The 57,671-nt window shown below is 46.2% G+C and carries 53 protein-coding genes, 4 pseudogenes and 1 riboswitch (2 of these 58 only partly in view); of the genes and pseudogenes, 20 read left to right on the top strand and 37 right to left on the bottom strand.

The window, feature by feature from the left end; genetic code table 11:
• The 4 genes in view from mukB to cmoM are tightly spaced (at most 11 nt apart) and all read right to left on the bottom strand, a layout consistent with a single transcriptional unit that may run on beyond the window.
• A protein-coding gene (gene mukB / locus AC6I8Y_RS05630) for a chromosome partition protein MukB (RefSeq protein WP_498021010.1) crosses the window boundary here: on the bottom strand, positions 1 to 434 show its 5' end (the start). 4,015 nt of this gene lie to the left of the window's left edge; only the first 434 of its 4,449 coding nucleotides appear in the window; its start codon is at positions 432 to 434; its stop codon lies off the left edge, out of view.
• The gene (mukE, locus tag AC6I8Y_RS05625) at positions 431 to 1,174 is read right to left on the bottom strand and encodes a chromosome partition protein MukE (RefSeq protein ID WP_234494095.1); all 744 of its coding nucleotides are present in this window, start codon (positions 1,172 to 1,174) and stop codon (positions 431 to 433) included. Before mukE ends, mukB begins: the two co-directional genes overlap by 4 nt.
• Complete coding sequence (mukF, locus tag AC6I8Y_RS05620) at positions 1,155 to 2,492, bottom strand: chromosome partition protein MukF (protein ID WP_498021009.1); 1,338 nt, start codon at positions 2,490 to 2,492, stop codon at positions 1,155 to 1,157. Before mukF ends, mukE begins: the two co-directional genes overlap by 20 nt.
• 11 nt (positions 2,493 to 2,503) lie before the next feature.
• On the bottom strand, positions 2,504 to 3,286 hold the full coding sequence (gene cmoM / locus AC6I8Y_RS05615; RefSeq protein ID WP_394152746.1) for a tRNA uridine 5-oxyacetic acid(34) methyltransferase CmoM: 783 nt from the start codon (positions 3,284 to 3,286) through the stop codon (positions 2,504 to 2,506).
• Positions 3,287 to 3,400: 114 nt separating this feature from the next.
• On the opposite strand from cmoM, the gene elyC reads away from it, so the two are divergent.
• Positions 3,401 to 4,330 (top strand): envelope biogenesis factor ElyC, encoded by a 930-nt coding sequence (gene elyC / locus AC6I8Y_RS05610; protein WP_252014051.1) that lies wholly within the window; start codon positions 3,401 to 3,403, stop codon positions 4,328 to 4,330.
• Between the two features lie 73 nt (positions 4,331 to 4,403).
• Here elyC and AC6I8Y_RS05605 read toward each other — a convergent pair whose 3' ends face one another.
• Positions 4,404 to 6,974: an Ig-like domain-containing protein gene (locus AC6I8Y_RS05605; protein WP_498021008.1), complete on the bottom strand. Its 2,571-nt coding sequence runs from the start codon at positions 6,972 to 6,974 to the stop codon at positions 4,404 to 4,406.
• Positions 6,975 to 7,248: 274 nt separating this feature from the next.
• Positions 7,249 to 7,959 carry a two-component system response regulator TorR gene (gene torR / locus AC6I8Y_RS05600; protein ID WP_042474375.1) on the bottom strand — a complete coding sequence of 237 codons (711 nt, stop codon included), beginning with the start codon at positions 7,957 to 7,959 and terminating at the stop codon, positions 7,249 to 7,251.
• A 281-nt stretch (positions 7,960 to 8,240) separates the two neighbouring features.
• Between torR and torD the strand changes: the two genes are divergently transcribed.
• The 5 genes from torD (at position 8,241) to AC6I8Y_RS05575 (ending at position 12,345) form a co-directional block, all read left to right on the top strand.
• Entirely contained in the window at positions 8,241 to 8,894 is a 654-nt protein-coding gene (gene torD, locus AC6I8Y_RS05595) for a molecular chaperone TorD (RefSeq protein ID WP_394152740.1), read from the top strand.
• 336 nt (positions 8,895 to 9,230) lie between these two features.
• Positions 9,231 to 10,235, top strand: a complete 1,005-nt coding sequence (gene purR / locus AC6I8Y_RS05590; protein ID WP_234494101.1) for an HTH-type transcriptional repressor PurR — start codon at positions 9,231 to 9,233, stop codon at positions 10,233 to 10,235.
• A 178-nt stretch (positions 10,236 to 10,413) separates the two neighbouring features.
• A riboswitch (cyclic di-GMP riboswitch) is annotated at positions 10,414 to 10,502 on the top strand.
• 117 nt (positions 10,503 to 10,619) lie between these two features.
• The gene (locus AC6I8Y_RS05585) at positions 10,620 to 11,210 is read left to right on the top strand and encodes a TfoX/Sxy family DNA transformation protein (RefSeq protein ID WP_128649870.1); all 591 of its coding nucleotides are present in this window, start codon (positions 10,620 to 10,622) and stop codon (positions 11,208 to 11,210) included.
• Between the two features lie 118 nt (positions 11,211 to 11,328).
• Entirely contained in the window at positions 11,329 to 12,012 is a 684-nt protein-coding gene (locus AC6I8Y_RS05580; protein ID WP_394152738.1) for a TVP38/TMEM64 family protein, read from the top strand.
• Positions 12,013 to 12,345 carry a putative signal transducing protein gene (locus AC6I8Y_RS05575; RefSeq protein WP_394152736.1) on the top strand — a complete coding sequence of 111 codons (333 nt, stop codon included), beginning with the start codon at positions 12,013 to 12,015 and terminating at the stop codon, positions 12,343 to 12,345.
• Here AC6I8Y_RS05575 and AC6I8Y_RS05570 read toward each other — a convergent pair.
• From AC6I8Y_RS05570 to bioB, 7 genes are all read right to left on the bottom strand, one after another.
• A complete protein-coding gene (locus AC6I8Y_RS05570; protein WP_042474365.1) occupies positions 12,326 to 13,123 on the bottom strand; it encodes an alpha/beta fold hydrolase in 798 nt (265 codons plus the stop codon). The genes AC6I8Y_RS05575 and AC6I8Y_RS05570 overlap by 20 nt on opposite strands.
• Before the next feature lie 149 nt (positions 13,124 to 13,272).
• The gene (gene glgA / locus AC6I8Y_RS05565) at positions 13,273 to 14,730 is read right to left on the bottom strand and encodes a glycogen synthase GlgA (protein ID WP_498021005.1); all 1,458 of its coding nucleotides are present in this window, start codon (positions 14,728 to 14,730) and stop codon (positions 13,273 to 13,275) included.
• Between the two features lies 1 nt (position 14,731).
• On the bottom strand, positions 14,732 to 15,949 hold the full coding sequence (gene glgC, locus AC6I8Y_RS05560; protein WP_394152732.1) for a glucose-1-phosphate adenylyltransferase: 1,218 nt from the start codon (positions 15,947 to 15,949) through the stop codon (positions 14,732 to 14,734).
• Positions 15,950 to 16,507: 558 nt separating this feature from the next.
• Positions 16,508 to 17,185 carry a dethiobiotin synthase gene (bioD, locus tag AC6I8Y_RS05555; RefSeq protein WP_394152730.1) on the bottom strand — a complete coding sequence of 226 codons (678 nt, stop codon included), beginning with the start codon at positions 17,183 to 17,185 and terminating at the stop codon, positions 16,508 to 16,510.
• Positions 17,182 to 17,985, bottom strand: coding sequence for a malonyl-ACP O-methyltransferase BioC (bioC, locus tag AC6I8Y_RS05550; RefSeq protein WP_394152728.1), 804 nt, complete (start codon positions 17,983 to 17,985; stop codon positions 17,182 to 17,184). The genes bioD and bioC overlap by 4 nt, the downstream gene beginning before the upstream one ends.
• Positions 17,986 to 19,140: an 8-amino-7-oxononanoate synthase gene (locus AC6I8Y_RS05545; RefSeq protein WP_498021004.1), complete on the bottom strand. Its 1,155-nt coding sequence runs from the start codon at positions 19,138 to 19,140 to the stop codon at positions 17,986 to 17,988.
• On the bottom strand, positions 19,124 to 20,176 hold the full coding sequence (gene bioB, locus AC6I8Y_RS05540; RefSeq protein WP_042474355.1) for a biotin synthase BioB: 1,053 nt from the start codon (positions 20,174 to 20,176) through the stop codon (positions 19,124 to 19,126). Before bioB ends, AC6I8Y_RS05545 begins: the two co-directional genes overlap by 17 nt.
• Positions 20,177 to 20,296: 120 nt before the next feature.
• Between bioB and bioA the strand changes: the two genes are divergently transcribed.
• Entirely contained in the window at positions 20,297 to 21,574 is a 1,278-nt protein-coding gene (bioA, locus tag AC6I8Y_RS05535) for an adenosylmethionine--8-amino-7-oxononanoate transaminase (RefSeq protein ID WP_394152724.1), read from the top strand.
• Positions 21,575 to 21,612: 38 nt separating this feature from the next.
• Here the strand turns inward: bioA and AC6I8Y_RS05530 are convergent.
• The 7 genes and pseudogenes from AC6I8Y_RS05530 to lrp all read right to left on the bottom strand — a co-directional run bounded on the left by AC6I8Y_RS05530 (position 21,613) and on the right by lrp (position 29,235).
• Positions 21,613 to 21,880, bottom strand: a pseudogene (locus tag AC6I8Y_RS05530) (DksA/TraR family C4-type zinc finger protein).
• A 194-nt stretch (positions 21,881 to 22,074) separates the two neighbouring features.
• Positions 22,075 to 23,382: a serine--tRNA ligase gene (gene serS, locus AC6I8Y_RS05525; protein ID WP_042474350.1), complete on the bottom strand. Its 1,308-nt coding sequence runs from the start codon at positions 23,380 to 23,382 to the stop codon at positions 22,075 to 22,077.
• A 103-nt stretch (positions 23,383 to 23,485) separates the two neighbouring features.
• Positions 23,486 to 24,835, bottom strand: a complete 1,350-nt coding sequence (locus AC6I8Y_RS05520) for a replication-associated recombination protein A (RefSeq protein WP_234494111.1) — start codon at positions 24,833 to 24,835, stop codon at positions 23,486 to 23,488.
• Positions 24,836 to 24,865: 30 nt separating this feature from the next.
• A complete protein-coding gene (gene lolA / locus AC6I8Y_RS05515) occupies positions 24,866 to 25,477 on the bottom strand; it encodes an outer membrane lipoprotein periplasmic chaperone LolA (RefSeq protein WP_498021003.1) in 612 nt (203 codons plus the stop codon).
• A 34-nt stretch (positions 25,478 to 25,511) separates the two neighbouring features.
• Positions 25,512 to 27,488 (bottom strand): annotated as a pseudogene (locus tag AC6I8Y_RS05510) (DNA translocase FtsK); the annotation flags it as partial.
• Between the two features lie 440 nt (positions 27,489 to 27,928).
• A pseudogene (locus AC6I8Y_RS05505) lies at positions 27,929 to 28,580 on the bottom strand (DNA translocase FtsK 4TM domain-containing protein); the annotation flags it as partial.
• A 160-nt stretch (positions 28,581 to 28,740) separates the two neighbouring features.
• Complete coding sequence (gene lrp, locus AC6I8Y_RS05500; protein ID WP_042474348.1) at positions 28,741 to 29,235, bottom strand: leucine-responsive transcriptional regulator Lrp; 495 nt, start codon at positions 29,233 to 29,235, stop codon at positions 28,741 to 28,743.
• A 156-nt stretch (positions 29,236 to 29,391) separates the two neighbouring features.
• Here lrp and ald point away from each other — a divergent pair, with 156 nt between their 5' ends.
• Positions 29,392 to 30,516, top strand: a complete 1,125-nt coding sequence (ald, locus tag AC6I8Y_RS05495) for an alanine dehydrogenase (RefSeq protein ID WP_042474344.1) — start codon at positions 29,392 to 29,394, stop codon at positions 30,514 to 30,516.
• Positions 30,517 to 30,584: 68 nt separating this feature from the next.
• Here ald and AC6I8Y_RS05490 read toward each other — a convergent pair whose 3' ends face one another.
• The gene (locus AC6I8Y_RS05490) at positions 30,585 to 31,793 is read right to left on the bottom strand and encodes a methyltransferase (RefSeq protein ID WP_498021001.1); all 1,209 of its coding nucleotides are present in this window, start codon (positions 31,791 to 31,793) and stop codon (positions 30,585 to 30,587) included.
• A gap of 80 nt (positions 31,794 to 31,873) precedes the next feature.
• Positions 31,874 to 32,848, bottom strand: coding sequence for an HTH-type transcriptional regulator CysB (cysB, locus tag AC6I8Y_RS05485; protein WP_042474341.1), 975 nt, complete (start codon positions 32,846 to 32,848; stop codon positions 31,874 to 31,876).
• Positions 32,849 to 33,132: 284 nt separating this feature from the next.
• Here cysB and AC6I8Y_RS05480 point away from each other — a divergent pair, with 284 nt between their 5' ends.
• Both AC6I8Y_RS05480 and miaE read left to right on the top strand, forming a co-directional pair.
• Positions 33,133 to 33,894 carry a DNA repair protein gene (locus tag AC6I8Y_RS05480; protein ID WP_498020999.1) on the top strand — a complete coding sequence of 254 codons (762 nt, stop codon included), beginning with the start codon at positions 33,133 to 33,135 and terminating at the stop codon, positions 33,892 to 33,894.
• A 57-nt stretch (positions 33,895 to 33,951) separates the two neighbouring features.
• Complete coding sequence (gene miaE, locus AC6I8Y_RS05475) at positions 33,952 to 34,722, top strand: tRNA isopentenyl-2-thiomethyl-A-37 hydroxylase MiaE (RefSeq protein ID WP_252014656.1); 771 nt, start codon at positions 33,952 to 33,954, stop codon at positions 34,720 to 34,722.
• Positions 34,723 to 34,771: 49 nt separating this feature from the next.
• On the opposite strand, the gene pyrF is transcribed toward miaE, so the two are convergent.
• The 6 genes from pyrF to cmk form a co-directional block, all read right to left on the bottom strand.
• Positions 34,772 to 35,464, bottom strand: a complete 693-nt coding sequence (gene pyrF, locus AC6I8Y_RS05470) for an orotidine-5'-phosphate decarboxylase (RefSeq protein ID WP_498020997.1) — start codon at positions 35,462 to 35,464, stop codon at positions 34,772 to 34,774.
• Positions 35,465 to 35,541: 77 nt separating this feature from the next.
• On the bottom strand, positions 35,542 to 36,711 hold the full coding sequence (gene lapB, locus AC6I8Y_RS05465) for a lipopolysaccharide assembly protein LapB (RefSeq protein ID WP_394152712.1): 1,170 nt from the start codon (positions 36,709 to 36,711) through the stop codon (positions 35,542 to 35,544).
• 31 nt (positions 36,712 to 36,742) lie between these two features.
• Positions 36,743 to 37,024 (bottom strand): LapA family protein, encoded by a 282-nt coding sequence (locus tag AC6I8Y_RS05460; protein WP_042474333.1) that lies wholly within the window; start codon positions 37,022 to 37,024, stop codon positions 36,743 to 36,745.
• A gap of 218 nt (positions 37,025 to 37,242) precedes the next feature.
• Positions 37,243 to 37,527, bottom strand: a complete 285-nt coding sequence (ihfB, locus tag AC6I8Y_RS05455) for an integration host factor subunit beta (RefSeq protein ID WP_042474330.1) — start codon at positions 37,525 to 37,527, stop codon at positions 37,243 to 37,245.
• 195 nt (positions 37,528 to 37,722) lie between these two features.
• Entirely contained in the window at positions 37,723 to 39,393 is a 1,671-nt protein-coding gene (rpsA, locus tag AC6I8Y_RS05450) for a 30S ribosomal protein S1 (RefSeq protein ID WP_234494116.1), read from the bottom strand.
• A gap of 119 nt (positions 39,394 to 39,512) precedes the next feature.
• Positions 39,513 to 40,193, bottom strand: coding sequence for a (d)CMP kinase (gene cmk, locus AC6I8Y_RS05445; protein ID WP_042474328.1), 681 nt, complete (start codon positions 40,191 to 40,193; stop codon positions 39,513 to 39,515).
• 301 nt (positions 40,194 to 40,494) lie between these two features.
• On the opposite strand from cmk, the gene AC6I8Y_RS05440 reads away from it, so the two are divergent.
• Positions 40,495 to 41,535, top strand: a complete 1,041-nt coding sequence (locus tag AC6I8Y_RS05440; protein WP_234494117.1) for a polysaccharide lyase family 7 protein — start codon at positions 40,495 to 40,497, stop codon at positions 41,533 to 41,535.
• Positions 41,536 to 41,623: 88 nt separating this feature from the next.
• On the opposite strand, the gene AC6I8Y_RS05435 is transcribed toward AC6I8Y_RS05440, so the two are convergent.
• Both AC6I8Y_RS05435 and msrB read right to left on the bottom strand, forming a co-directional pair.
• On the bottom strand, positions 41,624 to 42,193 hold the full coding sequence (locus tag AC6I8Y_RS05435; protein WP_234494118.1) for a hypothetical protein: 570 nt from the start codon (positions 42,191 to 42,193) through the stop codon (positions 41,624 to 41,626).
• Positions 42,194 to 42,397: 204 nt separating this feature from the next.
• Positions 42,398 to 42,820, bottom strand: coding sequence for a peptide-methionine (R)-S-oxide reductase MsrB (msrB, locus tag AC6I8Y_RS05430; RefSeq protein WP_394152708.1), 423 nt, complete (start codon positions 42,818 to 42,820; stop codon positions 42,398 to 42,400).
• 338 nt (positions 42,821 to 43,158) lie between these two features.
• Here msrB and gap point away from each other — a divergent pair, with 338 nt between their 5' ends.
• The 6 genes from gap (at position 43,159) to AC6I8Y_RS05400 (ending at position 49,664) form a co-directional block, all read left to right on the top strand.
• Positions 43,159 to 44,154 (top strand): type I glyceraldehyde-3-phosphate dehydrogenase, encoded by a 996-nt coding sequence (gap, locus tag AC6I8Y_RS05425; RefSeq protein ID WP_008080593.1) that lies wholly within the window; start codon positions 43,159 to 43,161, stop codon positions 44,152 to 44,154.
• Between the two features lie 138 nt (positions 44,155 to 44,292).
• Positions 44,293 to 45,177: a D-hexose-6-phosphate mutarotase gene (locus AC6I8Y_RS05420; protein ID WP_498020996.1), complete on the top strand. Its 885-nt coding sequence runs from the start codon at positions 44,293 to 44,295 to the stop codon at positions 45,175 to 45,177.
• A gap of 88 nt (positions 45,178 to 45,265) precedes the next feature.
• Complete coding sequence (gene rlmA, locus AC6I8Y_RS05415) at positions 45,266 to 46,075, top strand: 23S rRNA (guanine(745)-N(1))-methyltransferase (protein ID WP_498020995.1); 810 nt, start codon at positions 45,266 to 45,268, stop codon at positions 46,073 to 46,075.
• 105 nt (positions 46,076 to 46,180) lie between these two features.
• A complete protein-coding gene (locus tag AC6I8Y_RS05410) occupies positions 46,181 to 47,161 on the top strand; it encodes a ChaN family lipoprotein (protein WP_498020994.1) in 981 nt (326 codons plus the stop codon).
• Positions 47,162 to 47,320: 159 nt separating this feature from the next.
• The gene (locus AC6I8Y_RS05405) at positions 47,321 to 47,695 is read left to right on the top strand and encodes a hypothetical protein (protein ID WP_234494122.1); all 375 of its coding nucleotides are present in this window, start codon (positions 47,321 to 47,323) and stop codon (positions 47,693 to 47,695) included.
• A 94-nt stretch (positions 47,696 to 47,789) separates the two neighbouring features.
• Positions 47,790 to 49,664 carry a BCCT family transporter gene (locus tag AC6I8Y_RS05400; protein ID WP_498020993.1) on the top strand — a complete coding sequence of 625 codons (1,875 nt, stop codon included), beginning with the start codon at positions 47,790 to 47,792 and terminating at the stop codon, positions 49,662 to 49,664.
• A gap of 64 nt (positions 49,665 to 49,728) precedes the next feature.
• Here AC6I8Y_RS05400 and AC6I8Y_RS05395 read toward each other — a convergent pair whose 3' ends face one another.
• Positions 49,729 to 50,166 carry a YcgN family cysteine cluster protein gene (locus tag AC6I8Y_RS05395; protein WP_042474321.1) on the bottom strand — a complete coding sequence of 146 codons (438 nt, stop codon included), beginning with the start codon at positions 50,164 to 50,166 and terminating at the stop codon, positions 49,729 to 49,731.
• 137 nt (positions 50,167 to 50,303) lie between these two features.
• Between AC6I8Y_RS05395 and AC6I8Y_RS05390 the strand changes: the two genes are divergently transcribed.
• Both AC6I8Y_RS05390 and aqpZ read left to right on the top strand, forming a co-directional pair.
• A complete protein-coding gene (locus AC6I8Y_RS05390; protein WP_234496103.1) occupies positions 50,304 to 50,552 on the top strand; it encodes a YkgJ family cysteine cluster protein in 249 nt (82 codons plus the stop codon).
• Between the two features lie 125 nt (positions 50,553 to 50,677).
• Positions 50,678 to 51,373, top strand: coding sequence for an aquaporin Z (gene aqpZ / locus AC6I8Y_RS05385; protein WP_498020992.1), 696 nt, complete (start codon positions 50,678 to 50,680; stop codon positions 51,371 to 51,373).
• A 98-nt stretch (positions 51,374 to 51,471) separates the two neighbouring features.
• On the opposite strand, the gene recR is transcribed toward aqpZ, so the two are convergent.
• The 6 genes and pseudogenes from recR to AC6I8Y_RS05355 form a co-directional block, all read right to left on the bottom strand.
• Entirely contained in the window at positions 51,472 to 52,071 is a 600-nt protein-coding gene (gene recR, locus AC6I8Y_RS05380; protein ID WP_498020991.1) for a recombination mediator RecR, read from the bottom strand.
• 23 nt (positions 52,072 to 52,094) lie between these two features.
• On the bottom strand, positions 52,095 to 52,424 hold the full coding sequence (locus AC6I8Y_RS05375; RefSeq protein ID WP_042474318.1) for a YbaB/EbfC family nucleoid-associated protein: 330 nt from the start codon (positions 52,422 to 52,424) through the stop codon (positions 52,095 to 52,097).
• 109 nt (positions 52,425 to 52,533) lie between these two features.
• Positions 52,534 to 54,689, bottom strand: a pseudogene (dnaX, locus tag AC6I8Y_RS05370) (DNA polymerase III subunit gamma/tau).
• A gap of 12 nt (positions 54,690 to 54,701) precedes the next feature.
• A complete protein-coding gene (gene apt / locus AC6I8Y_RS05365) occupies positions 54,702 to 55,247 on the bottom strand; it encodes an adenine phosphoribosyltransferase (RefSeq protein WP_128648192.1) in 546 nt (181 codons plus the stop codon).
• A 157-nt stretch (positions 55,248 to 55,404) separates the two neighbouring features.
• Complete coding sequence (locus AC6I8Y_RS05360) at positions 55,405 to 55,740, bottom strand: YbaN family protein (protein WP_498021437.1); 336 nt, start codon at positions 55,738 to 55,740, stop codon at positions 55,405 to 55,407.
• Positions 55,741 to 56,086: 346 nt separating this feature from the next.
• Complete coding sequence (locus AC6I8Y_RS05355) at positions 56,087 to 57,178, bottom strand: response regulator (RefSeq protein WP_252013992.1); 1,092 nt, start codon at positions 57,176 to 57,178, stop codon at positions 56,087 to 56,089.
• A gap of 357 nt (positions 57,179 to 57,535) precedes the next feature.
• Here AC6I8Y_RS05355 and AC6I8Y_RS05350 point away from each other — a divergent pair, with 357 nt between their 5' ends.
• A protein-coding gene (locus AC6I8Y_RS05350; protein ID WP_394152693.1) for a LysR family transcriptional regulator crosses the window boundary here: on the top strand, positions 57,536 to 57,671 show its start. 740 nt of this gene lie beyond the right edge of the window; the window shows 136 of its 876 coding nt (coding positions 1-136); it begins with the start codon at positions 57,536 to 57,538; its stop codon lies beyond the right edge, outside the window.

The following is a 57,671-nucleotide window of genomic DNA, read 5'->3' as shown; positions in this document are numbered from 1 at the left end:
GCATGGTTATCCGATACGGCTTCGATCAAAATATCAGTGGGTTTTACGCTGCTTGGTAAGCCTTGAATGATAAATGGCTTGATGTCCACTTTCTTATCACGACCCGCTACTTGTTGTAGCTTGACCACAAACAGAACGCGTTGGTTACGTGAGTTCACCACATCCAGCGCAGAGTAACAGGTACCTGGCTGAAGCTTGCCGTACAAACCTTTGTCGCGAGATGCTTGAGAGCTACCCGCTTCAGTAGTGTTTCTAAAGTGCAGCAGGCTTTGATCTGGAATCAGCGCCGTAATGAACGATGCCATTGTGGTAGATTTACCCGCACCATTACCACCAGAAAGCGTGGTGACGAGAGTGTCGATATCAAAAGTACGTGCAAAGAAGCCGTTCCAGTTGACCATCGTCATCGATTGATACTTACCTCTTTCAATCATGCGTCAGCCTCCTGTTGATTGTGCTCGGTGTCGTTGTCATTTGACTCAACTGAGTCGCTGCTTTCATCGCTTGGGATCAAGCTGCCTTGCGATGGGGCTTGTGTGTGTACCACGGCTTCACCATCACGGATGAGACGAAGCTGTGCATCACGCATATCGTCACCCACGCGTACGTCAGCACCAAAGCGGAATACCGCTTCGCTGATGCGGAATTTGTCGGTATCGCCAATTGAGATTGTCATACCTAGGCGACGTAAACGGCGCAGTGAAGTACGTACTTTTTCAAACAGCTTCTCTTTATCGAGATCCGAGCCTGTTGCACGGTTAGTCACTAAGCGCATCAGCTTCTTTTCATCCGCGAGTGCTAGGATCTCTTCATAAAGCTCTTGGTTGGTAAAGATACCTTCATGCGCAAGACGCTCTGGGCTTAGGTATAAGAAACACAGCACCTTACCCACTAGCATGTCGAGCTCTGAAAGAACGCTTCGACCAATCAATGTCGTCGAGCGTGGACGTAGATAGAAAAATCCTTCCGGCGCTTTCACCAACTCGGTGTTGTAGCGCTGATAGAAACTGGCCAGTTCAACCTCAAAATCACAAAGTAGTGCGTGATTATCAAGGTCTTCAGATGAAATGTGTCGACCCGCGCGCAGTGCACTATCCAATGCAGGGAATAGCGGGTTGGTGATCGCTTTTGCCAGTTTCTCTGGCATATATTCGTCAATATTTGTCGATGACATTTGCTTGTACCTTTGCGCCAAAATCGTTGATAGCTTGCCAGTCTGGCTGAATAGCCGAGTAATCGGACTGGGAGTAACCCAATCGAACAGCTTGGTCTACAACGATTCTTGCGAGATCGAAATGATGAGTATGTGGGTGTGACGCGAGGTAATCGCGCAGCACCAAGCCAAGATCGATTGGAGCGCCTTGTTCTTTGTGTACTTTCAGCATGTCTCCAATGCGCTCAGCGAGCTCATCATTAACTTGTTCAAATTCTTCGTATTCCACTTCAAGTGGCACCGCTCCCGTTACCTCATCGTTACGAAGCACAAGGGCTTCATCACGAAGGTCGGTGAGCTTCTCGGCATCGGCATAAGTGAGATACCAAGGAGAGTCAAAATAGTCTGTGACCGATTGGCGCAGCCTTTGGCTAAAGGCGCGGTTTTGGTCCATATCAATTGCAGTACGGATAAACTTGTGGACGTGGCGGTCATAACCGATCCACAAATCAATCGCTTGTTGGCCCCAACTAATGATGCGATCAAGCTTCATCTGCAAACCAAACAGAGCTTCACCGACAAACTCAAGCTCATCGTCGCCATAGACGATTTCTTGGATGTCTAAGATCTGGGTTTGCAACTCATCGCCCGCTGCTTGTAAGGTATCTTGCAGCTCTCGCAGCGTTGCTGAGGTTTCAGAAAGCAGAGTCTCACAGTTGTTGATGGCATCGCGCCAATCTTTGTTAAGCAGCTCAGCGATCTGAAGTTTCACAGACTGTTGCTGCTCATCCATTACGCGCTGGTTGAGATCTATCTGGTCGAAAATCTCACCAACGGAGTATTTCAACACGCCAAATACGTTCTTGCGCCAATGGGCAACGGTCCCGCCTTCTTGTGCGGCTTCGATAGCTTTTGCCATCTCGCCTGCCACCATTGAAAGCTGGATAGAGAGTCGTAGTTTAGAGAATTCGCGATGTCTGACGTAGTAATCGGTGATACCGATGGCAAGAGGACTGAGCCTGTAAATACTCGCCCCATCGTTGACTTCACTGGTAAAACGGCTCAATAAGCGCTGCTTGACCAGTTCATTAATCGCATTGTTCGCTCGAAACGCTGTGGCTTCGCCCGTTTGCTCAAACTGCCCGGTGACGATCTTAAATGCATCATGCAACTCGCCCTCGCCCAGCTCTTCATCAAATCTTTCATTACTCAGCACCGCGATGGAGATGAGAAATGCCAACCGTTCAGTGGAAAGATTCAACGCAAAATCATGCTGTTTGACCCATCCGACTAGCTCGTCTATCGGTCGGTCATCAGCATTTAGAGTGTTATCACTCATGGTCTTTCCTGTTATTGTTTTTTCCTAGCCCATACATGTATGTATCGACCCATGGAGAGATAAGGCTCTTGGCGACACAGCTGTTGTTCAAGTTTCAGAACATCCTCCGCTGTGTAATCTCCCATGTATTGCATATTGCCAATGTAATCACTGAAAGAACGAATGCCAGATTTGCCACATATTTCAAACCCGGCTTCTTCAATCCACTGATACACGTCCTCTGGCTTCAACCCTTTCTGGGGCTGGAGCTTGAATCTTTTTCTATGTGGCATCCCATCTAACACGTGAGGAATGTTGCCACAAATGACGTTCTTAAATACCAATCCATGATGATTGTAAAACATGACAGAAGCGATACCGCCAGGTTTCACTTGCTGTAATACCGCCTCTAGCGCGGGTTTCGGATCAGCCAGCCACTCCATCACCGCATGAAACAAGGTCAAGTCAACCTCTTGTTCCATATGCTCTGCAATATCTTGCACTGGACTGTGGATCCAGCGATATTGCGAGAGTAACCCGTTTTTTTCAACCTCTGCTTTAGCTAATTTCAGCATTTCAGAAGACAGGTCACATAAGGTGATATGGTGTCCACGCTCAGCGATGCGCTGTGAAACCTGACCTAATCCACCACCTGCATCTAATACTTTGAGTGTTTTTTTAGTATCATCCAGTTCGGCGAGAGCCTGGGTTAAATCTTCCCAAACAATGGTTTGGCGGATTTCACCCTTCTCTGAGCCGTAAATATTTTTTGCAAATTTGTGGGCGATATCGTCGAAATTACGGTCTTGCATCACGGTTTATTGAGTTAAGATAACCAGTCGTACAGCTATTCTGTCATATAAGTGACAGGAATAAAGGGGCAACTCCCTTTTTTAGCGTTAAGTGGTGTTTTTTCGGACTATTATTCTATGTTTGAGCTGAAAAAGCTGGTGTCTGCATTACTAATGCCTTTGCCCGCTATGCTAATCCTAGGTTTCTTGGGTTTGCTCCTTATTATGTTTACCACTAGGCGTAAGTTTGGAAGCCTGATGGTTCTCGTATCATTGTGTGGGACATTTCTTATCGCATTCCAGCCGCTTTCAAGTCGTCTGTTGATGCCATTAGAGCGTCAATACAGTGCCTTCTTACCAATTAATGAATCCATTGACTACGTTATGGTCCTTGGCGGCGGTCACGTTGTGGATGACGATATTCCGCCCACTTCTGAACTATCCCGTACTTCTCTCATGCGCCTAAGCGAAGGTATTCGTGTGATGCGCATGTACCCTGGTAGTAAGCTCATTTTATCGGGATATGCGGGCGGGACAGACGTAAGCCATGCTCGCGTAATGGCAAAGGTGGCACTGGCATTGGGCGTATCTAAGCCAGACATCATCTTGCTAGAGTCTGCTAAAGATACGTGGGAAGAAGCCAGACAAGCGTCTGCCTTCGTGCAAAGTAAGAAAATGGTGTTGGTTACCTCCGCAAGCCATATGCAACGCGCGATGTATGAGTTTGAAGCAGCGGGTCTGAAGCCTTACCCTGCACCGACTAACTTCCTGGCCCAAGAAAATGTTGAACAAGCTTGGCAACGCTACGCACCGCAAGCTCGCTACTTAGAGCAAACAGAGCGCTACTGGCACGAGACCATGGGATTAGTTTGGCAGAGATTACGAGATTGGGTGGCAAACGAAAGTATTCGTGATTTGACATTTTCTGTATCTGAGTTCGATCCTGAAAGTGTAGAACCTACACAACTGGAACAAGATGAGTTAGAACAGCAGCTCGCACCTCAGGAAACGCAGGATGACACTTCCGCTGTCTCTGAAGCAGATTCGACGATCTCAGGTGCCAGCTAAACCATCAGGTGACAACCAAACCCGGTTAAAAAAGACCTCATCATTGGATGAGGTCTTTTGCTATTGAAAACAGCTACTTGGCATTTAGCTGATTCAGCTTTGCTTTCACTGGAACAGAAAAATTAAAGCCATCATGCTGATCCCAATTGATCGACCATGTCATCACTCCACCAAACTTTGGTGATGCTTGAGTAGGTACGATAGAGCCACAACGACTTAGGGAGATCATACAATCCAGTGCGTCTTCGATGTTAGCAATCGGTGCCTGTCCTGAGTTCGCTGAGCTTGGACCTGAAGGTAATCCAATGGCGACTTGATCATCACGCAGTGGCATAAATCGACTGCCGTCAGCTAACTCAAATCCCTCGGTAAGCATACGTGATGCCGCCACCATCATATCAACAGAACCCTCAGGCGCAGCGCCCGTCGTATAAGGATTGGCCAGCCCACCATTGTTGTATAACTGCACATGCAAAAGATCTAAGGTATCCCTTAATTGATCGATAAGGGGAATATAAGCGCCCCAAATGCCTGAGTAAGCGACCATTCCGCCTTGCACATAAGGATGTTCCGGAGCCATGGTAAGGTACATGTCGCCGCCCGTATTCGCTTCGATTGCTTTTAGTGCACGTGGCAAACGCGCTTGGATTTGACTGCCGTGGACGAGATTTGAGCCACTTTCGTAATCAACATCTAATCCATCAAATCCCCACTCATTGATGATCTCTGACAAACTCGAGACAAACGCAGTTTCATCCGCGTCTGTGTTCAGTGTGATGGTGCCTTCAGCGCCACCAAGCGACAGAACGATAATCTTACCTTCTGCTTGTAACTCTTTGATGTCTTGTTTGAACTGAACGGGATCTATCGGCGCACAGCTCGAGTAGATGTCACCATTGTAGAGATTAAAATGCACTGTACCATTACTGTTACGATCATTGTCAGCAAAAGCAATGTCGATAATGTCCCAGTCTTTCGACATTTGGTTAAGTGGAATTGGACAGCCCGCACCATTGACAAAGTTGTGCCAGTAGCCGATGAGCTTATGTTTCGGTTGGACTACAGATTTTGCCGACACGCCGACGCTAGCAGACGTCACCGTATTCCCTTGCAGATCCGTGCTGATGACACTCAGTTGATAGTTCCCTATGGTAGTTGGCGTCCAAGAGAACTGATACGGCGCCGTGGTGTCACCGTTGACCAAAAGACCATTAGCGTAGAGTTCAACCTTAGCCACCTCACTCTGCAAGGAGCTGACATTCGCATTCACAGTCACAACTTTGCCAATCGCGACGACATCACCAGAAGAAGGAGAGGTAATCGCTGCGACCATAGGTTGATCAGTCACTGATACCGTTGTGTTTAATTGATTGCTGTTACCTTCATTGTCAGTAGCAATGACCTTTAAATCTACAGAGCCCTGTCCCACTGCATTCCACGTCCATTGATAAGGTGATGCCGTCACTAAGCCTATTGACGTACCATTCACGAATGCCTCAGCATCGGCAACTGTTCCATCTAGATCCTCAATATTCGCAAGGATAGTGATATCACTTCCTAGCAGAACCGTTTCGCCCTCTACCGGTGAAATAAGTTCAATATTTGGTGCTGTCGCACAGGCACCCTGTCCACTCCAGGCATCTTGCCAGTACTGTCCAACGCCAGGCTCATAAGCCCATGCCGAGTCAGATGAACACCAGCCGCCAACAAGACATTGATAGAGCTCGCCATTGTTGACCACATTCTGCCCGGTTGCGTAGCTACTGCCAGCGATATAGGTTGTCGCACCTGAGCATTTGCCTCCTGCCGACGCTATGGCTTCAACCGTGATAACTTGCGACTGAGACATCGCGCCTTTATCGTCTGTCGCAACGGCTTGTATCGTATAGCTGCCTGCAGCAGGTGATATCCAATCCATGACCCAAGGAGCGACGGTCACAGACTTTTCTAGTGCACCATTGACACTAAATTCAACCTTGCTAATGGTACCATCCGAGTCTGAGGGCTCTGCGGCAAACTGGACACTTTCTCCTACCGAAACTCGAGTCTTCGAACTGGTCAAGGTAACGACTGGCGGCTGATTAGATGCGTCTACGACTGAGAATGTCTGAGCCGATTGTGTAGACGCACCTTTATCATCAATGGCTGTGACTACCAGCTCATAATTGCCACTTTCTGTGAACCAAGTTACTTGGTAGGGAGCGCTCGACAGCACTGCCAGTTGCGCCCCTTGCAGCTCAAATATCACCTCTCGAACTTCCCCATCACTGTCTTCGGCCAATGCAGAGAAGGTGACTTGGTTTCCTGAGGCTAACTGTGCGTTGGAGGCTGGAGAAGTAATCGTCACTGAGGGAGCAGCGTTTATGCCACCAGCATCACAGGCCCCTATTAGTGACCATTCTTGATAAGGTTCGGAGTGGTTAACAGGGTTAGCGTTAAGGTTCCACCAGTTCGCTTGGAACGCCGATGATTGCCATTGGACTTGAGCGCCACCGTTGTAGCTTGTGCCGTCGTCCCAAATGGGCAAACTGTCACACTGTACTGCCAAGCTTGGTGCAGAAAACAGTAAACTGGGGGTGAGCATCAGCGACAAATTCACTGACCGTTTAAATATTGGAATAGAGCCTAATTGTAGCTTGGTCATGGAAAATCCTTTTGTTGAACCAAAGAATGTCGTTGCCAATCAATGCTGCCCAATCGAAGCAGTTCAACGGAAACGACGCCACTATCAAACTAGCTCAGGTTTATAGAGTCTTTTTCCGACTCAGAAAGCACCGACTTCTCACGCGAGTCAGTTAACAAAAATAGTTACAAGTTGCATATACAACGACCAGGTATCTCTACATTGCTCCCATAAAAAAGCTCCAGCTATCAAAGAGACAACTGGAGCATTTTCTATCACTACACGCTAGCCGACTTTAATCACCAGCAAACATGTAGCCCTCGCCATGGACAGTGATAAATATCTGTGGATTCTTTGGATCGGATTCCATCTTGGCACGCATGCGACGGATAAGAACATCAATGGTTCTATCGTTTGGCGCATCAACTCGATGACTGATCATATTGAGGATACGCTCACGGCTCAGAACTTGATTTGGATACGTTGAGAGTGCAACTAACAATTCATATTCAGCCTTGGTCAGTTTTACAGGGTCGCCATTATTCGTCAATGAACGACGCTGCTTATCGAACGTCCATTCACCAAAGTGAACCACATGCTCGTTTTGCACTGACTCTTCAAGTACTGGCTGTTTGCGCGCTAGTGAAATACGCCACAATAGGTTTTTTACTCGCACTAACAGTTCGCGTAGCTCAAACGGCTTAGTGACATAGTCGTCTGCCCCCATCTCAAGGCCAACAATACGGTCAATACTATCGGTGCGACCGGTCACCAAAATGATTCCAATGTCTGACTGACTTCTTAACTCTCTTGTCAGCATCAAACCATCTTCACCAGGGAGGTTAATATCTAACATAACGAGATCGATACTGGATTCTTCCAGCACCTGACGCATCGTCTGACCATCTTCAGCTTCGCTAACCAAGTAGCCTTCATTTTCGAAGTAACCAGCCAGCTTACTGCGAGTGACTACGTCATCTTCTACAACCAAAACGTGATATTTCATCTGTGGTTTCTCAATCTTGTCATGACAGGGACATTCTATTCATAAACATTCACAATTCTAGTCTACATCCCCTCATAGGCATGGAAACCTTACTATTTTTTGATTCAAAACAACCAAAACGATTGCGTCTCATATGCAACGAATACTCGAGTCAACTTACCCTTAAAGCAATTAATTTTTGTCTTATTTTTTCATAAGTTAACTCAATTCTTCACACAACAAGTTATTGCTATTCATCTTTATTGGCTAAAATAGAGTTATCATTTTTGGAGATTATTCAAATGCAAGAAATCAAAGCATTTAATGAGCAACGCGCAGAAATCTATTGGTGGCTTTCAAGCCTATTCGCTGCGGAGCTCACTGATGATGAACTCAACAAATACCACAGCCCTGAAATTCGCTCTTTCTTATCTGGCTTAGGAGAAAACCCTTCCCTAAAAGAACCCATTCAGGTCTTTACAGAGTCCTTGAACCGCCTTCAAGTCAGAGAAGACGCACAATTAGAGCTTTCTGCCGATTTTTGCGATCTATTTTTAAAGTCGGACAAGCACGGCGCACTGCCTTATGCCTCTATGTATATTGGTAAGTCTGGTCTTTTAAATGATCAACCTGCACAAGATATGGCAGATCTTTTAGCTAAGCACAATGTAGCAGTGAATAAGGACTTAAATGAGCCAGCGGATCACCTCGCGATCGAGCTAGATTTCCTAGGCAACTTAATCATTCGCTCCAATGAGCTTGAAGCTGAGGCACATATGAACGATGCGCTGCACGAGCAAGCAGAGTTCATCAAGAACTACTTGATGACATGGCTACCTCAGTTTGTTGCGAAATGCCAAACTAACGACGAGTTTGGGTTTTATGCCTCTGCCGCTAAACTACTCGAAGCATTCTGCCAACTTGACTACACCTACCTAGAGGGTGAGCAAGACTAGCCAACCTAAAGCGCAAATCACTTGCATCACATCTGTGAGAATTAATTTGCGCTTTAGTTATAAATTTATTGGATAAGTCATTGCCAGCGCTCAAACCTAAGTCTACAATCCGCCGTTTAAATGCAAATGCCCTTGGCATTCAACGCGGACTTGTGTCCAAAAACACCTGTTGAAATCTACGCTCTGAGCTTTTTTCGCCGTGGCTTGCATGCAACTTTCGGTTTTCGCAGCCAAATACTATGTTTACAACAACATAGCGTTATATGTTTGCAAAGACCACTATACTTGAAGCGGTACCAACGTTAATTATCAAGCCGCGACTAATAGGATATCACTATGGCAACTATTAAAGATGTCGCCCGCCTTGCAGGCGTTTCAACGACCACAGTATCCCACGTTATTAATAAGACTCGCTTTGTTGCTGAAGCAACTCAAGAAAAAGTGATGGCGGCGGTCGACGAACTCAACTACGCACCAAGCGCCGTTGCACGTAGCTTAAAATGCAACTCAACAAAAACCATCGGTATGTTAGTGACTCAATCAACTAACCTGTTCTTTTCAGAGGTTATCGATGGTGTTGAGAGCTACTGCTACCGCCAAGGCTACACGCTGATCCTATGTAACACTGGTGGCGTGTATGAAAAGCAACGCGATTACATTCGCATGCTGGCAGAGAAGCGCGTGGATGGCATCCTCGTGATGTGCTCTGATCTTACCGAAGAGCTGCTAGAGATGCTTGATCGTCACGCCGACATTCCTAAAGTTATCATGGACTGGGGCCCAGAAAGCTCACAAGCGGACAAGATCATCGATAACTCTGAAGAAGGCGGTTATCTGGCAACGAAGTTCCTGATCGAAAAAGGTCACACGGATATTGCCTGCCTGAGTGGCCATCTAGAAAAAGCCGTGTGCCAAGAGCGTATCATCGGTTACAAACGTGCCCTTGCTGAAGCAGGTATCGAGATGAAAGACGATCGTATTCTTGAAGGCAACTTCGAATGCGATACAGCGGTTATCGCTGCTAACCGTATTGCTGCAATGGAAGACCGACCGACCGCTATCTTCTGTTTCAACGACACCATGGCGTTTGGCTTAATGAGTCGCCTGCAGCAACTGGGTGTGCGCGTACCGGAAGATATCTCTGTCATTGGATACGATAATATTGAGCTGGCTGAGTACTTCTCGCCACCTCTAACCACGGTTCACCAACCTAAACGTCGTGTGGGTAAAAACGCGTTTGAGATTCTATTAGAACGAATCAAAGATAAAGGTCATGAAAAGCGCATTTTCGAAATGCACCCAGAGATTGTTGAACGAGACTCTGTCAAAAGCCTTACATAGAGCTGACAAAAGTGCCTTTCTAGGCACTTTTTTTGAACCCCATTCAAGTTTTCTTCTCTCGATTGTTAGTTTTTTACGCACCCTCAAGCACAAATAACCCGCCATTATTTGAACCAACATCACATTTTTGCAACGGAGTAATCATAGGCTTATGTCGTTTTCATTTATTCTAATGAAGTCACGCACAGGGCAAACCATCTGAAAGGGTGGGACGCAAAGCCTCCGGCCTAAACCAATTTTTAATTGATAGGTAGCGGGGTTGCCGATGGCAAGGGGAGAAGACTCAGTTATGGCATATGCCTAACAGAGCTCTGACACCTGATTGCTATACTCTCGGACCTGATTCTGGTGACACAATCAATAACACCGAGAAAAGAATAAAGCATGGATAATCCTATACTAAAAAATTCAATGCAATTATTCGCTCAGCTTGGAAGAGTAAAGTCTCGCTCCATGTTTGGGGGATTTGGCATCTTCGTAGATGATACGATGTTTGCCTTAGCAGTGAATAACAAATTACATATCAGAACTAACCGTCAGACCGTATCCACCTTCAAAAAACTGGGTTACAAGCCTTATGTTTATAAAAAGCGTGGATTTCCCGTTGTTACTAAGTACTTCGCGTTACCTGAAGACTGTTGGCAAGATCAAGAAGGTATTCTCGATCACGCTAAACAGGCACTCGAGTTCGCGAAAACTGAGAAAGAGCAACAATCCGAAGCGAAACCTAATCGCCTGAAAGACCTTCCGAATCTTCGCCTTGCCACTGAGCGTATGCTCAAAAAAGCAGGCATTGAATCAGTGGTTGAACTTCAGGATCATGGTTCGGTTGAGGCTTTCAAGGCCATTCAGAGAACCCATTCAAGTACCGTAGGTTTAGAGCTTTTATGGGCTCTTGAAGGTGCGATAAATGGTACTCATTGGTCTGTGATTCCTCAGACTAAAAGAGATGAACTGGCTAGCTTAATTAATTAAGCTACGGTAATCTCGAGAAAAAATCAGCCTTATGGCTGATTTTTTTGTATTAGCTGAAAGGAAAAACATACTCATCCTTTCTACTACACTAATACTGAGTCATCAAAAGGATATCGTCATGAGCAAGAAGCTGATACTAGGATTGGTTTTGGTTGCTGTCGTCATTTACTTAGGCATCAACTTTGGTCAACACCTCACACTAGAAAACGCAAAAGCACAACAAGTAGCACTGAGTGAATACATCAATGAGAACTTCGTGGCTGCTGCCCTCACCTATTTCTTCGCTTACATAGCGATTACTGCATTCTCCGTTCCAGGCGCTGCCGTGGTTACCTTACTTGGCGCTGCACTGTTTGGCTTTTGGACTAGTTTACTGCTTGTTTCATTTGCGAGTACCATAGGCGCTACATTGGCATTCTTGAGCAGTCGCTTCCTACTTCGCGATTGGGTACAAAGTAAGTTCGGTTCGAAACTTGAGACGATCAATAAAGGTGTCGAAAAAGACGGTGCTTTCTATCTATTTTCTCTAAGACTCATTCCTGTGTTCCCATTTTTCTTGATTAACTTATTAATGGGTCTCACGCCAATTCGAATCTCTAAGTATTACTTGGTGAGTCAACTGGGCATGCTGCCAGGAACTGCAGTATACCTCAATGCAGGTACCCAGCTAGCGAACATTGACAGTCTATCAGGCATTGTTTCCCCTACCGTGTTGGCATCGTTTGCCCTACTCGGTTTGTTCCCACTTATTGCCAAATGGATTATGGGAAAAATCTCTCGCTCACCACAGGTACAGGAATAGATGAAGATATTTGTAGGCAATAACCCACCAGAAACACATATTGTCCAACAGCAGTTGATGGCTGAAGGTATAGAGTGTGAAGTACGAGGCGAAGGTGTTTTTGGGTTACGAGGGGAAGTACCGTTTGACGAAAGTTCTCTACCCTACGTTTGGCTTTTCAACAGAGAGCAAGAAATGATGGCACGAGCTGTCATTCAAGATTGGCAAAAACAGGCTGAGAAAAGCGGTAACGTGCCGTGGGTATGTTCAGCTTGCCACGAGACTAACGAAGCGCAATTTGGCGTCTGCTGGAACTGTCAGACGCCACAAACAGCTACGATGCCACAGACTTAATGAAATCTATTGAGTGCTTATTGAACTCTTCTGGACGCTCAACATTGCACACATGACCACAATCTTTGATCTCTAATAGACGGCTGGACTTATGTTCAGCCACCATCTCTTTGACTGGCTTAATAAACATATAGTCTTTATCCCCCATCAGATACAAAGTCGGAATCGGCAACTCTCGGTCTTTAAAGTAGCGGTTGAGAGGGTTCACTTCTGTCGTTAGGCGGTACCAACGCTTGAACTCTTTTTGGCACAGCTTTTTCGCCTCTCGGACGAATAACAATCGTGACTCTTTTTGGCCTTTTTGCGGCATGACAATATACGCGAACAAGCTGTAAAGCCACATATAAGGGATAATGTGCTTACTCCAGTTGCCAATTTTCACCAGAATTTGCGAGCGAGTATTAAAGCGAGTGACCGCACCGCCTAAGACCATGGAACGAACTCGGGAGTGTGCCAACTCGGCAATGTTGCGCACAATAATCGTTCCCAAAGACATACCGACAAAATGGGCTGACTGAATTTTAAGGTGATCAAGTACTTTGACGATATCCATCGTCACCTCTTTAAAGGTGTACTTGTTCGACATAATGTCTTTAAGGAGTTGGTTTGACTTACCGTGACCGCGCAGATCAATAAACAGCAGGTTAAAGTGCTCTCGGTAAGCACGAATCTGTTTAAACCATATGTTTGAGCTTCCACCTGCCCCATGTACGAATACCACCCACTCATTACTCGTTGGGTGCTGATAAGTTTTATGGAATAGCAAGCTCTCTGACATAGTTCTCAAGTTTCGTGATGTATGTGGGCGTTACGTTACCATAATTCGCCGTTTTACGGACAAAAACTCACAGGAATTTTGGTAAAAATGATTTACAAGTGTAGTCGATTATAAAAAAAGCGGCATAACGCCGCTTTTCAGTTTTTGCTCTAGTTTGCCTCGAGCGCCAGGTCGTACATCTTGACGTACTCTTTGGCTGACTCAGTCCAACTGAAGTCTTTTCGCATTGAGCGAAGCTGCATTTCATGCATCTGCTCAGGGTGTTGCAGATAGAATAGCAGTGCGCGTTGCAGGACAATTAACAAAGCATCATGGCAAGGCTCAACAAAACCAAAACCAGTGGCATTGTTAGGGTCATCATCAAAATCAATAACCGTGTCTTTCAAACCGCCGACTTTACGTACGATTGGCAACGTACCATAAGCCATACTATAAATCTGGTTCAACCCACACGCTTCAAACTCAGAAGGCATTAGGAAGAAGTCTGACCCTGCTTCTACCAAATGAGCAAAGCGATTGCTGTAAGCTTCTACAAACGCCAACTTATCTGAAAACTCTTCCGCTAGGTCATTAAGATGAGAAGCAATTTGTGGCTCACCCGTACCAATAATGACGACTTGAACGTCATTTTTTAGGAACTTATCCAAAATAGGAAGGATGTAGTGAAAACCTTTTTGGTGCGTCAAGCGACAAACCATGCCAATCATCGGCACTTCACGCTCTGGCAGGCCGAGCTCTTTTTGTAGCGCTGTTTTCGATGCGAGCTTACCCGCTAGCATGCTCTCTAGGTCATCACTGTAATGCTTAGGCAAATACTCATCGTGGCTTGGGTTCCACTCTGAGTAATCGCATCCATTAACGATGCCATGGAGATCTTTGGCGCGATGAACGAAATCATCAACCAAGCCATGCGAGCCTAACGGTGTCACCAGCTCAGCGGCATAGTTAGGGCTCACTGCGTTGATCTTATCTGCAAAAGCGATACCCGCTCGCAATGTACTTACCCAGCCATCACCGTACTGTAGAAACTCCATTCCAGAGAGATGAAGCTCAGGAATAATCTCTAACTGACTGTAAGAGAAAATCCCTTTGAAAATCGCGTTGTGTACTGTCAGTACTGACTTAGTACCATGAAAACGCTCATCTTCAGCGTAACGAGTCTTAAGTAAGAATGGGATAAGACCTGTGTGCCAATCATTCGCATGAATAATTGCAGGCTTAATGCCTAGCTTTGGTAACACATCCAGACTGGCTGCTGCGAAAAATCCAAAACGCTCGCCATTATCAGCGTACGCTCGATTGTGTTCTGCATACAGTTCTGGACGGTCAAAGTAACGGTCACATTCAATGACGTAGACTTCGACACCATCGAGATGGGTTTTCTTGACTTGATAAGGTGTATGAGGCCAATGCTCTAGCTCAGTGGCTAGCACGAACTCATACTGATCCTTGTTTGGTAGTTTTTGGTAGCCTGGCAGAGTGATGGCTACGTCCTTGCCAAGTTCTTGCAGAGCTTTCGGCAGAGCCTTGGCAACATCTGCCAAGCCTCCACTTTTAATAAGTCCCTGAACTTCTGAAACTGGAAACCATACGTCTATGTTTCTCATTCTAGAATCCAACTTTTGTCCCTTTTTTGATGACAACGATGCCACCTGGAGACACATGGAAACGCTTCGCGTCGAGTTCTAGATCTTCACCGATCACAGTTCCAGGGGCAATTTCAACATTCTTGTCAATGATTGCGCGCTTGATTGTACAGCCTGCACCAATCTTAACGTCACCTAGAATAACAGATTCACTCACAATAGAACCAGCAGCAATGTTACTTCTGAATCCTAGTACTGATTTGAAGATTGACGAACCACGTACGTAACTACCACCAGCAATTAAGCTATCGGTAACTTTGATCTTTTCGTGCTCAGCATCCACAAAGGTGGCAGGTGGCAACGGTGGGTAATACGTATGCAGTGGCCATTTTCGGTTGTACAGTGAGAACTCTGGGTCTTCATGAAGCAGATCCATATGAGCCGCCCAGTACGAGTCGATAGTACCTACATCACGCCAGTACGTTGTATCCTTTTCGCCGCTGATTTTATTGGTAGAGAAATCATAAACATAAACGCCACCTTCAGGGAACATCTTAGGAATAATGTCTTTACCAAAATCGTGGCTAGAGTTTTCATTCTCAGCATCAAGACGGAGCTCTTTGCATAAGCTTTCTGCTTCAAAGATGTAGTTACCCATAGACACAAGCGCCATGTCAGGGTGACCAGGAATCGATTTCGGGTTCTCTGGTTTCTCTTCAAAACCAATCATTTTACCGGCTTCATCGACCTCGATAACACCAAACTCTGATGCTTCTTCCAACGGCATACGCAGCGCAGAAACCGTAAGTTTCGCCTCACTACGTTTGTGGAAGTCTAACATCTGACGGATATCCATCTTGTAGATATGGTCAGAACCAAAGATACAAACATGCTCAGGGTTAGCAAGTTCGACAAAGCGAACGTTTTGGTAGATAGCATCAGCGGTGCCTTCATACCAACGTTTACCGTCGCGCATCTGAGCTGGGATTGGGTCAATAAATCGGTCAGTGATGCCCGTCAGGTTCCAACCTTTGCGCATATGCTGATACAGGGATTGAGATTTAAATTGGGTAAGAACGTAAATTCGCATCAAGTCCGCATTAATAAAATTATTAAGTGCGAAATCTATAAGGCGATAGCTTCCTCCAAAAGGGACTGCAGGCTTACTGCGAGATTCCGTAAGAGGACGTAGGCGAGAACCTTCGCCTCCAGCAAGGATCATTCCTAAAACACCAGCCATTGATTACTCCGTTTTTATTACAGCTTTCCATGTTGCTAGACACTAAATGTATTTATTGGGGGGTATCTAGCTTCGTTATTAACGGATGACAATGTCGATAACTACACCGAACATTCAAACGTTGAATCTTGTATATAAGTCGTTTGAGAGGCTCTATTTTGTTTATTTTTCAGCCTCAAATGTTCCATAACTTTCGTATGGTTTTTCTCTAAATTATCGTTTTGAAGCGAGATTACAATGCATGATCACTCAATATTAAGCATTGAACCCAATTGCATTTAAACTCGTGTTGTTGATCACAGAATGCCATACCGAGATTACCCATTCAACACATATAGTTAACATTAAATTCACCAAACTGACAGAATTCATAAAACTCGAAGTAAATCAGACACGTAAAGTGATACGACCAGTTATTTGGAACAAAAAGTGTTTCATTTGGTTAAAAATGCAACCGGAGTTCATAAATTCTGTATGAGAGAAAAACAAAAAGCCTCTTGCGCGATAATTCACCACAAGAGGCTTTTTTAATTTGACGTGTTTTGTGTTACGAAAGGGTTAACTAATTACATCAAGGTTAATGTACTTGCCTAGGTCTCGTTTCTTGCAGCCTGGGACGTAAGGCACCTCACCAAGCTTTGGAGCGTCTATCGCGCCTTCCAGCATTTCGATGATCTCAGCGTAATGCTCGACGCCCGGATTGACGCGGTTAGCTACCCAACCAACAAGCTCAAGACCATCTGCCTTAATCGCTTCGGCCGTCAACATCGCATGACTCAAACAACCAAGCTTAATACCCACGACGAGAACGACAGGTAACTTTTCTTGTTTCACCCAAGTAGAAAGGCAATCATCTTTTGATACTGGTACTCGCCAACCACCTGCGCCTTCGACCAACACAAAATCACTGTTCTGTTTGTGTTGCTCAAGTAAATTCGAGAGAACGTCGTATTTGACCTCAACGTTATCCGCTATTGCCGCGATATGAGGTGACGCAGGCAAAGATAACGCATACGGGTTAACGAGATCATATTCAACTTCTTGGTTTGCTGCTGCTTGCAAATGCAATGCGTCCGAGTTACGCCAACCTTCGGTAGTTTTCTCACTGCCTGCAGCTACAGGCTTATAACCTATAGTCTTTTTTCCTTGTGCACCAACAGCACTTAATATCGCTTTTGATACAACGGTTTTCCCAACTTCAGTATCCGTACCTGCAATAAATAGTGCTTTCATCATAATGCAACTGACCCTAAACAAATTTGATAACTGGCTGGTAGTAAGCCGTTCTGGTTTTCGTACCTCTTGTATTCCAGCTCGAGCTTCTTCAATGAGCGTCGGCTGGTACACCCTTTGGAACGACCTTCTACATGAGTCGCACCAATTCCTTTTAGGTCTTTCATCAAACCAAAAGCAGTCTCATACCACATAACTATTTTCGGCAAGTCTAGTTGATGGTTGATGCACTCAGATTGCGCTAACGCAATTTTTACCTGATTGAGCGAGGTAAAGTCGTTGACATGTTGATATGCATCAATTTTGCTCCACGACCGCTTTAGCTCCTCCAATGAGCCATCGAGCAGGGTAGAAAAATGCACTCTACCGCCGGGTTTTGTCACGCGCTTCATTTCGCTAAGCGGCACGGCTAAGTCATTGCACCACTGCAGCGCTAAGCTCGATATCACAATATCAAACGTACTGTTTTCAAATGGAAGAGCCTCAGCATCTGCGACTTGATAGCTGACGTTTTCACTACCACAGCGACTTTTCGCTACACTGAGCATCTCGCTCGATAAGTCAGCGCAAACCACCTTGGCTCCCCGCTCTAATAGGACTTGCGAACAATAACCCGTACCGCAACCTAAATCGAGAATGCGATAGCCTTTTAAATCACTGGCTAATAACGCCAATAAACGGTCTGCGACTCGGCGCTGCAGCTCAGCATGTTGGTCGTACTGTTTTGCAGCCCGGCCAAACGATTCTGAGATTGCTACCTTATTGGTCTGATGATCCGTAAGATTTGCTAATACCTCAGACATTTAGCATCCCTCCGAATGTCGTTTTAAACTGGTGGCTAGCTGCTCTACAGCCTCAATGTCATGTGCCGCGGATAATGTAATTCGCAATCGCGCCGATCCTTTAGGTACCGTAGGTGGGCGAATGGCTGTCGTCCAAACCTGGTCTTGTTTCAACACATTGCACAACCTAAGCACTTGCTCCTCACCACCCACAAGCCACGGTTTTATCGGTGTTTGAGTTGAGATATAACCAGGAGCACTCTGCAGCATTTCATCATACACAGCGCCCAACTCGCAGAGCTTTTCTCGGCGCCAATGTTGGGTTTGAATCATCTCGATCGCTTTCGTTATTGCCACTGCGTGAGCCGCAGAGAACGCAGTCGAGTAGACATAGTGGCGGGCAAATTGGGTGAGATACTCTTTCATCTCGTTAGAGCACAAGATAGCAGCCCCATTGAGTCCAAACGCTTTTCCAAACGTTACCACAAGAATATCCGCGCGCTGAGCCGTGCTGCCTAGTGCACCATTTCCCTGCTCACCGATCACACCAATTCCATGCGCATCATCGATCATCGATAGAGCACCCGCTTGTTGGCACGCAGAAATAAAAGTGTCTAGATCGGCAATATCGCCATCCATACTAAACACACTCTCAGTAACCACCATCTTCGGCTTGTCCGTTTGCAATAGAGTTGCAAGGTGGTCATTATCGCAGTGGCGGTAGCGCTTCATGTCAGCATCACAAAGCGCTCCTGCTTCCATCAGTGATGCATGGTTCAGCCTGTCTTGAATCAGTAAGTCACCCTTTTTGAGCAGCGCGAAGACAGCGGCTTGATTGGCCGCAAACCCTGAAGAGAAAAACAGGGCTCCCTCATAGCCAAGCCACTCCGTCAGAGCTAACTCTAAGCTGTGGTGTTGGTTAGAGTAACCCGTCACTAAAGGAGACGCTCCACTACCTACTCCAAACTCACTGACCGCTCGCTGGTAGCTGGATTTAAGCTCATCACTCGATGCCAAACCAAGGTAATCATTGGAAGAGAAGTTATGAAAACGCTGACTATTGTTTTGGAAAACCGGTTGATTTCCCCCTTCCAACGCCAGCACAGAGCGAAAAAGATCGCTCTGCTTTCTATCATCGAGTGCTTGGCGGATTCGTTTGTTAAACGCTAGCGTCATAAAACATATCGTCTTTCGTCGGGCGCGCTGCCACTCGGCTTACCACCTGATCTAGAAGATCGTTTTCATGCACCTCATCCGGTTTTTGCGAGGTTTCTTCTCGGTTGATGCCGAGTTTCTTAAACAGCTGAAGATCTTTATCTTCATCCGGGTTAGGTGTGGTGAGAAGCTTGCAGCCATAGAACACTGAGTTAGCACCGGCCATGAAACACAGCGCCTGCATTTGTTCGTTCATATTCTCGCGTCCGGCAGACAGTCGCACCGCAGATTTAGGCATCATGATTCGAGCGATGGCAATTAGGCGGATAAAATCAAAAGGCTCAACATCATCGACTTCTTCTAGTGGTGTGCCTTTAACTTTGACAAGCATATTGATAGGCACACTCTCAGGCTGAACCGGAAGGTTAGCAAGCTCCATCAACAAGCCAGCCCGGTCATTGGCACTTTCACCCATACCGATAATGCCACCGGAGCAGATTTTCATGCCTGCATCACGAACATGGCTCAATGTATCCAGTCTATCTTGGTAAGTGCGAGTGGTAATGATATTGCCGTAGAACTCTGGAGAGGTATCGAGGTTGTGGTTGTAGTAATCAAGACCCGCATCGGCAAGGTGTGTTGCTTGCTCAGGCGTTAGCATACCTAGCGTCATGCAGGTTTCTAGCCCCATCTCTTTTACACCCTTAATCATGTCTGTTAGCAAAGGCATATCGCGCTCTTTTGGATTCTTCCACGCCGCACCCATACAAAAACGTGTTGAACCTGCATTCTTGGCTTTCTGAGCCGCATCTAGAACGCGCTCGACTTCCATCAGACGCTCTGCTTCAACGTCCGTTTTGTAGCGCGCACTTTGTGGACAGTACTTACAATCTTCAGGGCAGGCACCCGTCTTGATAGATAACAGTGTGCTAACTTGAACATGGTTGGTTTGCTGATGTTGGCGGTGTACGGTTTGCGCCTCGAACAATAGATCCATAAAAGGCTTGTTCATCAGCTCTTGCACTTCGGCATGCGTCCAATCGTGTCGTACTTCCACAGTTAATTCCTTTGCTCTCATTGTTTTTGGTCTTGGCTAGTGTACCGACAAGCGATACACTGTCAACACCGACCACAAGCACAAGTTTACACTTGTTTAATTTTTGAGCGACTGTATTTCATGGATTTAGATTTCGACCGAAACCACATTTGGCATCCCTACACTTCTACTCTCAACCCGCTTAGCTGCTACCCTGTAGTCTCTGCAAAAGGTGTCCACCTTACGCTCGAAAACGGCTCAGAGCTGGTAGATGGCATGTCATCATGGTGGTCGACCATCCATGGGTACAACCACCCTAAGCTGAACGAGGCGCTCCAATCTCAGAGTGAAAAAATGTCTCATGTCATGTTCGGTGGCATCACCCACCAGCCAGCGATTGATGTGAGCAAAAAGCTGCTTGAGTTAGCGCCAAGCAATATGGAACATATTTTTCTCGCCGATTCAGGCTCAGTGGCGGTTGAAGTCTCGTTAAAAATGGCGCTGCAATACTGGCATGCTCGTGGGGAGCGTCGACCTAAGTTTCTAACGCTGAGCCACGGCTATCATGGCGATACCTTTGCGGCAATGTCAGTGACTGACCCAAATAACTCGATGCACAGTCTTTACAAGGGCTTTTTGCCAGAGCATATCTTCGCGGCATCACCAAAGGTTGGGTTTTGGGATGAGTGGAATGAAAGTGACATCGATGACTTCAAAAATAAGATTGCAGCCCATCATTCAGAGGTTGCTGCCGTCATCCTCGAACCGATCGTCCAAGGCGCAGGAGGAATGCGTCTATACCACCCGACTTTTCTAAAGCGCGTCAGAGAGCTGTGTGACCAATACGGGGTACTACTTATTCTTGATGAAATCGCTACAGGTTTTGGTCGCACCGGCAAGCTATTTGCTAGTGAACATGCACAAGTTCAGCCTGATATCATGTGCGTTGGCAAAGCCTTAACAGGTGGCTACATGACATTGTCGGCAACATTAACCAGCAAGCACGTCGCAGATACTGTTTGTGGTGGCGAGGCGGGTTGTTTTATGCATGGACCAACCTTTATGGGTAATCCACTAGCCTGTGCCGTTGCAAGTGCCAGTTTGGATATTGTGGCGACTGGTGATTGGCAGGCACAGGTAACAAGCATAGAGTCGCTATTTTCAGAGCTCCTTCCTAAGTTAACCCGCTTTTCCAACGTGAAAGATGTGCGCTGGTTAGGCGCAATCGGTGTGGTAGAAACGCATACCGCGGTCAACATGGAAATCATCCAAAAGCACTTTGTCGAACAAGGGGTTTGGATCCGCCCGTTTGGCAAGCTCATCTACATGATGCCGCCGTATATCAGCCAGCCCGAACATATTGAGAAGCTGATTAGGGCTATTGAGACGGCTCTGGATAATGAAAGCTGCTTTAGTTGATGTGAAAAGCGGTTGCTGATGCAACCGCTTTTTTACACTTATCGAAGCTGACTGTCTTTGCTGCCACGACGATTGAATAGCGCTAAGCGCTGGCTTTCATGTTCATGACTCGACTGGCACTCAACACAGAGTCTAACGCCCCTGATAGCGGTTCTCCGAGCAAGTGGAATGGGCTCGTCACATTCATCACAAAACTCGGCGCTCACCCCCCTGCATTGATAGGCTTCGAACCCTAGAGATTTCATCTTCAATCGTATTTTGAATCTGCTGGCTGACACTATCGTCATTTGCCCAACCTACTGCCATTACATCCCCTCCTCATTATGTTGAGAAACAAATACTCTCCGCGGTAGAGGACAAATTATAGGCATTTAGGTGAGTTTGATAATCACACAAAAAACAGAAAGACTATTACCAATCCGTAATAATCTACATAACAAGATGCTCAAAACAAAAAAAGCTCGGCATCGCCGAGCTTTTAGAACCGTTAGCAGCAATCATTAGCCGATGTGTGTTGCGCCACCCATGTACTTCTGAAGTGCTGTTGGAATTGCGATACGACCGTCAGCTTCTTGATTGTTCTCAAGAATAGCTACCATAGTACGACCCACTGCAAGACCAGAACCGTTTAGCGTGTGAACAAGCTCTGGCTTCTTCTCGCCTTTACGACGGAAACGTGCTTGCATACGACGAGCTTGGAAATCCCACATGTTTGAGCAAGAAGAGATCTCACGGTATGTCTCTTGTGCTGGAACCCAGACCTCAAGGTCGTAAGTCTTACGAGCACCGAAGCCCATGTCACCAGTACAAAGTACGACTTTGCGGTATGGAAGCTCTAGCAACTGAAGAACTTTCTCAGCATGACCTGTTAGTTCTTCTAGTGCGTCCATTGAATCTTCTGGCTTAGTGATCTGAACAAGCTCAACCTTATCAAACTGGTGCATACGGATAAGACCGCGAGTATCACGACCGTAAGAACCCGCTTCTGAACGGAAACATGGTGTGTGAGCCGTCATCTTAAGTGGCAGGTCTGCCTCTTCAGAGATAGTGTCACGAACAAGGTTAGTCACCGGCACTTCAGCTGTAGGGATAAGAGACAGTTTACGTGGCTCTTCATCGCTTGCTTTTTCTGTCAGTGGCTCTGTGTGGAATAGATCTTTACCGAACTTAGGTAGCTGACCTGTACCAAATAGGCTGTCAGAGTTAACTAGGTAAGGTACGTACAGCTCAGTATAGCCGTGCTCTTCAGTGTGAAGATCAAGCATGAACTGTGCGATCGCACGGTGTAGACGAGCGAACTGACCTTTCATAACGATGAAACGCGCACCCGTGATCTTAGTCGCGCTAGCGAAATCTAGACCGTCGCCCATTTCACCAAGGTCAACATGGTCCTTAACCTCGAAGTCATAAGTTTTAGGCTCGCCCCAACGAGAAATTTCTACGTTGTCGTTCTCATCTTTACCTTGTGGTACATCATCCGCAGGAAGGTTTGGAACAGAAAGCGTGATGTCTTCAAGTTGAGCCATTACCGCGGTTAGCTCTTCTTTCTTCGCTTCAAGATCGCTACCTAGGGTACCGATCTGCTTTTTGATCTCTTCAGCGCCTTCTTTGTCGCCTGCAGCCATCTTCTGACCGATCTGCTTAGAAATGGAGTTACGCGTGGATTGTAAATTCTCAACTTCTACTTGAATCGACTTACGTTGCTCTTCAAGTTTACCGATAGTTTCTACGTCTAGCTTAAAGCCACGACGCGCTAGTTTTTCAGCTGTTTCATCCAGCTCTGTACGAAGTAATTTAGAATCCAGCATTGCCAATCCTATGCTTTTTAGTTGTGAATAGCTCTGCAACTGATTAATTTCCAATCAGTTGCAGATATTGATTTGTTAACCGAGTAAAGATAACGAAAAGCCACTACTTTTCATAGCGCTTTTGTGGGCTTTTTGCGTCTAAATCCGCCAGATAATCTAACTTTTCGCCAATTTTGGTTTCGAGCCCGCGATTTGTCGGCTCGTAGTAGCGAGTTCCTGTCATTTCGGGTGGCAGATAACGCTCTCCGGCCGCGTACGCTCCCGGCTCATCATGGGCATAGCGATACTCAGCGCCGTACCCCATATCTTTCATCAGGGACGTAGGGGCGTTTCTCAAATGAGGCGGTACTTCATACTCTGGAAGATTATGGGCATCTCGCAGTGCTTGCTTCCACGCCGTGTAAACTGCATTGCTCTTTGGTGCACACGCAAGGTAGACAATCGCTTGTGCGATAGCGCGCTCACCTTCGGCAGGACCCACTCGAGTGAAACAGTCCCATGCGGATAACGCAACTTGCATTGCTCTTGGATCCGCATTGCCGACATCTTCTGACGCTATCGCCAATAACCGCCTCGCGATATACAAAGGGTCGCAGCCTGCTGCTATCATTCGTGCTGACCAATACAATGCTGCATCAGGGTTTGAGCCACGAATCGACTTGTGAACCGCAGAAATTAGGTCGTACCAAATGTCACCTTTGTTATCGAAGCGATTAACTTTCTCTCCCGCGACTTCAGCAAGTAACGGCAACGTAATGTCTTTCTCACCAGCCTCGTTTTCTTCTGCCATGTCGTAGAGCAGTTCAAGGTAGTTCAACGACATCCTTGCATCGCCATTGACCAACTCAGCAAGACGCTCGAGGACATTGTCATGGAAGGTCGCAGCGACACCACCTAAGCCTCGCTGTTCATCGTTTTTAGCTTGTTCAAGGACAAGCAGAATATCTGAGGTATCGAGAGAAGTAAGTTTATACACCCTTGCGCGAGAAAGAAGGGCGTTGTTTAGTTCAAACGAAGGGTTCTCTGTCGTCGCACCAATAAAGGTAACCGTTCCATCCTCAATGTGTGGTAAGAAGGCATCTTGCTGGCTTTTGTTAAAGCGATGCACCTCATCGACAAACAGAATTGTGCGCTTACCCGCAAGCTTGTTTTCGCGAGCACGCTCTATCGCAGCACGGATTTCTTTAACGCCAGAGGTAACCGCGGACACCCTTTCGACTTCAGCGTTCGCATAATTCGCGGCGACTTCTGCCAAGGTCGTCTTACCCGTACCAGGCGGTCCCCATAAGATCATTGAATGCAGTTGCCCTGCCTCTAACGCCCGTCTTAAAGGTTTACCCACGCCTAGAATATGTTGCTGACCAATGTACTGTTCAACCGTTTCTGGGCGCATTCTAGCAGCAAGGGGACGAAAATCTTCGTCCCCTGAAAAGTCAAAACTGAAATTACTCACAATAACGTCCTAACGACACTTGTTAACGACTTAGTTGCGCTGGTCATCGATCTCAACACCATCAGGAATGACAAACGTAAATCGGTCTGAAGCGGGTTTGCCGACTTTAATGTTATCGAACACAAAGGTGCCCTTTTGACCGTCTTGCTCAATCACATTGAAGCCGTGAACGATGCCTTTGCTATCGATTTTAATTTGAAACTGACCTTGGGTTGAGTCTACGGCTGTTGGGACCAATGTGAAGACATCGCCTTTTTGGTTCACGCTGTAGTTGTCCCAATCACTGGCACGATTACGCGTCAGCAAAACAAATGGCGTCTGCTCGGTGGCTTGATCTTGGTTGTAGATACTCACCTGCTCGATGAACGGGCTGTAATACCATAGATTTTGCCCATCCGAGACTAAGACATTTTCATCTGGCAAGGTTGTCACCCAGCGAAACATGCTTGGGCGTGAGATCTCAACATTGCCTTCTCCTTCCATCACCACATCCCCATCTGGGCTGGTCACTTCCTGAGTAAAAGTAGCGCTAAAGCCATCATTTAGTTGAAGCCTCTCACTCAACTCCTGTTGCGGCGTTGCAAGAGCTGAAAAACTCATTGCTGTTACAGTTAACATCGCTGCATTAACCCATTTCTTCATTTGATTTCCTCTTACCTCTTAAGGCGAATCGAAATTATTCTTTTGGTGGCGCGGGTGCCAGTACTTCGCGGTTACCATTGTGACCAGGGGCACTCACAATACCTTGTGCTTCTAGCTGCTCGACAATGCGAGCTGCGCGGTTATATCCAATTTTGAATCGACGCTGAACTCCAGAAACCGAGCCACGGCGAGACTGCACTACATGTTCGACAACTTGATCGAACAATGGGTCCATTTCTTCATCGCCTTCCATCTTTTCACCTGGTAGCAATGTCTCTGGAGACTGCTCACCATTGGTAATTTCTTCAATATAGTTTGGCTTGCCGCGCGCTTTCCAGTTATTCACAACAGCATGCACGTCATCATCAGACGCAAACGCACCGTGTACACGAATGGTATGACTCGAGCCTGGAGGGAGATACAACATATCACCCATACCCAGTAGTGACTCAGCACCGCCTTGGTCAAGAATGGTGCGCGAGTCTGTCTTGGTCGAAACGGTGAACGCCACACGCGTTGGGATGTTCGCTTTAATCAGACCTGTGATTACATCAACCGATGGACGTTGAGTTGCTAGGATCAAGTGAATACCCGCAGCACGTGCTTTTTGCGCCAAGCGAGCAATCAGCTCTTCGACCTTCTTACCAACTACCATCATCAAGTCGGCAAACTCATCAACCACCACAACAATGTATGGCAGTTTCTCAAGTAATGGCGGTTCTGGATCCATACTGTCGCCCTCTTGCCATAGAGGATCGTGAATAGGATGTCCCGCTTCTGCAGCCATCTTCAGCTTGTCGTTGAAGCCTTTGATATTACGAACACCAAGTGCTGACATTAGCTTGTAACGACGCTCCATCTCACCCACACACCAACGAAGTGCGTTCGAGGCATCTTTCATGTCAGTAACGACTTCCGACAACAGATGAGGAATACCTTCGTAGATGGAGAGTTCCAACATTTTCGGGTCGATCATGATAAAGCGCACGTCGTCAGGTGTTGCTTTGTAAAGCATACTCAAGATCATGACGTTAACGCCAACCGACTTACCAGAACCTGTTGTACCAGCAACCAGCACGTGCGGCATTTTCGATAGATCCGCGACCACCGCTTCACCGGCAATATCCTGACCTAGCACAACCGTTGTTGGTGATTTTGAATCGATGAACGCTTGGCTGCCAACCACATCAGAGAAGAATACCGTCTGACGGGTCATATTTGGCAGCTCTAGACCCACATATGGCTTACCTGGGATAACTTCTACGACACGAACTGCCATTGCAGAGAGTGAACGTGCGAGATCCATAGATAGACCTGAGATTCGACTCACTTTAACACCTGGCGCAAGGTCAAGTTCGAAACGAGTAATAACAGGGCCAGGGAAAATGTCCACCACTTCCGCTTTGATCTTGTAGTCCGCTAACTTAGATTCAACCAATCGCGCGATGTTTTCCAGTGCTTCACGGTCGATAAAGTTCTCACGTTTCTCTGGGTGATAAAGCAGCTCTAGGGTTGGCATTGGCTCTGCAGGTTTTGGCAGGTTCGCCTCTTGCTGTACCAAGAACGGATTCATCTTCGCTACTTGTGCTTTTTGAGCGTCCGCAACCATGTTTTGGAACGCTTCAACATCCTGATCAACAGGTGCTGGCGTTTCTACCGCATCGTTGTCAGCATCGGCTTCCAGCGCTGCGAAATCTACGGTCGGTTCAATATGAGTGGTTTCAGGTTCAACCTCTAATTCGCTATTGTCTATCCAAGGAGGAGTTATGTCCTCAACCTCTTCAAACACCTCAACTTTCTGCTGTACTTTCTGCTGTGGTCGCTCTGGCGTGCTTTCTGCAGCAAAAGTGGCTGGTTCTACGCTGTTAATCGGCTCTGGCTCAGCGCTAAATGTTGGCTCGGCAAAAGTGGGGGCGATAACTGGCTCTTCGCTCGCAGTCATCGCAGTTGCAGGTGTTGTCGCAGCCATCCTGGCCGTACCTGTGGTAACTGGCACTTCGGGTTCACTTTCCTGATTTGCATAGTCATCGCTAAAGCGAGCCGCATTTTCAAGCTCTTCAATCGTCGCACCAAGCTGACGGGTGCGCTCAATTTGAGGCTCTTCAGGTTGCACTGTTTTTTGTGGCTGTATAGAAGCTGGAGTGACCGGTTCGACTTCCGTCTGTGTTGGTGCCTGCTGTGGCGCTTCCTCAACATGTTGAGTAGCCGAAGGGGTTGCTTCTTCATCTGGTCGCGCAAACAAAGGATCGTACGCATCATTATTTTCAAATGAATGGTCTTCAACTGAATGTTCTGCGACTGAAGCGCCTGGCACTGACTCAGGCACATGAATATTGTACTGCTTCTTAGCTTTAGGCTGTGTGTCTTCTACTACACTGTCTGCGCTAAAGCGCGGCAGTTCGTCTGCATCATCCGCTTCTTGATCCACTAGAACAGGCTCATAGACCTCTTCTTTAGTGCCTCGAACCTTATTGACGATCGCAGCACTCAATGACAGAACACTATCACCGATCCACTCAACGATACGTAACCACGAAATACCGGTGAGCAAAGTGAAACCCGCTCCCCAGAGAAATAGCAGAACTAAGGTCGTGCCAAGAACGTTGAGCGTAGGTAAAGACAAACTCGTTAACACGTCACCAATCACACCGCCTGACGAGAAATACCAAATGTCATCAAAGTTGATATCGGCGAGACCGCAACTGGTAAGAATAAGAACCGTTAGCCCAAGCAGACGCGTGCCCCAGATCATCAAATCGATCTGATCATCTTCATCGCGATTGCGAAAGAACACCCAAGCGCTAAAGGCAGTAATAAAAGGAATTGGGTATGCCAAAGAGCCAAAAACAAAAAATAGGGTATCTGCTAGCCAGGCTCCAACCAAGCCACCAGCGTTTTGGATGTCGCCGCCCCAAGATGTTTGTGACCAAGATGGGTCCGCAGGGCTAAAGGTAAATAAGGCGACAGCCAAAAGAATAGAGGTAAGCACAGCTAAGATGAAACAACACTCTCTTAGCCGTTGAAATCCATTTAGGCGATTTGCGTGAGGCTCTTCGCTCGTCTTTATAATTGTTTCGACTCTTTTTTTGTCCTGTTTGAACATAACCAACATCTATTTATTGAAAACAGTCCGAGCGGCATAAGCCGCTCGGTGTATTCATTGATTTAACCACAATGAGGATTAAAACCCAATCTGACTGGAGAATAAAGCATGCTTTATCATAACTTTAGTCAACTTCTTGTCAGACTTGGAAGCGCCGTCTCTAGCGCGTTTTAATCACAAGCTGGTTGGTTTGCTTCACTTCTTCCATTACCACATAGGTACGTGTGTCATTCACACCTGGAAGACGAAGCAAAGTATCCCCTAAGAGTTTACGATACGCACTCATATCCGACACCCTTGTTTTCAAAAGATAGTCGAAATCACCTGATACAAGGTGACATTCTTGAATGTCGTCTAGCTTTTGTACCGCTGTATTGAACTGTTCAAATACATCTGGCGCTCCACGGTTCAATGTAATCTCAACGAATACAAGTAGCGAAGCATCTAAGTACTGCGGATTTAAGAGTGCGGTGTAGCCCGTAATATAACCCTGTCTCTCCAAACGACGCACACGCTCTAGACACGGTGTAGGCGATAGCCCTACGCGTTTCGAGAGTTCGACGTTTGAAATACGACCATCTTTTTGCAACTCATTGAGGATGTTGCGATCAATACGGTCTAGTTCCTTGGACGGCTTCTTATAGTTGTCTGCCATTTTTTATTCCACCTTGTTACTTCCTTGCAAAAAAATATACTACAACTCTGTAATATACAGTATCAAATTTTGTTCATTAGCTTCTATACTAGATATTAATTCGACAATAACACCCTACAAACAGTTAATACAACCACATTATAATGAGGAGTCAGGATGATAATTGGCGTACCTAAAGAGATCAAAAACCATGAGTACCGTGTTGGTATGGTCCCGGCAAGCGTTAGAGAGTTAATCTCACACGGCCATGAAGTTTACGTTGAAACTAACGCTGGCACAGGTATCGGTTTTTCAGACGATGATTACATCGCTGTAGGCGCATCCATTCTTCCTACCGCTGCAGACGTCTTCGCGAAAGCAGAGATGATTGTAAAGGTCAAAGAACCCCAAGCTGTCGAGCGTGCTATGCTACGTGAAGGACAAATTTTATTCACGTATCTCCATCTAGCACCAGATTTTCCACAAACTGAAGAGCTAATCAAAAGCAAAGCTGTCTGCATTGCCTATGAGACTGTAACAGATAATATGGGTCGTTTGCCACTACTAGCACCAATGTCAGAGGTCGCTGGGCGAATGTCTATACAGGCTGGTGCACAAACACTCGAAAAGTCCAATGGTGGACGCGGTCTACTACTAGGTGGTGTACCTGGTGTTGAACCGGCGAAAGTCGTCGTCGTTGGTGGCGGTGTAGTTGGCTCTAACGCTGCTCGCATGGCTGTTGGTATGCGTGCAGACGTCACAATCCTCGACCGCAATATTGATACATTACGCGTTTTGGACGAAGAATTCCAGGGTCGCGCAAAAGTCGTTTATTCTACAGAAGATGCACTTGAGAAGCATGTTCTAGAAGCAGATCTTGTTATTGGTGCTGTTTTAGTCCCAGGTGCTGCTGCACCTAAACTAGTGACGAAAGAGCATATTGCTAAGATGAAGCCAGGTGCTGCAGTGGTTGACGTTGCCATCGACCAAGGCGGTTGCTTCGAAACGTCTCACGCGACAACGCACGCAGAACCAACCTACATTGTTGATGATGTGGTTCACTACTGTGTTGCCAACATGCCAGGTGCGGTTGCTCGCACTTCAACATTTGCACTAAACAATGCGACGCTACCTTATATTATCAAGCTAGCGAACAAAGGCTACCAACAAGCTCTGACTGAAGATAAAGGCTTCTTGGATGGTCTGAACGTTATCCACGGTAAGGTGACGTGTAAAGAAGTGGCTGAAAGCTTCGATCTTGAGTACGTTGAACCAGCGACAGCTATCGCTATGTTTAACTAGTTCAATCGAACATTCATACTAAAAAACGGGCTCTAGGCCCGTTTTTTGTTAGCTGTTATTTCAGGCTGCTACTTCTGGTTATTGCTTCTAGCCGCATGGATCAGTATGTTCCTTGGGGTGGTTTCCACCTCGCAAAACGTTGATAGAGTAACCTGATAGCCTTTTGACTCTAGATAGAGTGCTTTATCCATAGCGAGCCAAACCTCGAGCGGTCTTCTGAAGACACCTTGCACCAGACTCAATGCCTCCATAACCCAAAACCTCTCCTCACCTATCTTTTCAAATCTCTCGAAATCCACCTCAGGAATAGTGAAAGACTTCTTCTCGCCCGCCCACAAACAAAAGGCTTTGAATCCAGACGCTAACTGCGATTTTTTGATACTTGGGACAGGCAAGTACTCAACTGAAAGTCCGAGCTCTTTACACAGAGCGTCAAACCCCAATCGATAACTCATTTCTTGCTCTCGATGACGTTTTACACGCTCGCCACCCGTCACCGTTTCCTGAAGTGGGATCCTTAGTTCTTGCTTGCTGAGTTCAAGCCCCGCCTGCTTTCCTTCATCGGATAATGGAGAGTAATGCTCCCCTCTCACCAAGTGATAACAACACGGTGATAATGTGACCGCTGGAAGCTGCTGTTCAACGGTGTGCTCGATTAAGGTAACGTGTAGGTCCCCACATGCGTGAAGCGCAACAGCATGTTGCTTATCATTAAATACTTCGGCAGCGGCTTCATCAAAGGCGTCACCTTGTACAAATTCCATGGGCAAGCCAAGCTTATCGGCGTCGCGCTGTCCAGATTCACACAATGAATGCTGAAATTCGAAACTAGTTACATGTTGATTAGATTGAGACGAAAGTAGCCTGCCTAAAAAGCCCTTTCCCGAGCACCACTCAAGCCACTCACTGCCCTGATGACCATGAAGACACGCTTTGGTCATCTGTTGTATTTGGGTGAGCTTACGACCCGGTATACCCGCATCAAGACCTCGCGGTAACTCTAAATCATCGCCTGACTTTAACGGCATCAAAGTAATGGATTGGTGAGTAGCCTCTAAACCAGGGAAAAAGCACTCAAGTTCTTTGAGGCAAAGCTCAAGCGAAGATTTGTATTCAAGTGTTTGCTTTGAAGAAAGCTGTTGTATCCACTGCTCCAATTTTAGATCAAGCGCGGACCACGAGATCTCACCGGAGGTGACTTGAAGGAAGGGATCGTGGCGCCAGTACCCCTGATACTGACATAAGAATGATGTGAGATGCGCAAACTGCTGACGCATACCTTCCCCCTAATTAATGGTGCGTGTAATGGCTCGCCCCGATTCTAGAAGGAAGTATGCGATAACGAAAGCAATTTGTACTAGCGTACTGGGAGGTCGATGTCCTTGAACATTTCTTCTATTTCTACATTCGATTTCAAAGAAATAGCTTGTTCGACGACTGGCCTGGTTAAATGCGGTGCGAAACGTTCCATGAAGTCATACATGTAAGAGCGCAAGAAGGTTCCCTTTCTGAAACCAATGCTGGTTGTACTCGCACCAAAGATGTGGCTTGCATCAATAGCAACAAGGTCCGTGTCTTGAGCATCATCCATCGCCATACTAGCAATGACACCCACACCAATGCCCATACGAACATAGGTTTTGATGACATCCGCATCTGTCGCCGTGAAGACCACTTTTGGCGTCAACCCAACCTTATTAAAGGCCGTATCCAATTCTGAACGACCTGTAAAGCCGAAGACGTAGGTAACCAAAGAATACGCGGCTAGGTCTTCTATCGTAACCTCTGCCTTGCGCGCCAGCGGGTGATCTTTTGGCACGACAATAGAGCGGTTCCAGTGATAACAAGGCAGCATGATGGCGTCTTGGTACAAGTGCAGCGCCTCGGTTGCAATCGCAAAGTTCGCCGTCCCCTTGGCAATCGCCTCAGACATCTGCGACGGTGTGCCTTGGTGCATGTGCAGCGACACTTTTGGATAACGAGCAGTAAAGCCTTTAATAACCTCTGGCAAGGCATAACGGGCTTGGGTATGCGTTGTTGAGATATTTAGCGTGCCCATCTCAGGATGAGTATGCTCACCAGCAACCGCCTTAATGCTTTCGACACGTGATAAGATCTCTTGGGAGATGCGAACAATGTCTTCCCCGGCAGAAGTAACCTGCGTAAGATGTTTCCCGCTTCGCTCGAAAATTTGGATGCCCAACTCATCTTCCAGTAAACGCACTTGCTTACTAATACCAGGTTGAGACGTGTAGAGGCTTTCAGCAGTGGCCGACACATTTAGATTGTGGTTCACTACTTCGACAATGTATTTTAACTGCTGTAACTTCATCTGCTTCTAATCATCCTTGTTTAAATCTCGCTAAGCTCATAACGCAACTGGTGTCTTACCCAAGAGCCCAACACAAGCATATAATTATTAGTTATAACGAATTCCTAGAAAGATTAACAGTTTTTTCGCGCAGGAATTGCTCAACCTCTCACTCCAATAGAGAAAGATGTCCCAATTTAATTAGATAATGACCAATTCAACAACTTTGCAGTGTTGATACCGTTACCTTTGGTGTATCCTGATTCATCGAATTGTAGGGAAACTCATTGTAGATACAAAACGTTATGAATATCGGTTTAATTATTGCGCTTGTAGCACTTCTGTTGGTCCTTATCTTGGGCTACAACATTATGCTGCAATACAAGCTCAAAGCTGAAGCAACAAGGCGCCAAGAGTCTGCTCGTTATGTCGCATTGATCGACGCAACGGAAGAGCTGATCAGCGGAGCAAGTTACTTGCCGTACAGTAAAGAACTCATGCTATGCCTGCACAATCGTATCTTTGATTCGGTCGTAAACATGCATGAACTCGACCCTAAAAATAAGCACCTAGCCCAACGCGTCGAAGCGGCAAAGACACAGATTCAGCAGCTTCAAGAGAACTACGAAGGCAACGAAGCGACGTCATTTAAGGTCCCTACCAGCGACAAACAAGCGATCATCATGTTGAAACTGGTTAAACGCCTGCGTGATACCGTTCGTACCGAACATAACAAAGGTCGCATGGATACTCAGTCATACATGGTTGAGAACGCTCGATTAGAGACTATCCAGATCCGAATCAATATCGAGAACGTCGTAAAACGCGCCCATGACTCGATGGCAAAAGGACAGCCGGGCACAGCAGCACAGCTTCTGAAGAAAGGTATTGATGCGTTAAGTTCTAAAAATGACAACTACTCGATACAAGCCAAAGAGAAACTGACCGAAATGCTCGACAAGCTGCAAAATTCTCGTCAAGCGAAGGCGGAAGAGAAACAGCAGCAAGCAAACAGTGAGCGGGATGACGATATCAATGCCCTGTTTGGCGAAAAGAAAAAGTGGTAAAATTTTCAAGGGTCGCAGTAGCGGCCTTTTTTAATTAGCAAAATGAAAACAAACCTCATGATCAGTCAGTCTCAAATCGACGCTATCTTAGCGCCTATCAACAGCTTTCTTCAGTGTTCAACCCCTGATGAGTGGGTTGAAGAAGCCAAACGTCCAGAAAACCTACCCGTGATTCTTATCGACCACTTATTGTGTGAGCTTAAAGCGGGTCAATCCGCCATGTATTTGATTCGCAAGTACGCCGTAGATAAAGAGAGCGCATCTACGCTCTTTGAGTGGTTTACGCCTTATGAAAATTTTGCGTACCGTCGCATTGGTAACATGGATAGCCTGAAAGGTAAAAGCAACATCTCGAAATCGATCATTGCTAAGTCAGACTCACCGTACAGCCAAGATCTGATCGATAAGATGGTTCTTTTGATCAAAGAAGAACTGCACCATTTTTATCAAGTCCTTGAGATTATGGAAAAGAAAGGCGTTCCGTACGAACCTATCCCCGCAGGACGCTATGCGAAAGGGTTACTTTCTCATATGAAAACCTACGAGCCCAACACACTTATAGATAAACTCATTATCGGCGCCTACATCGAAGCGCGCTCATGTGAGCGTTTCGCAAAACTGGCGCCTTTTATGGACGATGATATCTCTAAGTTCTACGTCTCACTGCTGCGCTCTGAGGCGCGTCACTATCAAGACTACCTCACTCTCGCGGAGCAAGTTGCGGGAGGCGATATCAGCGAGCGAGTGGCGTTTTTCGGAAAAGTTGAAGCAGAGTTAATCTCTTCACGAGATGACGACTTTAAGTTCCATAGCGGGATACCAGCATGATCAAAAAAGCCAGTGTCTAAAAACACTGGCTTTCTACATCAAAGAAGGCTTAGTTCAGCGACGCATTAATGTCTGCCAACACTTGAGCAGGATCAGCCGCTTGAGTGATTGGACGACCAATAACAAGGTAATCGGAGCCCGCTTTGATTGCCATATCTGGTGTCATAATACGTTTTTGGTCACCAACCGCTGCACCCGCCGGACGAATACCCGGAGTTACCAACTTAAACTCTTGACCAAGATCCGCTTTTAACATGCTCGACTCTTGAGCAGAACAAACAACACCATCTAGACCTGAGTTTTTCGTCAGGTTCGCAAGACGCAGTACCTGCTCTTGTGGCGCGACATCAATACCAATACCCGCTAGGTCTGATTGTTCCATACTGGTTAAAACGGTCACACCGATTAGTAGTGGACGATCTTTACCGTAAGGCTCAAGGATCTCGCGAGACGCAGTCATCATACGTTCACCGCCACCTGCGTGTACGTTTACCATCCAAACACCCATCTCTGCCGCTGCGCGAACTGCTTTTGAACATGTGTTCGGGATATCGTGAAACTTTAGATCTAGAAACACAGAGAAACCACGTTTGTGTAGTTCTCGAACGAACTCAGGACCAAATAGTGTGAACATCTCTTTGCCCACTTTTAGTCGGCAAGAGCTTGGGTCAATTCTATCGACAAAAGCTAATGCATCGGCTTGGTTATCATAGTCCAGTGCAACAATCACTTTTTTGGTCAATCATTTTCGCTCCTCGTTTTGCTTAAAAAAAGCAGCACTAAAAGTGCTGCATTAGAATTCTTTGCGGACAGAGACCATTACTCTCCGTCTAGTCCTCGAATGGGCTTGATCGTACCCCATCCTTTGCATGAAGGACAATGCCAATATAGTGAATGGGTCGAAAAACCACATTTACGGCATCGATAATGCGGCTTAGTTTTAAGTTGCTCGCCCACTAGAGACTGAAGTGTGGTCAAACTGTCTTTAGCTCGCCCCTCTTCGGCATTGGCCAAATGATAATCCATCAGGCGGTAAAAGCCCTTCATTGTCGGGCTTCGGACTAACTGCCTCGTGAGTAGCGCCTGAGCGGCCTCTGTACCCTCGTGTTGTGCGACAAGCTGTGCCAGCATGAGCTCTGCTGATACACCCGCACCTTTCTCTATACTCGCTTTAAGAAACTCAACCAACCCCTGCTCTTGACCCAAATGATGATAACACTCGGCTAGGGTTGGTAGCACTTCACTAATGAAGTCTTTATCTTGTTCCAACACCGACTCTAAGTAGGTCACCGTTTTCGCGTAATCTTCGTCTTCAAGACAGAGTTTGCCCAGGGAAATACTTGCTCTAGTACATCGAGGGTCGACAGACAATGCTTTCTTGAAGTGCTGCACGGCTTTATTGGTATTACCGTCCGCTTTCTCGATCATGGCGAGCTCACACCAAAAATGCGCAATGCTGTTTTTGATGCGCTTCTTTCCCATTTTCAATAGAGCGTTCGCGACTTCAATGGCTTTGTTCCATTCACTCGTCTGTTGATAGATAGCTAATAGCTGAGTCAGAGCGGCTTCTCTGTGCTCAGGTTCATCAACGAGTTGGACAAAGATTTTTTCCGCTCGGTCTAAAAAGCCAGAGACCATATAGTCCTTTGCGAGCTGCTGCAAAGCTAAGTTCTTCTGATCGATTGTCAAACCAGAGCGCGAAATGAGGTTTTGGTGGATGCGGATGGCTCGGTCAACTTCGCCACGAGACCGGAACAAGTTACCGAGTGCAAGGTGGGTATCAATCGTTTCATCATCGACTTGAAGAAGCTCGATGAAATGATCAACCGCTTTATCTGATTGGTCTGAAAGCAATAGGTTAAGGCCCGTCATGTACTGACGAGAAATCTGATGCGATTGCTCTTGTCGATCATGCTTTACGCTTCGCTGGCCCATGTACCATCCATAGGCTGCAGCAATTGGCAAAAGCAAGAATAGTAGCTCAAGCATTGATTATATAGACCTTAATCCTTTTCTCTTGTTAGCTGTTAGTCGTTGTGACTTCTTTTGATTCAGTTGGTGTTTGCTTAGCCAACTGTTTTTTCAGCTTACGTACGGTCAATTGAGATTTTAGGTGCAAACTGCCGAATATTAACCAAGCAATGACGAAGCCGACAACAAAAACACTGCCAAGCAACGTTGATAGATGGAAATCGCCTTGCGCAAGAAGGTAATTAAAGTTTACTACTTCTTGGTTTTGAGAGCCTAGTGCCAACGTCACCAGGAATAAAGCGATGAGTAGGATTATTTTTATGATTTTCATATGCTCTTGCCATAGTTATTGGATAGGTCGATTATGCAGGAATTTGCCTCTGCGCACCATGGTCTCTGGCAATAATCTTGAGAAACCATGACAATTTTAGAGTATCTAGACTAACCTCAAAGCACTTCGCCTGAGTTGTAATCAACTTCCTGCTACCTGCTACTCAAACGCAAAACGGCACACTAAAAAAGTATGCCGTTTCATTCAGATAAGAGTATCTACAGACTTTCGTTCACTCTCTCGCGCAATTCTTTACCAGGCTTGAAGTGAGGAACGTACTTTCCATCCAACTCAACCTTATCGCCCGTTTTTGGATTGCGACCAACACGAGGCTCACGGTAGTGAAGTGAGAAACTACCAAAACCACGGATCTCAATACGGTCGCCACCTTCCAGTGTTGACGCCATATGTTCTAGAATATCTTTTACCGCATCTTCAATTTCCTTTGCGGATAAGTGAGTTTGCTCCGCGCAGAGTCTTTCTATCAGTTCAGACTTAGTCATAGGTAGGTACCCTCGTTACTCTTTATCTTTATTGTCTCTATCTTCGGTGTCTCGTACTTCAGCGGACAGCGGCTTATTAACATTTTACATCAACAGTGCACTAACTGCCTGTATAAATTGATAATAGTCCAAAATTCCAAAAGATAAAAACAAAAAAAAGGAGCCTTACGGCTCCTTTTTCACTAATGGCGTAAATTATTCGCCTTTAGCAGCTTTGAATGCGTCAGCCATAGCATTACCGAACGCGCCTTCTTCTTGCTTGTTCAGTGAAGCCATTGCTTCTTGCTCTTCAGCTTCGTCCTTAGCTTTAACAGATAGGTTGATTACGCGGTTCTTACGGTCAACACCTGTGAACTTCGCTTCAACGCTGTCGCCAACGCTTAGGATTAGAGACGCATCTTCAACGCGGTCACGTGATACTTCAGAAGCACGGATGTAGCCTTCTACACCTTCTTCTAGTTCGATAGTAGCACCTTTAGCGTCAACTGCAGTAACAGTACCGTTTACTAGAGCACCTTTCTTAGTGTCTGCAACGTAAGCATTGAATGGGTCATTTTCCATTTGCTTAACGCCTAGAGAGATACGCTCACGCTCAGCGTCTACAGCTAGAACAACTGCAGAGATCTCGTCACCTTTCTTGTACTCTCGAACTGCTTCTTCACCAGCAACATTCCAAGAAATGTCAGATAGGTGAACTAGACCGTCGATGCCGCCTTCTAGACCGATGAAGATACCAAAGTCAGTGATAGACTTGATCTTACCAGTAACTTTGTCGCCCTTAGCTTGCATTTCTGCGAATGACTGCCATGGGTTAGCTTTACACTGTTTCAGACCTAGAGAGATACGACGACGTTCTTCGTCGATATCAAGAACCATAACCTCAACTTCGTCGCCAACATTAACAACTTTAGATGGGTGGATGTTCTTGTTAGTCCAATCCATTTCAGAAACGTGTACTAGACCTTCAACGCCTTCTTCGATTTCAACGAAGCAGCCGTAGTCAGTTAGGTTAGTTACGCGACCAGTTAGCTTGTGACCTTCTGGGTAACGCTTAGCGATTGCTACCCATGGATCTTCACCTAGCTGCTTAAGACCTAGTGATACGCGAGTACGCTCACGGTCGAACTTAAGAACTTTAACTAGGATCTCGTCACCAACGTTAACGATCTCAGATGGGTGCTTAACGCGCTTCCACGCCATGTCAGTGATGTGTAGAAGACCATCAACACCGCCAAGGTCAACGAATGCACCGTAGTCAGTAAGGTTCTTAACGATACCTTTAACTTCAGTACCTTCTTGTAGAGTCTCAAGAAGTTCGTCACGCTCAACACTGTTTTCAGATTCGATAACAGCACGACGAGAAACAACTACGTTGTTACGCTTCTGGTCTAGCTTGATAACTTTGAACTCTAGCTCTTTGTTTTCTAGGTGAGCAGTGTCACGGATTGGACGTACGTCAACAAGAGAACCAGGAAGGAAAGCACGGATACCGTTTAGTTCAACAGTGAAACCGCCTTTAACTTTACCGTTGATGATACCAACAACAGTTTCAGCTTCTTCGTAAGCTTTCTCAAGAACGATCCAAGCTTCATGACGCTTCGCTTTCTCACGAGAAAGTTGAGTCTCACCGAAACCGTCTTCAACAGCGTCTAGAGCAACGTCTACTTCAGCGCCGATTTCAACTTCAAGTTCGCCAGCAGCGTTCTTGAACTGTTCAGCAGGGATAGCAGATTCAGACTTAAGACCAGCGTCAACAAGAACGAAACCGTTCTCGATAGCTACTACAGTACCTTTAACGATGCTGCCTTGTTGGAATTCTGTTTCGTTTAGAAACTCTTCAAAGAGTTGAGCAAAAGATTCAGTCATTATTTAATCTTCAATAAGTAAACGTCCATGGGTATCCTACCTCATGGGGTTGATAATTTAGTCGGTCATCATCCTTGCGACCAACGGTTCAAAGCCCACCAAGCGTTGCCTATTAAAGGCTACTTAGTGAGTTTAGATTCGATATATTGTAGCGCTTTTTCCAACACTTGCTCGATGTTTAGCGAGGTTGAATCTAGCACTAGAGCGTCATCAGCAGGACGGAGAGGTGCAACCGCTCGGTTACGATCTCGGTAGTCTCGCTCTTCGATCTCGCTCAAAAGGTCGTCAAATCTAACATCTAAACCCTTTAGTTGCAACTGCTTAAAGCGCCTTTGCGCTCTTTCTTCTGCACTTGCATCTAAGAAGATTTTTACTGGTGCTTCAGGGAACACGACGGTACCCATATCACGACCATCGGCAACCAATCCTGGTTCGATGTTAAACGCACGTTGACGACGCAATAACGCTTCTCTTACGCGTGGTAGAGCCGCGATTTTTGATGCTGCATTACCTGTCTCTTCTTTACGAAGTTCACCAGATACATCTTCGCCCTCTAGAATGACCTTAACAAGGTCACCCTCGGCAACAAACTGAACGTCTAAATGCATAGCCAAAGGAACGAGTGCGTCCTCCGACTCTAAATCAACACCATGGTGAATAGCAGCTAACGCTAAAACACGGTAAATAGCCCCGGAATCCAACAAGTGAAAGCCTAATTTGTCAGCCAACAACATACACAGTGTGCCTTTGCCAGCACCACTTGGTCCATCCACAGTAATCACTGGTGAGTTTAAGGACATGTTCTACTCCACGTTGTTACAAGCCGAATTTTTCACAACCGACTTATTATTGTTCTTAATTTTACGGCGCAGAATTATATACCCAATAGCGTAAAGTTACCATTTTCTTTGGGGCCGGTTTTTTCGAGGCGAACAAGATGGAGCAAAATGAACTGTTGGCTCAATCACAAATTAAACCTCACTCTCGTCGTTTAAACACTCAAATATCGATTATTCCGTCTAGGTCACAATATTGTAATACAATATTATAGTAGCATCGTTATCACTGCCTATTAATGATTGCTTACTGAAGGAATACACAATGAAAGCATTTCACTTTACGTTACTTGCTGCCAGCATTGTTGCCGGTTCTGCTGTTGCAGCGACAGGTTCTGAGCTTGCTACCCAATACAAATTAGACCCAAGCAAAGCACCTGCACAAAACTTCGACATGACCAACTGGAAGATCAATCTGCCGGTTTTGACGACAGAAGGACCACGTAAGGGTAAAACACTCGAGATTGCTAAAGAGCAGCTTGGCGATACCAAGACGCCCTATGTTCATCCAGAATGGTTCTATACCGATAAAGAGTCTGGCGCGGTGGTCTTTGTAGCACCGAACGATGCACCTACCACCCCTAACAGTAAAAACACTCGAAGCGAGCTGCGCGCGATGCTTGGTACGGATTATGGTGCGCCAAGCAATAACTTCGTTATTGCATCTCACCCAAATGCCTCTGAATACGGTGCGATTGGTGGCGAGCTAAAGGCAACACTTTCTGTTGATCAAGTTAGCGTTAGCGGTAACTACAAAAAGAACGGCGCGTTTGGTGTCGTAATTGGTCAGATCCACGGCTCTAAAAACGAACCGCTAAAAATCGTATATCGAAAACTTCCAGAGCATGAATACGGTTCTTTAGCTTGGAACTATGAACTAAACCCAACCAAAGACCTACAAAACGCCAAAGATGAAAACGGCAAAAAGCTAAGGAAAGATATTCGTCATGATGTGTTTGGTAAACACAATCTGCGCCAAGGTTCGCAAGATCCTCAAGATGGTATCAAGCTCGGAGAGATCTTCTCTTACAGTGTCAATGTAGAAGGTGACATCATGCACCTAACCTTTACCAAAAATCCAGGTACAGACAAAGAGATCACCAAGACGTACGACATTGACCTTAAAGCTGGTAACTACCAAGGTCATGAGGTCGACCAAGGATACGGCAACGACTGGATGTATTTTAAAGCAGGTGCTTACAATCAATGTAACACCAAGAAATCTAGCTCAGGTTGTGAATGGCGTGGTATGGAAGCGGGCGACTATGTTCAAGCAAGTTTCTATCAGCTAGAACTAAACCAGTAAAAGGTTCTAAAGCATAAAATAACAAAGGGAGCTCAATAACCTATTGAGCTCCCTTTCTTTTATCCTCTATATAAGAAGCAAGTATCGCTTAGAAGCTGTATCGAACACCGATACCTGCACCAATACCAAGTTTCAAATCACTATTATCAAACATCAAATTTGGTGTTAGCTGGGCATAACCGTCCCAGTTTTTGGCAAATGGGAGTTCAACGCCCAGAGCAACTCGTGGTCCAAACTTATCTGATCGCTGGATTTGACCACCGACACCTGCGTACCAGTTAAAAGGTACGTCACCACTAAAACTTCCGCGGCTAAAGATGTAATCAGCGGCAATACCGTCGTTGCCGATGGCAAAGTTCACTGTATTGTTAATTTGACCAACAATACTCAGACCTTGATCCAGACCCATACCAATTTTAAACCCAGAGTTTGAGCTACTACGTGAAGACGAACGAGAAGCCGGTTTCGAGCTAGAAGTTTGCTTCGGTGCCGCTTGATTGCTGCTCGTCGACGTTGATGCTGTCGTTGATGAACTGTTTTGGTCTTCTTCAACTATCTGCCACTGTTCCTCACCGCCTGCAGTTGTATTCGCTAGCGCAAAGGTAGAAGTCAAAGTAAACATTGCTAACGTCGCAATGTGACGGATTCTATTTTTCATATCATCGCTTTCTTGTGTTTGCTGCTCTCGAATATCAATACGGAGCATTGTCATAGTTGGCCGCGCATTTTATGAACTGTGTCAGTCGCAATGTCATCACAGAGCAAAAACTGGGCAAAATTGATATTAGATGTAACGTAATAAGGGTGGCAATGAACCACCCTATATAAAGACGAAGAAATGAAAGAATGATACAGGCTTGATCTAAATAGAAGAGTTTGTATTACTTTTGTTGAAAATTAACGACACTGAGTTCACACAGAAACGCTGTCCTGTTGTCTGTGGTCCGTCCTCAAATACATGCCCTAAGTGGCTATCACATCCGCTACATCGTATTTCTACACGCACCATACCGTGACTTGTATCATCCAAATAACGAATGGCAGACTCGTTGATAGGCGCATCGAAGCTAGGCCACCCGCAGCCAGAGTCGTACTTGTTGTCTGAGTTAAATAGTGGTGCCTCACAGCATGTGCAGTGGTACAGTCCAGTGTCTTTGTTATGGAGCAATGTACCAGTGAAAGGGGCTTCTGTGCCTTGCTGTCGACATACTCGATATTGCTCTTCTGTTAGGGTCTCACGCCAGTATTCATCTGGCTTGGCTCTATTTTTGTTTTCCCCGGTCATCTCCTTTACACCCTCTTTTTTATTGTCTACATTTTAATCAGCGCACACTTAATACGTGTAATAAACTTGGTTGTAGCACATTGTTGTCAATTACCCACTCAAGTGTGTCTAACATGTTAACTCACCTTGTCCTCAAGGTTAAATACATAAAGCAAATCATTACAGAGTCACGACCTAAGTTCAAAAAAACGTCATTTAATACCGAATGTTAAGAAAAGCGACACTTTTTTTTGACTTTAGACAAATTAATTCCGATTATCTATTGAAGTTAGTGACTGGATTCTGTAATTTTACTACCAGTTATCTTTAAACAGAAATTAAGTTGTGGAGCAACTATAATGACTATCAAAGTAGGTATTAACGGTTTTGGCCGTATCGGTCGTTTCGTATTTCGTGCAGCGCAAGAGCGCAACGACATCGAAGTAGTAGGTATTAACGATCTAATCGACGTTGAGTACATGGCATACATGCTTAAGTACGATTCAACTCACGGCCGTTTCAACGGTACTGTTGAAGTTGAAGGCGGTAACCTAATCGTTAACGGCAAAACTGTACGTGTAACTGCAGAGCGCAACCCAGAAGACCTAAAATGGGACGCAATCGACGTTGACGTTGTTGCTGAAGCAACTGGTCTTTTCCTAACTGACGAGACTGCACGTAAGCACATCACTGCTGGCGCGAAGAAAGTTGTACTAACTGGTCCTTCTAAAGACGCTACTCCAATGTTCGTAATGGGCGTTAACCAAGACACTTACGCTGGTCAAGACATCGTTTCTAACGCTTCTTGTACTACTAACTGTCTAGCGCCTATCGCTAAAGTTCTTAACGACGAGTTCGGTATCGAATCTGGTCTTATGACTACAGTTCACGCTACTACAGCTACTCAAAAAACTGTAGACGGTCCTTCTGCTAAAGACTGGCGCGGTGGTCGTGGTGCTTCTCAGAACATCATCCCATCTTCAACTGGTGCTGCTAAAGCTGTAGGCGTTGTTCTTCCAGAACTAAACGGCAAACTAACTGGTATGGCTTTCCGCGTACCAACTGCTAACGTTTCTGTAGTTGACCTAACTGTTAACCTTAAGAACGGTGCATCTTACGAAGCTATCTGTGCAGCTATGAAAGCAGCATCTGAAGGTTCTCTAAAAGGTGTTCTAGGTTACACTGAAGACCAAGTTGTTTCTCAAGACTTCATCGGTGAAGTTCAAACTTCAGTATTCGATGCTAAAGCTGGTATCGCTCTAACTGACAACTTCGTTAAAGTTGTATCTTGGTACGACAACGAAATCGGTTACTCAAACAAAGTTCTAGACCTAATCGCTCACATCTCTAAGTAATGTAAGCTTTTAGCTGAATGTTTGTAATAAAGGCGACTCTTGGGGTCGCCTTTTTAGTATCTGTTTCTGGGTCCAATCGACACCTGGGAGCTATCCCTTCTCCCTAGGAACCAGAGACTTAACCTAGGAAGTTACACTATGGATTTGTCTGTATTACCTACCCTAACCGTTCTCTCTGATTACGTAACTATCGCACAGCTTGGCGATAATAAAATGGTTCGCGTTCTTCACCCAAAAGCCTCAGCTGCTATTTCTCTGCACGGTGGTCATGTTGTTTCATTCAAGCCAGAAGGCCAAGAAGACCTTATTTGGATGAGCAAAGACGCTGTTTATGACAACAAAGCAGCCATACGTGGCGGGATCCCAGTTTGCTGGCCGTGGTTCGGTCGCATCGCCGCACCCGCTCATGGCTTCGCTCGCAACAGTACTTGGGAGCTGATTGAACACCGTGAAAGCGACAATGGCGTGATTGTTAGCATTGGCTTGACCGATAACGAATCTAGTCGTGAAATCTGGCCGCATAAGTTTCAGCTCGTCCTCAATGTTGAAGTGTCAGAAACGCTGAAAGTAACCCTAGATGTCACCAACACAGATAGCACACCATGGCGCTTCTCTGGAGCCCTTCATACTTACCTAAACCTAGGCGATATCCATCAAATGGAAGTCACTGGAATGGGTACGACTTACGTCGACAGCCTTCTCGATAGCAAACTGTGCGAAGGCCAAGAAGTACTCACTCTTACCGATACTGTCGACCGAGTATACACAGCACCAGAGAGTGAAATCGTACTTCATGACAATGCTTGGAACCGCAAACTGTCCGTGAAAAACGAAGGTGCAAACTCTGCCGTGCTTTGGAACCCTTGGAAATTAGGCGCAGAATCAATGGGCGACATGAACAATGACGGTTACTTATCTATGTTCTGTATTGAGTCGACCCTGCACGCTAACTCGTTAGAAGAAGGGAAAGAGCTAGCACCGGGTGAAAGCCACCAGCTTACTACTCATATCGCCGCCAAATAACCCCTATAAAAGGAAGTTATTCGCAGACTGAATTGCTTCCCACCCTTGATATGGTTAGACTTACGAAAATTTTCGTCGAGTCTAACCTATGTCCTATCAATGTCCTCTCTGTCAGCAACCGCTCACTCTTGACGATAGAAGCTATCGCTGCAGCAACAATCACCAGTTCGACAAAGCAAAAGAAGGCTACGTCAATCTGATGCCAGTCCAACACAAGCGTTCGAAAGATCCGGGTGATAACAAAGAGATGATGCAGGCAAGGCGTACCTTTCTGGCGCACGATTTTTACGCACCGATGCGAGATAAGGTGACCGACACTCTGAAATCGACTCTTAACGCTAACAAAGGCACAGTACTCGATATCGGTTGTGGCGAAGGGTATTACACCAGCTATTTTGCCGATGTACTAGGCGAAGACCTAAGCTTTTATGGTCTAGATATCTCTAAGGTCGCCATTCGGTATGGTGCTAAGCGCTACAACAAGGTTAACTTTTGTGTTGCTTCTAGCCACAAGCTACCGTTTTCTGACGCTAGCTTAGCCGCCGTTATTCGAATCTATGCACCCTGTAAGCATGAAGAGCTTCATCGCTGTATCGAGACTGGCGGTATTATGTTGACTGTGACTCCGGGTAGCCACCACCTGTATGAGTTGCGCGAACTCATCTACTCTGATGTGCGCCTACACGACGAATCTGCTGAAGAGATCGAAGGATTTGAATTAGTATCGGAAAGCAAACTAGACTACAACATGAACCTTAGTGGCGAACAAGCGTATGATTTGTTACAGATGACGCCATTTGCATGGAAAGCGAATCAAGAACTTAGAGAGAGTCTCAGCAAAGCCGATCATTTCGACTGTCGAGCAGACTTCATGGTACGAGCATACCGCAAAATGTAATGATATTAGTTATCAATTGCATTGAGATAAAGCGTAATCTCCATTACCATATCAGTTCCAAGATAGCCTTCCTATGAAGGCTATTTTTCTATATAGAGAACGATTATGAAAGCTTACCCTCTTGCCCTTGTACTGACTTTACTCGTTGGGTGTACCTCATCAAACGCGCCTCAGCAATCAGCGTCTCAACCCTCTTTTTCCGAGGGCTCCTCAATAGAACAGAATACCCCTCTGAGGTCGTTTTACGACTATCAACTTTATACACCATCCGGCGAAGCGCTGAATCTCGATAATCTGCCTTCAGAGCTTTTAGAAGCGGACGTTATTCTGGTTGGCGAGTGGCACACTCACAGTGGTATTCACCGTTTTCAAACTGACTTACTAAAAGCTCTGGTATTTGAAAACGACAGTCTTGCTCTCTCTATGGAGCAGTTCACCCGAGATAATCAAAACGTTGTCGACGAATACTTAGCTTCCGAGATCGGCGAACAGACGCTAATTAAACAAGGTGGCGGTTGGCCAAACTACGAGAGTGATTATCGCCCGCTTGTAGAGCTCGCTAAACAAGCCGACCTACCTATTATTGCAAGTAATGCTCCTAAGCCCATCGTTCGCTGTATTGGCAGACAAGGCTTGGACTACCTCGACAAGCTTGACGGCGCACAACGAGCATATGTAGCGACAAAAATTGACACGTCGTCATCGCCTTACAAAGACAAGTTTATGGCCTCAATGCACCATGGCGACAAGGCACAAACAGAAAGACAGTACGCTGCACAACTCACTTGGGATGCCACAATGGCAGAGAGTATCGTCAATTACCTAAACCAACACAACAGCAGCCAAGTACTCCATGTAGCGGGCAAGTTTCATATCGAACAGGGGCTTGGTACTGCCGCTCAGATCCAATTACTAAACCCTGAACTCAACGTCGTTGTCATCTCACCGGTAACCAGCGTGTCCGATGATTCAACCGATTATCAACTCCATGTCCTTGAACCGCCAGTGCGTTTTGTAAAACAAGAAAACCGCATGAAGGCATATCAAGGATTACACAAACGCAACGACACACTAACGTGTGACTAAGCCCAGTTTTGTGTTTTTAGATTAATAAGCCATTCAATTGGCTTGTTAATTGCTTAGCTAACTTTCATTAACCAGTTCTATGTCTCACACAGAGAAATTTTTATAAAGTTTTTGCCATCAATGACGACATAGTAATTGATAACGCTAATGGAGATAGCTATGCAAAGCGTCAATTCTAACCTGCCAACTCAGACTCAGTCGCTCGGTAATAAAGCGTTGACGTCTAACCTTGTAACTGCAGAAACAAGTGGCAACACTTTGCCGGTGAAACAAGGCGACAGTGTATCCATCTCTCCTCAGGCAAAGGCGCTTTTAGAACAAGAAGCAAAAGCTGAACAAAAAACGGCATCGAATGAGAAAGCGAACGCGAAAGAAGAAGAAGGTATGGGTAAATCCGTCCAATCCTTTGCTCACGGAGCTTTAGGCATGGATCATCCCGATGACCTAAAAGAGCAAGAAGATACCTCATACTCACTTGGGCAATACGCTTCCGCTGCCGTTACCATCGGTGCATTAATCCTCGCACTCGCTTAACTAACTACCCTTTGTCCTGTCGACAAATAACGCGATTTGAGCGATCACTTCGAGTCAAAAGATAATAACCTTTCTTTAACTCGAATGTGATCCTATGGACCGTTACTTTAAACTTATCGATAAGCCCACTTTTTTCGGTGCTATCGCATTACTGCTCGCTGTCATCATTCCGCTGATAGTCTTTCCTGAACAAGGCGCACATCTTATTGCGCAAGCCAAGCTGATCATGACGGATAAGTTTGGGTTCCTATATTTGGCACTTGGTCTCGCTGCTCTCTTCTTTATGGTATTCATCATTTTTAGCGACATCGGCCAAATCAAACTGGGAGACCCTGACGAAGCACCGGAGTTCAAAACCTCTTCTTGGGCTGCAATGTTATTTTGCGGCGGCATTGGGGCCAGCATTCTGTACTGGGGCTGTATTGAGTGGGCATATTATTACCAATCGCCTCCATTTCAATTAGAACCAGGCAGTGAGGAAGCCATTCGCTGGGCTGCGACCTATGGTATTTTCCACTGGGGGCCTATCGCTTGGGCTATCTACCTTATCCCTGCATTACCGATTGCCTACTTCTTTTATGTCCGCAAGCAGCCAGCGCTTAAGGTTTCGAGTGCCCTAATCCCAGTGATTGGTGAGAAACACACGTTTGGCGCTGTGGGCAAGCTCATCGATGTGCTGTTTATCTTTGGTCTTCTTGGTGGTGCAGCAACAACACTAGGTTTAGCAGCACCACTGATTAGTGAAGGGTTGAGCGTTCTGTTTGGCTTACCTCAAAACACTTATACTCAAATCGGTGTTCTCGCTGTATGTACAGCTATCTTTGCTTACTCGTCGTTCGCAGGAATGGAAAAAGGCATCAAGATCCTCAGCAACATCAACTTCTGGGGCGCGATGCTATTACTTGCCATTGTCTTGCTGCTTGGTCCAACAATCTTCATTTTGGAGACAGGCTTAGATTCAATCGGTCGAATGATGTCGAACTTCTTTGTTATGGCGACATGGGCTGAACCATTTGGCGGCTACGGCAGCTTCGACGATACTCACTTCCCACAAGATTGGACTATTTTCTATTGGGCGTGGTGGCTCGTATTTGCACCAAGTATGGGGCTATTCGTTGCTCGCATTTCGCGAGGCAGAACCATCAAACAAATGGTCGCAGGTTCGCTGTTCTTTGGATCAAGCGGCTGCTTCCTATTCTTTATCATCTTAGGTAACTACGGCTTATCGCTCCAGCTATCAGGGCAGCTTGATATCGTCGGTATCCTAAATGAACATGGCGCGACAAAAGCCATCTTCTCCATGTTGTCAGAACTGCCGTTCTCATGGTTCATCATTTTATTGTTTACCATGCTATGTATCATCTTTACTGCGACTACTTTCGACTCTATTTCTTACATCTTAGCGTCCGTAGTACAAAAGGATGTTACCCAAGAGCCTATGCGCTGGAACCGTTTGTTCTGGGCGTTCACGCTCAGCTTTATGCCTGCGGTTCTTATGTTCTTAGGTGGGCTAAGCACACTGCAAACTGCTGCTATCGTTGGTGGTCTGCCGCTACTTGGTATTGCTGTTATGCTGATGATCTCGGCAGTGAAAGCAACCACGCTCGATATTCGTCACCAAGAAGACTATGTCGAGCCAACCATCAACATCGAAGATCTACCGGAGTTCGACCCTTGGTCGCATGAAGGGGTAGCGCTAGCAAACTTTGAAAAGTGCCGCGACGTTGCCCAAATGGCAGCTGATGCGGAGAGAGAAGCTATGCAAGCCCTGTTCAAGGTGAAAAAGCGCATTCGTGCGTATGCGTTAGAGCACTCTACAGACGAGAGCAAAGCGATTCCTGATCACCTACAACAAGAGCTTGAAGCTGCATTGCAGGCACTCAGCGAAGCGCAAGACCAAAAAGAGCAATCTTCATTGGCCGCGCAAGAGGCTCGCTCCCGCTTTACCGAGGTATGTGCCGAAGCCTAAGCTCGGTTGTCTGATAACAAAAAAGCAGGTCTAGTTAGACCTGCTTTTTTAACTTCTTGGGAAATTAACGCGAAGGATGGTTGATGATGTGATCTTCCCAATCCACTACATCTATCTCGTACACCACTTTATTGCGAACGCTCTCACCGGCAGCGTGCATCGCTGACTTAGAACCAGTAATTAGCGGATGCCACTCTGGGATCGATTTGCCTTCCGAAAGCAAGCGGTAAGAGCAAGTCTCTGGCAGCCAGTTGAACTCACTAATTTTGTCGCGAGTTAGCTTGAGGCACTCTTCACCAGATTGAAAACGATTTGGGTAATCTTTGCATGAGCAGGTTTTACTGTTTAGCCAACTACAAGCAACGTTGGTGTAATACACTTCATCACTGTCTTCATCCATGAGTTTATGCAGGCAACATTTGCCGCAGCCATCACAGAGAGATTCCCATTGTGATTCGCTCATTTCTTCAAGTGGCGTGGTTTCCCAAAACGCATTGCTCATTCGTGTTACCCTTTTCTTCGTTGGAGGCGTGTTATACCTCTAGAGGCTAAAAACTGCAAGTATTGATGCATGATTCACATATGTACAATTCTAGCGCATCTGGTAAACTCGCCGCCTTCAAGATAGAGGGTGTAATGATGGATTGTCGTTTAGGTTGTGGGGCATGTTGTATTGCTCCAAGTATTTCTTCGCCTATACCTGGTATGCCAAATGGCAAACCAAGCGGAGTGCGTTGCATTCAGCTAGATGACCGAAATTTGTGTAAGTTATTTGGAAAACCAGAGCGCCCGAAAGTCTGTCACAACTTCAAAGCCTGCCCTGACGTTTGTGCCGATAATAACGCCAAAGCGTTGGAAAACATCCTCGAGCTAGAACGCCTAACCTAACCAGTGCACCGACCAAGGGTTATATAAGTACTTACTAACTCGGTACAATTTCATCTCAAACACTAGCGCTTCTGCTTATATGAACTATTGTCATGTAAACCACGTTGACAAATAAGGTGTCTGATATGAATAAATATTTGGCGGAGTTGTTTGGTACGTTTTGGCTCGTTTTAGGTGGCTGTGGGTCAGCTGTCTTAGCCGCAGCATTTCCCGATGTCGGCATCGGATTGCTCGGAGTATCCCTCGCATTTGGCTTAACAGTACTTACGATGGCCTTCGCCATTGGTCATATTTCTGGGTGTCACCTCAATCCCGCTGTGAGTATTGGTTTGTGGGCAGGTGGGCGATTTGACGCTAAAGAACTGGTTCCCTACATTATCGCTCAAGTGATTGGCGGTGTACTTGCCGGTGGTATCCTTTACGTTATCGCCTCGGGTCAGGCTGGATTTGATGCTGCAAGCTCAGGTTTTGCATCCAATGGCTATGGTGATAATTCTCCAGGTCAATATTCGTTGACCGCAGCTCTAGTGACAGAGGTTGTAATGACAGCCATGTTCCTAATCGTCATTATGGGCTCAACAGATAAACGCGCACCCGCTGGTTTTGCGCCTATTGCTATCGGTCTTTGTTTGACGCTTATCCACTTAATCAGTATCCCTGTCACTAATACATCTGTTAACCCTGCAAGAAGTACTGGCGTCGCACTGTACGTTGGCGACTGGGCAGTCGCTCAGTTATGGCTATTCTGGGTCGCGCCTATTATTGGTGCTGTTATCGGAGCTTGGATTTATAGATCTCTGATTGGTAGCAATAGCGAATAAGGTTTGTCGCTTAAGAGAACGATCAAAAAAGGCGCGATGTTATCGCGCCTTTTAAATTATTTCGTTAGATAGCAAAGTCTGCTGTCGAAAGAGCAACATCAGATTTTTTGACGCCCCATCAATGAGTGCGACAAGGTCGTTCCATCTACTAACTCAAGCTCACCACCTACAGGAACACCGTGCGCGATACGGCTCGCTGACACCTTGTGCTCGTGGCAAAGCTCTGCAATATAGTGCGCCGTTGCTTCACCTTCAACGGTTGGGTTTGTCGCCAAGATAACCTCGCCGATATCGCCTTGTCTGAGTCTGTAATCGAGAACATCAAGACCAATATCGCTTGGGCCTATACCATCTAACGGAGACAAGTGCCCCATTAAAACAAAGTAACGACCAGAAAATTGACCGGTTGCTTCCACTGCTGCGATATCCGCTGGACTTTCAACAACGCACAACTGACCGTTCTCTTTACGCTTGGGATTACTGCAAATGTGGCAGATTTCTTCTTCGGTAAACGTACGGCACTGTTGGCAGTGACCGATTTCAGTCATTGCGTTAGAAAGTGCATCCGCGAGCTGAAGGCCGCCTTTTCGGTCTCGCTGTAACAAATGAAAGGCCATGCGTTGTGCTGACTTAGGACCAACCCCAGGTAAGCATCGCAAGGCCTCCATCAAATGCTCCAGCATATGGCTAGTTCGCATTAATTATGTCTCTAATCTTCCAATTAGAAAGGCATTTTCATGCCTGGTGGAAGTTGCATACCACCAGTTACTGACGCCATTTTTTCCTTTTGAGTTTCCTCAACACGACGAGCTGCATCGTTGAACGCAGCTGCGATCAAATCTTCTAGCATCTCTTTGTCGTCTTCCATCAAGCTCTCATCGATCTCAACACGACGCGTGCTGTGGCTACCAGTGATAGTCACCTTAACAAGGCCAGCACCAGACTCGCCAGTTACTTCCATGTTCGCGATTTCTTCTTGAAGCTTTTGCATGCGATCTTGCATCTGCTGGGCTTGCTTCATCAGGTTGCCCATACCACCTTTACCAAACATAGGTTTCTCTCGGTTTATTCATAGTTCAATTGATAACATGGGGTCGCATTCATCGATTACAACCCCGCCCTTCCTTAAGCATACATCTAAGCCTAAGAAAGTGAGTGACTTATAAAGGTCTTATACTCTCTTCATCTAACTGCGCAGCAAAACGAGTTAGCATAAACTGTACGTTAGGATCCATTTGTAGGCTTTTCGCCGCCTCTGTCAGTTTCATCTGGTACAGATTTTCTCGAAGCTCGAGTGGCGTAGTCCCTTGTTCAGACACCTCTATAGAAAGGTGACACTCTTCTCCTAGTAAGACATTTAAGCCAGCGAGTAGTTCGGACTGGTTTTTGTCAGAGTTTAGGTGTGCATGAGTTTGTCTCAATCCTAATTGAATTGACGTGCCATCTTTCTGATAGACAGAGTTCAGAGCGAGCTGCTGAACCAACTTGCCAATATCGAGTTTCTCAATCATATCCGCCCAAGCATCTTGCGCGGCGGCTTCCGTCGTTAGACGCTGCGCCATTTCTGGCGTTTTCTCGTGCTCAAGCGCTTTTTTCAACGTGGACGGTTTAATCGTCGGCTTAATTTGTTGCTGTGCGACATTACTCGACGGACGCCATTGGTATGGCTCATTCGCGTTAGCTTGCTCTGTTTTGGTCTCCGCGACATCTGACACGCTGGTCGGGCTTGCAGCTCGACCTTGAGTACGCATAGCTACTCGCTCCAAGACTGAGCTTGGTTCAGATGACGCCTTAGGCTTTTTCCTGGGTTCGTCCCCGAGGGTTGCGTATTTTGTCCTGCAGACTGCCTACGAGATCGCAACTGATGACGCAAACCGCCGGCCGCTCTAGCTGGCGCACTCTCTTGAGGCGCAGCGGGTGCCACGGGTTGCGACGGTGCTGCTGCATTCACATCTGGTTGCATCTGTGGCTGAGGTGCTCGTTGCGGAGTTCCTTGCATTGGTGCCGGTGGCGGCATCTGCGAGGTATCAATATAAGGCTCTGGTCCATCTTCATATTGCGGAATAGAACCTGCGTATTGAGGCGCGCTCTGCGTATGAGCCATTGGCTGCGTTGACATCGTCTGTGAAGGTGCGGTCTGCACTGGTGCTGTCGGTGCTGGCGCAGTTTGCGCCGCTGGAACCGTTTGAGGCTGACTCGGCGCTGCATTTATCTCACTAGCCGCTACTTGACTGACAGGTCTGAAAGCCAGCATCCTCAGTAACGTCATTTCTACAGCAACACGTTGGGAAGGCGAAAACGGTAATTCTTGTCGTCCTTTCAGCGCAATCTGATAATAGAGTTGCACATCGGTAGCTTGCAGTGCTCCCGCAAGGTGTCGAATTTTATCACCATCGGCAACAGCGTTATCCACACTGGTTGGTAATGCTTGAGCCAATGCGATGCGATGTAACTGCGTCGCCAATTCAGACAGTAATACGTCCCAATCGACACCATTGTCTGCCAGGCTATTCAGTCTAGCCATCACTTGCTCTGCGTCACCCGTAGAAATAGCCTCGAGTAACTGCAATGCTTGAGCCGTGTCCAAAGTGCCCAGCATCTGACTAACGATATCCGTAGAAACATTACCGCTACCTAGGGCGATAGCTTGATCGGTCAGGCTCAGTGCATCACGCATACTGCCATCAGCTGCATGCGCAAGCAGCGCTAGGGCTCGACGTTCTTGAGAGACTTGCTCCTCAGTCAGAACGTGCTCTAGTTGCTGCTGAATATTGTCGACGGTGATCGGCTTGAGATGGAACTGAAGACAACGAGACAAAATCGTCATTGGAAGCTTTTGCGGGTCCGTAGTGGCAAGCAAAAACTTCACGTACTCTGGCGGCTCCTCTAACGTTTTCAACAACGCATTGAAGCTGTGACGCGATAGCATATGAACTTCGTCAATAAGGTAGACCTTAAAGCGAGAGCGAGCAGGTTTGTACTGGACGTTGTCCAGCAATTCTCTGGTATCTTCGACCTTAGTTCGCGACGCCGCATCGATCTCTAACAAATCAACACTGCGCCCCTCATCGATCTCTTTACACGTCGAGCATTGACCACACGGTGTCGCAGTGATCCCTGTTTCACAGTTCAGCCCTTTTGCAAACAATCGACCTATTGTCGTTTTGCCCACACCTCGAGTACCGCTAAATAGGTACGCATGGTGCAGTCTGTTTTGGTCAAGCGCATTCTCCAGTGCCGTTAGCACGTGAGCTTGCCCCACCACTTCCGAGAATTTCTTTGGTCGCCATTTTCTAGCTAGCGCGAGATAACTCATGAGGTGTCCTAATTAATGGCCTTCAAATTCACACAAGCTGTAGACTTCAATGCCTAGAGCTTCAAGGCGCTTATCGCCACCGATTTCCGGTAGGTTGATGACAAATGCAGCGTGCTGTACGTCACCACCAAGCTTGCGAATAAGTTTAGTCGTGGCTTCAATCGTACCACCAGTCGCAAGAAGGTCGTCGACCATCAGTACTTTATCGCCTTCTACGATAGCGTCTGTGTGGATCTCTAGAGTATCCGTGCCGTATTCAAGTTCATACGACTGTGCCACCGTTTCACGTGGCAGTTTACCTGGCTTACGCACAGGCACAAAACCCAGACCGAGCTCTAGCGCAAGCGGAGCGCCAAATAGGAAACCGCGCGCTTCAGTGCCCACAATCTTAGTGAAGCCTTGATCTTTGTATTTCTCTACCAGCAGCTCAATTGTCGCTTGGTATGCCGCAGCATCTTCCATCAGACTTGTTACATCGCGGAACAAAATACCTGGCTTTGGGTAGTCCGGAATGCTTTTGATGCTTGCTTTGATAAGGGAAATTTTGTCGATTGTCATAGTATTGATCTCTGGAAAGGTCTTTGAATGCCTGACGTTCAGAGTACGGGTCCAGCGTGTTTATGCACCGTAGCAACTACGCCACTCGCTAGATACGTTCATTCTGTAGGTATAAATAAAACGCCCACATTATCGGTGGGCACACAACCCTTTAATGTTAGTGATTTTCGTGTTGATCAGCAACGGGCGGTTTCACAGGAATCCGCAAAAAGAAGGTAAAAATGACTAAGAACAGAGTGAACAGCATAACTTTTAACCAAACCCCATTCACTACGAAGATAGAGAGAGAAAAGCTGAGTACGATAAACACCGCACCTTTCTGTTTCACCGATTTTGTCACGCGCCTCTCCTGCTCCCAATCAGTAATAATCGGGCCCAATTTAGGATGAGTCTGTAGCCAGTGATGAAAAGCCGGACTGCCGCGAAAAAAGCAGGCGCTCGCTAAAAGAAGGAATGGTGTTGTCGGTAATAAAGGAAGGACTATACCGACCACACCTAAAACTACTGAAATGATACCAACTGTGTTCCAAAGAAGTCGTTTTACAGTGGTGAGATTGTCTCTGGTCAAAAACCCGCGTATCCGTTCATTACTCTAATCCAAGTGAGAGTAGCGGGAAGCGTAGGGATAAGCAATGCTGCGATGAAACCTAAAAAGTAAAAAATATTGTATGGTTCTTTGAATTCTGAATCTGACATGACTTTGCTCTTGGGTATAGTTGTAATAAAAAGGGAGGCAATCGCCTCCCAATGCTGTAACATTTTCACTATATACCAATTACATTTCGTCAAAAACAGATGAAAAGTAGGGTTATTCTCAATCGTAATTTGATTTAACCAAACTATACCAAGCGAATATCCCAGCTGAAGCTGCTCGTGCCAACCTGACTCAATGTCAGCTTGCCTGCGTCGTTAAGCGCCAAATCTTTGGTCATAAAATTACCCAAGCAGTTTTCGCCCAACTTTTTACCTCCAGCTACGTTGAAATGAGCCTGTCCGTTCTCCCAGCGACAGTTCAAACCTGCAGGAAGGATAGATAAAGATCCATCGTTAAGGTCGATGCTGCCAAACAGCGCATTCACAGGTCCTGTTCCATTTGCACAGGTCATCCCTTTCTCGATATCACGAGCCAACCCTTTCAGATCAACGCTATTGTGTTGAAGTCGACGGACGTAATCATCAAACAAGGTTCTGACTAGCAAGGTACTCGCCACACCGCCATCTTCGGCAGAATCGGCGTCGACTAGATAAAACGCCAGTTGACCACTCATTAACCACGTGTAGTCGAATACCAAGGGTAAACTGTTCGCGGACTGAAGTAGCCGGTAACTGCTACGCCAAGCTCCGAGCGCAGAATCTTTCTCTGGCAGCAAGGCGGTTAACAACTCTCTCGCCGCGTTGGGGTTCTGTTGAAGATACTCCAAATGCCAGTGAAGCTCCTTTTCCTCGTCTGTGCCGCCTGGTTCACCATCTTCAAGATGGAACCATCGACTAACAAAGTCAGATTGCTCACCCACGCTAGAATTCTCTTCGATCACTACATCGATAGCCTCGGCCAGATAACGGTAGTCGCTAAGCGGCTTGGTGAGGAAGTCTTTTACGCCCATCCTCAGTGCTTTCGCAACATCCCCCATGTCACCAGTCGCCGAAATGACGATGACGGGCAAAGATGGATATTCCACCCTTACCTCTTCGGTAAACTCCATACCAGTAAGCAGTGGCATGGCTAAATCACAGAGGACCAGATCAGGCTGAACCTCTCCTAACATCTTTAGTGCTTCTAGACCATCGCCCGCTTCGACGACCTGATGACCAATTGCTTCTAAGAACTTTCTGGTCACACTTCGGAAGATGGGGTCATCGTCGACGACCATAACCCTAGCACTATGCTGTTGCTGTATAGCAACGGCGACTTGACTGTCGGTTTTAGACATAAAAATACGCCTCACAAAAATCTATTGAGCGTTTAATTGTTATTATTTTTGGTTTACATCAAACGTCGTATCGTAAGGAAACGCTACAATGATGCAATTAATTGACTATTGAACTCAGCATACAATCCTCTCCTGAGTACTTTAACTGTAGGCAGAAATCCACTTTTATACAAATGCCCCCATTTGTGGCATTATCTTATGTTCTAGGTTTTGTTATAAAGGCGCTCAAATCGCTGATTTCCCCGTACTTTAAAAACAAAAACGCGATTTGTCTTGTGAAGGTAAGTCTTGGATAAAGGGTTACTTTTTCAGGATTTGGGCTATATTAAAAACCAATAATTACAAATAGTTGAATATATGAAACTCGATGACTTAAATCTGTTCCGGCTTGTTGTAGAAAATGGGAGTTATACGGCAACTTCTCGTAAAACCATGATCCCTGTTGCAACAATTACTCGACGCATTCAAGCTCTTGAAGATTCACTGAACCTTC

It is taken from the genome of Vibrio sp. KUL78, from assembly GCF_059725505.1.
The sequence above is the reverse complement of the archived record's forward strand: the minus strand, read 5'-3'. Positions and strand labels throughout refer to the sequence as shown.

What these genes read in the sequence shown, in the direction of transcription:
- mukE (WP_234494095.1), bottom strand. Translation starts at nt 1,174, where the DNA reads ATGTCATCGACAAATATTGACGAATATATGCCAGAGAAACTGGCAAAA.
- mukF (WP_498021009.1), bottom strand. Translation starts at nt 2,492, where the DNA reads ATGAGTGATAACACTCTAAATGCTGATGACCGACCGATAGACGAGCTA.
- elyC (WP_252014051.1), top strand. Translation starts at nt 3,401, where the DNA reads ATGTTTGAGCTGAAAAAGCTGGTGTCTGCATTACTAATGCCTTTGCCC.
- AC6I8Y_RS05605 (WP_498021008.1), bottom strand. Translation starts at nt 6,974, where the DNA reads ATGACCAAGCTACAATTAGGCTCTATTCCAATATTTAAACGGTCAGTG.
- torR (WP_042474375.1), bottom strand. Translation starts at nt 7,959, where the DNA reads ATGAAATATCACGTTTTGGTTGTAGAAGATGACGTAGTCACTCGCAGT.
- torD (WP_394152740.1), top strand. Translation starts at nt 8,241, where the DNA reads ATGCAAGAAATCAAAGCATTTAATGAGCAACGCGCAGAAATCTATTGG.
- purR (WP_234494101.1), top strand. Translation starts at nt 9,231, where the DNA reads ATGGCAACTATTAAAGATGTCGCCCGCCTTGCAGGCGTTTCAACGACC.
- AC6I8Y_RS05585 (WP_128649870.1), top strand. Translation starts at nt 10,620, where the DNA reads ATGGATAATCCTATACTAAAAAATTCAATGCAATTATTCGCTCAGCTT.
- AC6I8Y_RS05580 (WP_394152738.1), top strand. Translation starts at nt 11,329, where the DNA reads ATGAGCAAGAAGCTGATACTAGGATTGGTTTTGGTTGCTGTCGTCATT.
- AC6I8Y_RS05575 (WP_394152736.1), top strand. Translation starts at nt 12,013, where the DNA reads ATGAAGATATTTGTAGGCAATAACCCACCAGAAACACATATTGTCCAA.
- AC6I8Y_RS05570 (WP_042474365.1), bottom strand. Translation starts at nt 13,123, where the DNA reads ATGTCAGAGAGCTTGCTATTCCATAAAACTTATCAGCACCCAACGAGT.
- glgA (WP_498021005.1), bottom strand. Translation starts at nt 14,730, where the DNA reads ATGAGAAACATAGACGTATGGTTTCCAGTTTCAGAAGTTCAGGGACTT.
- glgC (WP_394152732.1), bottom strand. Translation starts at nt 15,949, where the DNA reads ATGGCTGGTGTTTTAGGAATGATCCTTGCTGGAGGCGAAGGTTCTCGC.
- bioD (WP_394152730.1), bottom strand. Translation starts at nt 17,185, where the DNA reads ATGATGAAAGCACTATTTATTGCAGGTACGGATACTGAAGTTGGGAAA.
- bioC (WP_394152728.1), bottom strand. Translation starts at nt 17,985, where the DNA reads ATGTCTGAGGTATTAGCAAATCTTACGGATCATCAGACCAATAAGGTA.
- AC6I8Y_RS05545 (WP_498021004.1), bottom strand. Translation starts at nt 19,140, where the DNA reads ATGACGCTAGCGTTTAACAAACGAATCCGCCAAGCACTCGATGATAGA.
- bioA (WP_394152724.1), top strand. Translation starts at nt 20,297, where the DNA reads ATGGATTTAGATTTCGACCGAAACCACATTTGGCATCCCTACACTTCT.
- serS (WP_042474350.1), bottom strand. Translation starts at nt 23,382, where the DNA reads ATGCTGGATTCTAAATTACTTCGTACAGAGCTGGATGAAACAGCTGAA.
- lolA (WP_498021003.1), bottom strand. Translation starts at nt 25,477, where the DNA reads ATGAAGAAATGGGTTAATGCAGCGATGTTAACTGTAACAGCAATGAGT.
- lrp (WP_042474348.1), bottom strand. Translation starts at nt 29,235, where the DNA reads ATGGCAGACAACTATAAGAAGCCGTCCAAGGAACTAGACCGTATTGAT.
- ald (WP_042474344.1), top strand. Translation starts at nt 29,392, where the DNA reads ATGATAATTGGCGTACCTAAAGAGATCAAAAACCATGAGTACCGTGTT.
- AC6I8Y_RS05490 (WP_498021001.1), bottom strand. Translation starts at nt 31,793, where the DNA reads ATGCGTCAGCAGTTTGCGCATCTCACATCATTCTTATGTCAGTATCAG.
- cysB (WP_042474341.1), bottom strand. Translation starts at nt 32,848, where the DNA reads ATGAAGTTACAGCAGTTAAAATACATTGTCGAAGTAGTGAACCACAAT.
- AC6I8Y_RS05480 (WP_498020999.1), top strand. Translation starts at nt 33,133, where the DNA reads ATGAATATCGGTTTAATTATTGCGCTTGTAGCACTTCTGTTGGTCCTT.
- miaE (WP_252014656.1), top strand. Translation starts at nt 33,952, where the DNA reads ATGATCAGTCAGTCTCAAATCGACGCTATCTTAGCGCCTATCAACAGC.
- lapB (WP_394152712.1), bottom strand. Translation starts at nt 36,711, where the DNA reads ATGCTTGAGCTACTATTCTTGCTTTTGCCAATTGCTGCAGCCTATGGA.
- AC6I8Y_RS05460 (WP_042474333.1), bottom strand. Translation starts at nt 37,024, where the DNA reads ATGAAAATCATAAAAATAATCCTACTCATCGCTTTATTCCTGGTGACG.
- ihfB (WP_042474330.1), bottom strand. Translation starts at nt 37,527, where the DNA reads ATGACTAAGTCTGAACTGATAGAAAGACTCTGCGCGGAGCAAACTCAC.
- rpsA (WP_234494116.1), bottom strand. Translation starts at nt 39,393, where the DNA reads ATGACTGAATCTTTTGCTCAACTCTTTGAAGAGTTTCTAAACGAAACA.
- cmk (WP_042474328.1), bottom strand. Translation starts at nt 40,193, where the DNA reads ATGTCCTTAAACTCACCAGTGATTACTGTGGATGGACCAAGTGGTGCT.
- AC6I8Y_RS05440 (WP_234494117.1), top strand. Translation starts at nt 40,495, where the DNA reads ATGAAAGCATTTCACTTTACGTTACTTGCTGCCAGCATTGTTGCCGGT.
- AC6I8Y_RS05435 (WP_234494118.1), bottom strand. Translation starts at nt 42,193, where the DNA reads ATGAAAAATAGAATCCGTCACATTGCGACGTTAGCAATGTTTACTTTG.
- msrB (WP_394152708.1), bottom strand. Translation starts at nt 42,820, where the DNA reads ATGACCGGGGAAAACAAAAATAGAGCCAAGCCAGATGAATACTGGCGT.
- gap (WP_008080593.1), top strand. Translation starts at nt 43,159, where the DNA reads ATGACTATCAAAGTAGGTATTAACGGTTTTGGCCGTATCGGTCGTTTC.
- AC6I8Y_RS05420 (WP_498020996.1), top strand. Translation starts at nt 44,293, where the DNA reads ATGGATTTGTCTGTATTACCTACCCTAACCGTTCTCTCTGATTACGTA.
- rlmA (WP_498020995.1), top strand. Translation starts at nt 45,266, where the DNA reads ATGTCCTATCAATGTCCTCTCTGTCAGCAACCGCTCACTCTTGACGAT.
- AC6I8Y_RS05410 (WP_498020994.1), top strand. Translation starts at nt 46,181, where the DNA reads ATGAAAGCTTACCCTCTTGCCCTTGTACTGACTTTACTCGTTGGGTGT.
- AC6I8Y_RS05405 (WP_234494122.1), top strand. Translation starts at nt 47,321, where the DNA reads ATGCAAAGCGTCAATTCTAACCTGCCAACTCAGACTCAGTCGCTCGGT.
- AC6I8Y_RS05400 (WP_498020993.1), top strand. Translation starts at nt 47,790, where the DNA reads ATGGACCGTTACTTTAAACTTATCGATAAGCCCACTTTTTTCGGTGCT.
- AC6I8Y_RS05395 (WP_042474321.1), bottom strand. Translation starts at nt 50,166, where the DNA reads ATGAGCAATGCGTTTTGGGAAACCACGCCACTTGAAGAAATGAGCGAA.
- AC6I8Y_RS05390 (WP_234496103.1), top strand. Translation starts at nt 50,304, where the DNA reads ATGGATTGTCGTTTAGGTTGTGGGGCATGTTGTATTGCTCCAAGTATT.
- aqpZ (WP_498020992.1), top strand. Translation starts at nt 50,678, where the DNA reads ATGAATAAATATTTGGCGGAGTTGTTTGGTACGTTTTGGCTCGTTTTA.
- recR (WP_498020991.1), bottom strand. Translation starts at nt 52,071, where the DNA reads ATGCGAACTAGCCATATGCTGGAGCATTTGATGGAGGCCTTGCGATGC.
- AC6I8Y_RS05375 (WP_042474318.1), bottom strand. Translation starts at nt 52,424, where the DNA reads ATGTTTGGTAAAGGTGGTATGGGCAACCTGATGAAGCAAGCCCAGCAG.
- apt (WP_128648192.1), bottom strand. Translation starts at nt 55,247, where the DNA reads ATGACAATCGACAAAATTTCCCTTATCAAAGCAAGCATCAAAAGCATT.
- AC6I8Y_RS05355 (WP_252013992.1), bottom strand. Translation starts at nt 57,178, where the DNA reads ATGTCTAAAACCGACAGTCAAGTCGCCGTTGCTATACAGCAACAGCAT.